Annotated in this window: 62 protein-coding genes and 1 riboswitch (1 of these 63 cut by a window edge); of the genes, 38 read left to right on the top strand and 24 right to left on the bottom strand. The window is 44.8% G+C overall.

All coding sequences use genetic code 11. The features are described 5' to 3' along the window. The 3 genes from pyrB to H5300_RS07085 all read left to right on the top strand — a co-directional run. Positions 1–903, top strand: partial view of an aspartate carbamoyltransferase gene (gene pyrB, locus H5300_RS07095; RefSeq protein WP_004735321.1) — the 3' portion only. 27 nt of this gene lie to the left of the window's left edge; the window shows 903 of its 930 coding nt (coding positions 28–930); its start codon lies beyond the left edge, outside the window; the stop codon is at positions 901–903. A 12-nt stretch (positions 904–915) separates the two neighbouring features. After that, positions 916–1,377, top strand: coding sequence for an aspartate carbamoyltransferase regulatory subunit (gene pyrI, locus H5300_RS07090; protein ID WP_004735320.1), 462 nt, complete (start codon positions 916–918; stop codon positions 1,375–1,377). Between the two features lie 135 nt (positions 1,378–1,512). After that, the gene (locus tag H5300_RS07085; RefSeq protein WP_004735319.1) at positions 1,513–1,902 is read left to right on the top strand and encodes a RidA family protein; all 390 of its coding nucleotides are present in this window, start codon (positions 1,513–1,515) and stop codon (positions 1,900–1,902) included. Positions 1,903–2,025: 123 nt separating this feature from the next. Here the strand turns inward: H5300_RS07085 and H5300_RS07080 are convergent, their stop codons facing one another. The 8 genes from H5300_RS07080 to mlaF form a co-directional block, all read right to left on the bottom strand. Next, positions 2,026–2,751: a 1-acylglycerol-3-phosphate O-acyltransferase gene (locus tag H5300_RS07080; protein WP_182795710.1), complete on the bottom strand. Its 726-nt coding sequence runs from the start codon at positions 2,749–2,751 to the stop codon at positions 2,026–2,028. 150 nt (positions 2,752–2,901) lie between these two features. Next, entirely contained in the window at positions 2,902–4,167 is a 1,266-nt protein-coding gene (murA, locus tag H5300_RS07075) for a UDP-N-acetylglucosamine 1-carboxyvinyltransferase (RefSeq protein ID WP_004735317.1), read from the bottom strand. 8 nt (positions 4,168–4,175) lie between these two features. Next, entirely contained in the window at positions 4,176–4,430 is a 255-nt protein-coding gene (gene ibaG / locus H5300_RS07070) for a BolA family iron metabolism protein IbaG (protein WP_004735316.1), read from the bottom strand. A 13-nt stretch (positions 4,431–4,443) separates the two neighbouring features. Continuing rightward, the gene (locus H5300_RS07065; RefSeq protein ID WP_004735315.1) at positions 4,444–4,752 is read right to left on the bottom strand and encodes a lipid asymmetry maintenance protein MlaB; all 309 of its coding nucleotides are present in this window, start codon (positions 4,750–4,752) and stop codon (positions 4,444–4,446) included. After that, positions 4,752–5,381 carry a phospholipid-binding protein MlaC gene (locus H5300_RS07060; RefSeq protein ID WP_125458498.1) on the bottom strand — a complete coding sequence of 210 codons (630 nt, stop codon included), beginning with the start codon at positions 5,379–5,381 and terminating at the stop codon, positions 4,752–4,754. Before H5300_RS07060 ends, H5300_RS07065 begins: the two co-directional genes overlap by 1 nt. Before the next feature lie 70 nt (positions 5,382–5,451). Continuing rightward, positions 5,452–5,943: an outer membrane lipid asymmetry maintenance protein MlaD gene (gene mlaD, locus H5300_RS07055; protein ID WP_017089961.1), complete on the bottom strand. Its 492-nt coding sequence runs from the start codon at positions 5,941–5,943 to the stop codon at positions 5,452–5,454. 2 nt (positions 5,944–5,945) lie between these two features. Then, entirely contained in the window at positions 5,946–6,725 is a 780-nt protein-coding gene (gene mlaE / locus H5300_RS07050) for a lipid asymmetry maintenance ABC transporter permease subunit MlaE (protein ID WP_182795709.1), read from the bottom strand. A 1-nt stretch (position 6,726) separates the two neighbouring features. Further along, positions 6,727–7,521, bottom strand: coding sequence for a phospholipid ABC transporter ATP-binding protein MlaF (mlaF, locus tag H5300_RS07045; protein ID WP_004735311.1), 795 nt, complete (start codon positions 7,519–7,521; stop codon positions 6,727–6,729). A 265-nt stretch (positions 7,522–7,786) separates the two neighbouring features. Between mlaF and H5300_RS07040 the strand changes: the two genes are divergently transcribed. The 12 genes from H5300_RS07040 (at position 7,787) to mgtE (ending at position 17,058) form a co-directional block, all read left to right on the top strand. Further along, a complete protein-coding gene (locus tag H5300_RS07040; protein WP_182795708.1) occupies positions 7,787–8,752 on the top strand; it encodes a calcium/sodium antiporter in 966 nt (321 codons plus the stop codon). Between the two features lie 34 nt (positions 8,753–8,786). Continuing rightward, the gene (locus tag H5300_RS07035) at positions 8,787–9,758 is read left to right on the top strand and encodes a KpsF/GutQ family sugar-phosphate isomerase (RefSeq protein WP_004735308.1); all 972 of its coding nucleotides are present in this window, start codon (positions 8,787–8,789) and stop codon (positions 9,756–9,758) included. Then, the gene (kdsC, locus tag H5300_RS07030) at positions 9,758–10,315 is read left to right on the top strand and encodes a 3-deoxy-manno-octulosonate-8-phosphatase KdsC (RefSeq protein ID WP_004735307.1); all 558 of its coding nucleotides are present in this window, start codon (positions 9,758–9,760) and stop codon (positions 10,313–10,315) included. The genes H5300_RS07035 and kdsC overlap by 1 nt, the downstream gene beginning before the upstream one ends. Then, the gene (gene lptC, locus H5300_RS07025; protein ID WP_004735306.1) at positions 10,312–10,875 is read left to right on the top strand and encodes an LPS export ABC transporter periplasmic protein LptC; all 564 of its coding nucleotides are present in this window, start codon (positions 10,312–10,314) and stop codon (positions 10,873–10,875) included. The genes kdsC and lptC overlap by 4 nt, the downstream gene beginning before the upstream one ends. Further along, complete coding sequence (lptA, locus tag H5300_RS07020) at positions 10,856–11,350, top strand: lipopolysaccharide transport periplasmic protein LptA (RefSeq protein ID WP_004735305.1); 495 nt, start codon at positions 10,856–10,858, stop codon at positions 11,348–11,350. Before lptC ends, lptA begins: the two co-directional genes overlap by 20 nt. 2 nt (positions 11,351–11,352) lie before the next feature. Further along, on the top strand, positions 11,353–12,078 hold the full coding sequence (lptB, locus tag H5300_RS07015) for an LPS export ABC transporter ATP-binding protein (protein WP_004735304.1): 726 nt from the start codon (positions 11,353–11,355) through the stop codon (positions 12,076–12,078). Between the two features lie 54 nt (positions 12,079–12,132). Further along, positions 12,133–13,593 carry an RNA polymerase factor sigma-54 gene (locus H5300_RS07010; RefSeq protein WP_004735303.1) on the top strand — a complete coding sequence of 487 codons (1,461 nt, stop codon included), beginning with the start codon at positions 12,133–12,135 and terminating at the stop codon, positions 13,591–13,593. A 60-nt stretch (positions 13,594–13,653) separates the two neighbouring features. After that, the gene (hpf, locus tag H5300_RS07005; RefSeq protein ID WP_004735302.1) at positions 13,654–13,941 is read left to right on the top strand and encodes a ribosome hibernation promoting factor; all 288 of its coding nucleotides are present in this window, start codon (positions 13,654–13,656) and stop codon (positions 13,939–13,941) included. Between the two features lies 1 nt (position 13,942). Then, on the top strand, positions 13,943–14,404 hold the full coding sequence (gene ptsN, locus H5300_RS07000; RefSeq protein ID WP_004735301.1) for a PTS IIA-like nitrogen regulatory protein PtsN: 462 nt from the start codon (positions 13,943–13,945) through the stop codon (positions 14,402–14,404). 1 nt (position 14,405) lies between these two features. Next, entirely contained in the window at positions 14,406–15,275 is an 870-nt protein-coding gene (gene rapZ, locus H5300_RS06995) for an RNase adapter RapZ (protein ID WP_004735300.1), read from the top strand. Positions 15,276–15,277: 2 nt separating this feature from the next. Then, positions 15,278–15,553, top strand: a complete 276-nt coding sequence (locus tag H5300_RS06990; protein ID WP_004735299.1) for an HPr family phosphocarrier protein — start codon at positions 15,278–15,280, stop codon at positions 15,551–15,553. A 149-nt stretch (positions 15,554–15,702) separates the two neighbouring features. Further along, a complete protein-coding gene (mgtE, locus tag H5300_RS06985) occupies positions 15,703–17,058 on the top strand; it encodes a magnesium transporter (RefSeq protein ID WP_004735298.1) in 1,356 nt (451 codons plus the stop codon). A gap of 126 nt (positions 17,059–17,184) precedes the next feature. Here the strand turns inward: mgtE and pmbA are convergent, their stop codons facing one another. Then, on the bottom strand, positions 17,185–18,528 hold the full coding sequence (gene pmbA / locus H5300_RS06980) for a metalloprotease PmbA (RefSeq protein ID WP_004735297.1): 1,344 nt from the start codon (positions 18,526–18,528) through the stop codon (positions 17,185–17,187). 118 nt (positions 18,529–18,646) lie between these two features. Between pmbA and yjgA the strand changes: the two genes are divergently transcribed. After that, a complete protein-coding gene (yjgA, locus tag H5300_RS06975) occupies positions 18,647–19,171 on the top strand; it encodes a ribosome biogenesis factor YjgA (RefSeq protein ID WP_017083748.1) in 525 nt (174 codons plus the stop codon). A 108-nt stretch (positions 19,172–19,279) separates the two neighbouring features. Here yjgA and thiQ read toward each other — a convergent pair whose 3' ends face one another. From thiQ to mpl, 5 genes are all read right to left on the bottom strand, one after another. Continuing rightward, the gene (thiQ, locus tag H5300_RS06970) at positions 19,280–19,984 is read right to left on the bottom strand and encodes a thiamine ABC transporter ATP-binding protein (protein ID WP_102453389.1); all 705 of its coding nucleotides are present in this window, start codon (positions 19,982–19,984) and stop codon (positions 19,280–19,282) included. Beyond that, positions 19,984–21,597, bottom strand: a complete 1,614-nt coding sequence (gene thiP / locus H5300_RS06965; RefSeq protein ID WP_182795707.1) for a thiamine/thiamine pyrophosphate ABC transporter permease ThiP — start codon at positions 21,595–21,597, stop codon at positions 19,984–19,986. Before thiP ends, thiQ begins: the two co-directional genes overlap by 1 nt. A 124-nt stretch (positions 21,598–21,721) precedes the next feature. Next, positions 21,722–22,714 carry a thiamine ABC transporter substrate binding subunit gene (gene thiB / locus H5300_RS06960; RefSeq protein ID WP_017083751.1) on the bottom strand — a complete coding sequence of 331 codons (993 nt, stop codon included), beginning with the start codon at positions 22,712–22,714 and terminating at the stop codon, positions 21,722–21,724. A 53-nt stretch (positions 22,715–22,767) separates the two neighbouring features. Next, positions 22,768–22,887: riboswitch (TPP riboswitch) on the bottom strand. 43 nt (positions 22,888–22,930) lie between these two features. Continuing rightward, the gene (locus H5300_RS06955) at positions 22,931–23,554 is read right to left on the bottom strand and encodes a flavin prenyltransferase UbiX (protein ID WP_016787846.1); all 624 of its coding nucleotides are present in this window, start codon (positions 23,552–23,554) and stop codon (positions 22,931–22,933) included. Positions 23,555–23,592: 38 nt separating this feature from the next. Continuing rightward, positions 23,593–24,951, bottom strand: a complete 1,359-nt coding sequence (gene mpl / locus H5300_RS06950) for a UDP-N-acetylmuramate:L-alanyl-gamma-D-glutamyl-meso-diaminopimelate ligase (protein WP_061023526.1) — start codon at positions 24,949–24,951, stop codon at positions 23,593–23,595. Positions 24,952–25,221: 270 nt separating this feature from the next. Here mpl and fbp point away from each other — a divergent pair, with 270 nt between their 5' ends. Continuing rightward, entirely contained in the window at positions 25,222–26,232 is a 1,011-nt protein-coding gene (fbp, locus tag H5300_RS06945; protein WP_004735289.1) for a class 1 fructose-bisphosphatase, read from the top strand. Positions 26,233–26,324: 92 nt separating this feature from the next. Here fbp and H5300_RS06940 read toward each other — a convergent pair whose 3' ends face one another. The 4 genes from H5300_RS06940 to H5300_RS06925 form a co-directional block, all read right to left on the bottom strand. After that, positions 26,325–26,681, bottom strand: a complete 357-nt coding sequence (locus tag H5300_RS06940) for a DUF2799 domain-containing protein (protein WP_065682691.1) — start codon at positions 26,679–26,681, stop codon at positions 26,325–26,327. An 81-nt stretch (positions 26,682–26,762) separates the two neighbouring features. Continuing rightward, the gene (locus H5300_RS06935) at positions 26,763–27,119 is read right to left on the bottom strand and encodes a gamma-glutamylcyclotransferase (RefSeq protein ID WP_004735287.1); all 357 of its coding nucleotides are present in this window, start codon (positions 27,117–27,119) and stop codon (positions 26,763–26,765) included. A gap of 49 nt (positions 27,120–27,168) precedes the next feature. Continuing rightward, positions 27,169–30,927, bottom strand: coding sequence for a translocation/assembly module TamB domain-containing protein (locus tag H5300_RS06930; RefSeq protein WP_182795706.1), 3,759 nt, complete (start codon positions 30,925–30,927; stop codon positions 27,169–27,171). Beyond that, positions 30,924–32,636, bottom strand: a complete 1,713-nt coding sequence (locus H5300_RS06925) for an autotransporter assembly complex family protein (protein WP_061023532.1) — start codon at positions 32,634–32,636, stop codon at positions 30,924–30,926. The genes H5300_RS06930 and H5300_RS06925 overlap by 4 nt, the downstream gene beginning before the upstream one ends. 212 nt (positions 32,637–32,848) lie before the next feature. On the opposite strand from H5300_RS06925, the gene msrA reads away from it, so the two are divergent. Next, positions 32,849–33,478 (top strand): peptide-methionine (S)-S-oxide reductase MsrA, encoded by a 630-nt coding sequence (gene msrA / locus H5300_RS06920; RefSeq protein ID WP_017083757.1) that lies wholly within the window; start codon positions 32,849–32,851, stop codon positions 33,476–33,478. Positions 33,479–33,588: 110 nt separating this feature from the next. Here msrA and H5300_RS06915 read toward each other — a convergent pair whose 3' ends face one another. Beyond that, entirely contained in the window at positions 33,589–33,789 is a 201-nt protein-coding gene (locus H5300_RS06915) for a DUF1107 family protein (protein ID WP_004735283.1), read from the bottom strand. 252 nt (positions 33,790–34,041) lie between these two features. Here H5300_RS06915 and H5300_RS06910 point away from each other — a divergent pair, with 252 nt between their 5' ends. The 7 genes from H5300_RS06910 (at position 34,042) to H5300_RS06880 (ending at position 39,792) form a co-directional block, all read left to right on the top strand. Then, on the top strand, positions 34,042–34,593 hold the full coding sequence (locus H5300_RS06910) for a YtfJ family protein (RefSeq protein ID WP_017086687.1): 552 nt from the start codon (positions 34,042–34,044) through the stop codon (positions 34,591–34,593). Positions 34,594–34,683: 90 nt separating this feature from the next. Continuing rightward, the gene (locus H5300_RS06905; RefSeq protein WP_017078801.1) at positions 34,684–34,974 is read left to right on the top strand and encodes a DUF2607 family protein; all 291 of its coding nucleotides are present in this window, start codon (positions 34,684–34,686) and stop codon (positions 34,972–34,974) included. Positions 34,975–35,015: 41 nt separating this feature from the next. Further along, positions 35,016–35,714 carry a DUF2796 domain-containing protein gene (locus tag H5300_RS06900; protein WP_182795705.1) on the top strand — a complete coding sequence of 233 codons (699 nt, stop codon included), beginning with the start codon at positions 35,016–35,018 and terminating at the stop codon, positions 35,712–35,714. Positions 35,715–35,853: 139 nt separating this feature from the next. Continuing rightward, on the top strand, positions 35,854–36,570 hold the full coding sequence (locus H5300_RS06895; RefSeq protein ID WP_004735279.1) for an ABC transporter ATP-binding protein: 717 nt from the start codon (positions 35,854–35,856) through the stop codon (positions 36,568–36,570). Then, positions 36,567–37,826 (top strand): FtsX-like permease family protein, encoded by a 1,260-nt coding sequence (locus H5300_RS06890; protein ID WP_102482745.1) that lies wholly within the window; start codon positions 36,567–36,569, stop codon positions 37,824–37,826. Before H5300_RS06895 ends, H5300_RS06890 begins: the two co-directional genes overlap by 4 nt. Positions 37,827–37,840: 14 nt before the next feature. Beyond that, positions 37,841–38,356, top strand: a complete 516-nt coding sequence (locus H5300_RS06885) for a DUF3299 domain-containing protein (protein ID WP_004735277.1) — start codon at positions 37,841–37,843, stop codon at positions 38,354–38,356. Between the two features lie 527 nt (positions 38,357–38,883). Continuing rightward, positions 38,884–39,792, top strand: coding sequence for a TIGR03899 family protein (locus tag H5300_RS06880; RefSeq protein ID WP_182795704.1), 909 nt, complete (start codon positions 38,884–38,886; stop codon positions 39,790–39,792). Between the two features lie 166 nt (positions 39,793–39,958). On the opposite strand, the gene cysC is transcribed toward H5300_RS06880, so the two are convergent. The 4 genes from cysC to cysD form a co-directional block, all read right to left on the bottom strand. Then, positions 39,959–40,579: an adenylyl-sulfate kinase gene (gene cysC / locus H5300_RS06875; RefSeq protein ID WP_017083764.1), complete on the bottom strand. Its 621-nt coding sequence runs from the start codon at positions 40,577–40,579 to the stop codon at positions 39,959–39,961. A 24-nt stretch (positions 40,580–40,603) separates the two neighbouring features. Beyond that, a complete protein-coding gene (locus H5300_RS06870) occupies positions 40,604–42,328 on the bottom strand; it encodes an SLC13 family permease (RefSeq protein ID WP_004735273.1) in 1,725 nt (574 codons plus the stop codon). 65 nt (positions 42,329–42,393) lie between these two features. Continuing rightward, positions 42,394–43,824 carry a sulfate adenylyltransferase subunit CysN gene (cysN, locus tag H5300_RS06865; RefSeq protein WP_182795703.1) on the bottom strand — a complete coding sequence of 477 codons (1,431 nt, stop codon included), beginning with the start codon at positions 43,822–43,824 and terminating at the stop codon, positions 42,394–42,396. Positions 43,825–43,842: 18 nt separating this feature from the next. Further along, entirely contained in the window at positions 43,843–44,787 is a 945-nt protein-coding gene (gene cysD / locus H5300_RS06860) for a sulfate adenylyltransferase subunit CysD (protein ID WP_226088532.1), read from the bottom strand. 414 nt (positions 44,788–45,201) lie between these two features. On the opposite strand from cysD, the gene H5300_RS06855 reads away from it, so the two are divergent. The 11 genes from H5300_RS06855 to H5300_RS06805 all read left to right on the top strand — a co-directional run bounded on the left by H5300_RS06855 (position 45,202) and on the right by H5300_RS06805 (position 55,221). Next, the gene (locus H5300_RS06855) at positions 45,202–47,178 is read left to right on the top strand and encodes a bifunctional 2',3'-cyclic-nucleotide 2'-phosphodiesterase/3'-nucleotidase (RefSeq protein ID WP_017069395.1); all 1,977 of its coding nucleotides are present in this window, start codon (positions 45,202–45,204) and stop codon (positions 47,176–47,178) included. A 338-nt stretch (positions 47,179–47,516) separates the two neighbouring features. Continuing rightward, positions 47,517–48,104 (top strand): DedA family protein, encoded by a 588-nt coding sequence (locus H5300_RS06850; RefSeq protein ID WP_054542380.1) that lies wholly within the window; start codon positions 47,517–47,519, stop codon positions 48,102–48,104. Further along, positions 48,101–49,234, top strand: a complete 1,134-nt coding sequence (locus H5300_RS06845; protein ID WP_182795702.1) for an ATP-grasp domain-containing protein — start codon at positions 48,101–48,103, stop codon at positions 49,232–49,234. The genes H5300_RS06850 and H5300_RS06845 overlap by 4 nt, the downstream gene beginning before the upstream one ends. A gap of 19 nt (positions 49,235–49,253) precedes the next feature. Further along, positions 49,254–49,796: a hypothetical protein gene (locus H5300_RS06840; protein ID WP_017083769.1), complete on the top strand. Its 543-nt coding sequence runs from the start codon at positions 49,254–49,256 to the stop codon at positions 49,794–49,796. Positions 49,797–49,798: 2 nt separating this feature from the next. Continuing rightward, positions 49,799–50,548 (top strand): NRDE family protein, encoded by a 750-nt coding sequence (locus H5300_RS06835; RefSeq protein WP_182795701.1) that lies wholly within the window; start codon positions 49,799–49,801, stop codon positions 50,546–50,548. Positions 50,549–50,560: 12 nt separating this feature from the next. Beyond that, positions 50,561–50,998: a YHS domain-containing (seleno)protein gene (locus tag H5300_RS06830; RefSeq protein WP_004735265.1), complete on the top strand. Its 438-nt coding sequence runs from the start codon at positions 50,561–50,563 to the stop codon at positions 50,996–50,998. 10 nt (positions 50,999–51,008) lie between these two features. Next, complete coding sequence (locus H5300_RS06825) at positions 51,009–51,452, top strand: hypothetical protein (protein WP_182795700.1); 444 nt, start codon at positions 51,009–51,011, stop codon at positions 51,450–51,452. A gap of 12 nt (positions 51,453–51,464) precedes the next feature. Next, positions 51,465–53,219: a lysophospholipid acyltransferase family protein gene (locus H5300_RS06820; protein WP_182795699.1), complete on the top strand. Its 1,755-nt coding sequence runs from the start codon at positions 51,465–51,467 to the stop codon at positions 53,217–53,219. Between the two features lie 71 nt (positions 53,220–53,290). Continuing rightward, positions 53,291–53,857, top strand: coding sequence for a Crp/Fnr family transcriptional regulator (locus H5300_RS06815; protein ID WP_004735262.1), 567 nt, complete (start codon positions 53,291–53,293; stop codon positions 53,855–53,857). 57 nt (positions 53,858–53,914) lie between these two features. After that, positions 53,915–54,367, top strand: a complete 453-nt coding sequence (locus H5300_RS06810; RefSeq protein ID WP_004735261.1) for a GNAT family N-acetyltransferase — start codon at positions 53,915–53,917, stop codon at positions 54,365–54,367. Beyond that, a complete protein-coding gene (locus H5300_RS06805) occupies positions 54,367–55,221 on the top strand; it encodes a DMT family transporter (RefSeq protein WP_182795698.1) in 855 nt (284 codons plus the stop codon). Before H5300_RS06810 ends, H5300_RS06805 begins: the two co-directional genes overlap by 1 nt. Before the next feature lie 59 nt (positions 55,222–55,280). Here H5300_RS06805 and H5300_RS06800 read toward each other — a convergent pair whose 3' ends face one another. Then, on the bottom strand, positions 55,281–55,865 hold the full coding sequence (locus H5300_RS06800) for a LysM-like peptidoglycan-binding domain-containing protein (RefSeq protein ID WP_026012320.1): 585 nt from the start codon (positions 55,863–55,865) through the stop codon (positions 55,281–55,283). Between the two features lie 213 nt (positions 55,866–56,078). On the opposite strand from H5300_RS06800, the gene H5300_RS06795 reads away from it, so the two are divergent. Continuing rightward, complete coding sequence (locus tag H5300_RS06795; RefSeq protein WP_017078817.1) at positions 56,079–56,699, top strand: FKBP-type peptidyl-prolyl cis-trans isomerase; 621 nt, start codon at positions 56,079–56,081, stop codon at positions 56,697–56,699. A gap of 134 nt (positions 56,700–56,833) precedes the next feature. Next, positions 56,834–57,328 carry a DUF2780 domain-containing protein gene (locus H5300_RS06790; RefSeq protein WP_017083776.1) on the top strand — a complete coding sequence of 165 codons (495 nt, stop codon included), beginning with the start codon at positions 56,834–56,836 and terminating at the stop codon, positions 57,326–57,328. Positions 57,329–57,472 lie beyond the last annotated feature (144 nt).

The raw sequence follows: 57,472 nt of genomic DNA, 5'->3' as shown, positions 1-57,472 counted from the left end.
ATCATCTCAATTCCAGAGCTTTCTCGTGAAGAGCTAGAATTAATTGTTCAAACGGCAGGTCAGCTAAAGGCTGAACCAAACCCAGAACTCATCAAGAACAAAGTTGTTGCCAGCTGCTTCTTCGAACCTTCAACGCGAACTCGTCTCTCTTTTGAAACGGCTATTCAACGCATCGGTGGTGATGTGATTGGTTTCGACAGTGGTGGTAACACCTCACTGGCGAAGAAAGGCGAAACGCTAGCAGACTCGGTACAGGTTATCTCTTCATACGTTGATGCTTACGTAATGCGTCATCCTCAAGAAGGTGCTGCGCGTCTGGCTTCTGAGTTTTCTAACGGTGTACCGGTTATTAACGCGGGTGACGGCGCAAACCAACACCCGACACAAACGCTATTAGACCTATTCTCTATCGCTGAGACACAAGGTCGCCTAGACAACCTCAACGTTGCATTCGTTGGTGACCTTAAGTACGGCCGTACGGTTCACTCGTTGACTCAAGCGCTAGCGAAGTTCGATAACATCTGTTTCTATTTCGTGGCACCTGAAGCACTGGCGATGCCAGACTACATTTGCGAAGAACTTGATGAAGCGGGTATCAAGTATCAACTGCTGACAGACATGGAAGATGTCATTCCAGAGCTTGATGTCTTGTACATGACTCGAGTTCAAAAAGAGCGCTTCGATGAATCGGAATACGCGCACATCAAATCAGCGTACATCCTGACTGCTCCGATGCTGGAAAATGCACGTGATAACCTAAAGGTTCTTCACCCTCTTCCTCGTGTTGATGAAATTACTGTCGATGTCGATAAAACACCTTACGCTTACTACTTCCAGCAAGCAGAGAACGGTGTTTACGCACGTGAAGCACTGCTAGCCCTTGTTCTTAACGAAACGCTGTAGAGGAGAGATATCATGTCTAAAGAGACTCAATTAAAAGTTGAAGCAATCAAGAACGGAACGGTTATCGACCATATCCCAGCCAACATCGGGATCAAGGTACTCAAACTGTTCGACATGCATAACTCAAATCAGCGAGTAACGATTGGCCTAAACCTGCCATCTTCTGCTCTAGGCGGCAAAGACTTACTCAAGATAGAGAATGTTTTTATCACTGAAGAACAGGCGAGCAAGTTAGCACTTTACGCACCTCACGCAACGGTAAACCAAATCGAAGATTACGAAGTGGTTAAGAAGCTACCACTAGAACTTCCTGAGCAAATCAATGATGTGTTTGAGTGTCCAAACACCAACTGTATTACTCACAATGAGCCTGTAGAAAGCAGCTTTAAGATCTTTGAAAAGAAAGAAGATATTCGATTGAAGTGTAAGTACTGCGAAAAAGTATTCTCTCGTGAGATCGTGACAGAAAGATAACGTCATACGGCAACGCCGATCGAACGCAAAAACTATTCAATACCTCGCCTGTGCGGGGTATTTTGCTCTTTACCTATCCTGAGTTTGAAGGCACACTAAAAATTGCTTTTTATCCAATAACTGACGGAATAACCAATGACTAAAGTACTTCACACAGAATCTGCTCCAGCTGCAATCGGCCCATACGTACAAGGTGTTGACCTTGGCAATATGGTTCTGACTTCTGGTCAAATCCCAGTAAACCCAGCAACTGGTGAAGTATCTGCTGATATCGCAGAGCAAGCTCGCCAATCTCTAGACAACGTTCAAGCGGTTGTTGAAGCTTCTGGCCTGACTGTAAAAGACATCGTAAAACTAACGGTATTCGTTAAAGACCTAAACGACTTCGGCACAGTAAACGAAGTTTACGGTAAGTTCTTTGATGAGCACGGTGTTGCAAACTACCCTGCACGTTCATGTGTTGAAGTAGCTCGTCTACCAAAAGATGTAGGTATCGAGATCGAAGCTATTGCGGTTCGCAAATAGGTTCTTCCTCTAGAATAAACGGTTTCTAGTAAACAAGTTGGCATGAAGCTGAGCGTTTATCAGATACAAAAAAGGTTGCCCAATTGGCAACCTTTTTTATTGTTCATCATTTCACTTAGATGATTACTTCTTATTAAGCTCAATCACTTCTTTGTCTAACTCTTCAAGCTTAGCAGCCATCTGCTCACGGGCTAAGTTAGCCAGTTGACGAACATTAGACTTATCGTAATCTTCAGTGCTGATTGGTGGTAGCATTTCAACAATCACATGACCATTGTTCCAACGGTTCAGCTTCACGCCACCAGTTGAGCTACACACGATAGGGATAATAGGTAAGCCAGCGCCAATCGCAGCATGGAAAGCACCCGTTTTGAATGGCAACAAACCACGACCACGAGAACGAGTCCCCTCAGGGAACATCCAAACCGAAACATCACTCTCTTTTAGACTAGTAACCACTTGGTCAATCGTACCTACCGCTTTGCTGCGATTAGCTCGGTCGATTAGGATATTACCCGTCAACCAGTATAGCTGACCAAAAAGAGGCATCCACGCTAGGCTTTTCTTGCCTACTGTCACAACTTTAGGTGTTACCGCTGATGAAATCGTAAATAGATCCCAGCTGTTTTGGTGGTTTGCAACGTAAACATGTTGGCCACGAGAGTAAGCATCTTCCGGGATGCGAAGCTCTAACTTCATGCCAAAGATTTTCGACATGCGACCGAAATAACGGCCAAAGGTAAATACGTGTTTCGGGTTACGTGGGCTTAATAGACAATAGCCACAACCAAATACAAACATAAGAATCGCAAATATCGCCACTGCGAAAATACGTAATACTGCTATCATTTTGCTCCTCACAACCGCCAAGTTGATTCATCTATTCACACAAAATAGGCAATAGATTCACTTGCGGTAAATACAACTATAAAAAAGCCGAAACCAAGGTTCCGACTTTTATGTTTTCATCTTACTGATTCATGAATCCACTAACCTAAGTTAGTTCGACTCGCTAAATCGTGTAATGTTTGCGCCTAAAGCTGAAAGTTTATCTTCAATCTTATCGTAGCCACGATCGATGTGATAAATACGGTCAACGATAGTTTCGCCTTGGGCAATACAGCCAGCAATAACTAGACTCGCAGATGCACGAAGATCCGTTGCCATTACTTGAGCGCCGCTTAACTTCTCAGTTTCACCACAGATAGCCGTGTTGCCTTCGATTTCCGCTTTTGCGCCCATTCGCTGTAATTCAGGAATGTGCATAAAGCGGTTTTCAAAGATAGTCTCAGTAATAACGCCACTGCCCTTCGCCATCATGTTGAGCAGAGTAAACTGTGCTTGCATGTCAGTTGGGAAACCTGGGTGAGGTGCTGTTACGATTTTCACCGCTTTCAGCTCACGATCTGTCATATCAAGGCTGATCCAGTCTTCGCCCGTTTCAACCTTCGCACCCGCTTCTTCAAGCTTCGCTAATGCAGCTTCAAGAAGATGAGCGTTGGTGTTGCGACAAACCACTTTACCGCCAGAAACAGCAGCAGCAACAAGGAACGTACCCGTTTCGATACGGTCAGCAACCACAGAGTGATGACCACCACCAAGACGTTCAACGCCTTCGATAGTAATCGTGTCTGTACCTGCGCCAGAAATCTTAGCACCTAGTTTGTTTAGGAAATCAGCCGTATCAACAATCTCAGGCTCACGCGCTGAGTTATCTAATACAGTTGTACCTTCCGCTAGCGTTGCTGCACACATGATAGTAATGGTGGCACCCACACTTACTTTATCCATCACGATGTGCGCGCCTTTCAAACGGCCGTCAACACTTGCTTTTACATAACCATCTTCCAACTTAATGGTCGCACCTAGTTGCTCTAGGCCATGGATATGTAAATCAACAGGTCGAGCGCCAATTGCACAACCACCAGGAAGTGACACTTGACCTTCACCAAAACGAGCGACTAGAGGACCTAAAGCCCAAATAGAAGCACGCATTGTTTTTACTAAATCATAAGGCGCACAAAATTCATTAATCTCGCTGCCATCAACATGAACACTACCGTTACGTGATACTTTTGCGCCTAAACGCTTAAGTAGTTCCATCGTAGTATCGATGTCACGTAGGTGAGGAACATTACTCACTTCAACCGGCTCTTCAGCAAGGATTGAGGCGAATAAAATAGGTAGCGCTGCATTTTTTGCGCCTGAGATCGTCACTTCACCGCTTAACGGCTTATCCGATCCAATAACTCGAAACTTTTCCATCATAAACCTTAAAGTGACATCAGTTTCTTATCACGTTCCCACTCTTCTGGCGTGAAAGCCTTAATAGAAAGAGCATGGATGTCATTGCGTTGAATGTATTCCATTAGTGGGCCGTAGATTAGTTGCTGCTTCTTAACTCGATTCATGCCATCAAAACATGCATCAACCGCAACAACTTCGTAATGACTGCCTTCACCCTTCACGAAAATCTCCTGAAGGTTCAGTGCCGCTGCTAATAATTCTTGTACTTTTGTGCTGTCCACAAATAGCTCCTGCCTAATTTTTTATGTGTTCTGCCATCATTGGCTGGATATTGCTCAATTGGAACAACGTTCGTAATTGTTCTGGCACGAAACTGAGCATTATATGACAGTTTTGATTTTTTGCATGCTCTAATAAGTGAATTAGCATCACCATTCCTGCTGAATCGACTCGATTTATATGGCTAAGGTCAATTTCAACGCTCGATTCCGTCGTTTGCCACTTTTCCAATATACGCCAGATTGCAGGGACACTGTCTCGGTCTATATCACCGAGCAGCTGATACTCTTTAGAGCTTAGTGCTTGCCATTGAGAGTGGCTCATTATTTATTACTCTCAAAACGAATCGGTTGTGCTGCAAGTTTCTCTAATTCATCGGCAACTTGTAAGATGCCTTCTTGACGAATTTTAGTATTCCACTCTGATTGCTTGCTCGATAATAGGCTAATACCTTCAGCAACCATATCAAACGCCTTCCACTCGCCCGACTTCTTGTCTTTGCGTAGCTTAAATTCAAGCTTAATGTTTGGTCGCGGCGTATCTATGATACTAACCTTAATACTGGTAATACGGCTATCTGCTTTGATTTTTGGCTCAGGACCAAATTCAATCGTCTGATCCGAGTACTGAGTCAGTACTTGAGCATAAGAAGATACAAGGTATTTACGGAACGCATCGATAAACACGCCTACGTCTTTTCTATCCGCGCCTTTCAAGTTTGGACCTAGCAGTTTAAGAGCCGCATATTGAGCATTAACATAGGGCATCAACTCTTCTTCCACAATGACCTTCAATAACTCAGGATCTTGCTGGATATTCTCTTGCTCACTCTTCAAACGATCAAATGCCACTTCAGCAACTTGCGTCATCATCTGATAAGGCTGAGTGCGATCAATCGATTCTGAAGCAAAGACTTGAGCAGAAACAAGTGAAGCCATTGCTACCATAAACATTGATTTCAAGTAACCGATAGCTTTTAAATGACTAATATCTTTTAAATGACTAATAGTTTTCAACATCATCTTACTCCTTAGCTTCGCTGTCATCAGAGCCACCAACGCTATACAGCACTTGGCCAATCAAATCTTCTAGTACTAATGCTGACTTGGTGTCTTCAATAGAATCACCATCAACCAACATCTCTTCATCATCAAAAATGAAGCCAGGAACCAGACTGATGTACTGCTCACCGATTAAGCCAGACGTTAAGATTTGAGCACTAGAGGTATCTGGAAATTGTGAGTACTTCGCATCAATAGATAAATCAACGACAGGAAGGTAACTCTCGCTATCAAGCTCAATACTTTTAACTCGACCGACAACGACGCCACCCACCTTCACTGGAGAGCGAACTTTTAGGCTACCAATGTTGTCAAAAGTCGCTTTTAGATTGTAAGTATGGTTCGAACCTAAGCCTTTTACGTCAGCGACTTGAAAGATCATGATTAAGATTGCGCAAATTCCGACAATAACAAAGGTGCCGACCCATAATTCTAATTTTCGAGTTTGTTGCATGATTAATTCCCAAACATCAATGCGGTAAGAACAAAATCTAGCCCTAATACCGCTAGAGAAGAGTGCACTACAGTGCGTGTGGTTGCCTGACTAATACCTTCTGAGGTCGGTACCGCATCATAACCATTAAAAAGTGCGATCCAAGTTACTGTGATAGCAAAGACCATACATTTGATCGTGCTGTTACCAATATCTCGACCTGGCTCAACGGAAGACTGCATCGCTGACCAGAAACTGCCGTGGTCAATGCCCTTCCAATCAACACCAACTAACTGAGCCCCCCAAATCCCGACCGCCATAAAGATCATCGCGAGCAGTGGCATTGAGATAAGCCCGGCCCAAAGGCGTGGCGCAATAATGCGTTTGAGAGGATCGACGGCCATCATTTCAAGGCTAGAGATCTGTTCAGTTGCTTTCATTAAGCCGATCTCAGCCGTTAATGCTGAACCTGCGCGGCCTGCAAACAATAACGCAGTCACCACTGGGCCCAACTCACGTAACAGTGAAAGCGCGACCATTTGACCAAGGTTACCTTCAGCACCGTAGTCAATTAACACGACATAGCCTTGAAGGCTGAGCACCATGCCAATAAACAAACCCGAAACTAAAATGATAGCTAATGACTGAACACCAACGCTATAAAGTTGTTTAACGAATAGAGGGAAATTCTTTAGTCTCGGGATGCCAAACAAAGCCCCGAATAACATCAGGCTTGCTCGACCAAATGACTCACAGATCGCAAGTGTTCGCTTACCGGCACCCGCAATAGCTTTAACAATCATATTAAAACAAATCCTCTTTTAAGCTCTTCGCAGGAAACCTAAACGGCACAGGACCATCCGCGTCACCTTGCAAGAATTGCTGCACTCTCGGATCGCTGTTGTTGTACAACTCATCAGGCGCACCAGCAGCAATGATTTTTCCATCAGCCATCAGATAAACCCAATCGGCAATACTCATCACCTCAGGCACATCGTGAGAAACGACAATAGAGGTTAAGCCCAAAGCTTGATTGAGATTGCGGATCAGCTCAACCAAGACGCCCATAGTGATCGGGTCTTGGCCAACAAATGGTTCATCGTACATGATGAGTTCTGGATCCAATGCGATCGCACGAGCCAACGCGGCACGTCTCGCCATCCCACCAGACAATTCACTCGGCATCAATTGCGCAGCACCTCGTAACCCTACGGCTTCAAGCTTAAGTAATACGATGGTACGAATGAATTTTTCGTTAAGTTCAGTATGCTCTCGCAGCGGAAACGCCACATTATCAAAGACATTAAGATCAGTAAAAAGTGCACCCGATTGGAAAAGCATGCTCATTTTCTTGCGGGCTTGATATAGCTTACGACGTGATAATGCAGGGATATTGTCGCCATCAAACCAAATTTCGCCCTCATCTGGCGGTAATTGTCCGCCAATCAAACGCAGCAAGGTCGTTTTACCGATCCCTGACGGGCCCATGATTGCGGTTATTTTCCCCTGAGGCACCTCTAAACTGATGTCATCAAAGATAACGCGCTCACCGCGTGAGAAGCTGAGGTTCTTAACTTTCACAAGCTCAGTGTTCAACATATTTTTGTTGTTTCCTTGCTTTAAAATACGCCAATTATGGCTGCAATAATAATGAGTCTACTTTAGAATTAAAAGCACTGTTCAATTAATTCATATTAAACAGGAATCTATGCAGGGATTTGAAAGCATTAGAAAATTATCTATTGAGCTCTCTTTCTTGCCTGCTAACTGGTAATTAATTTGTCGAGTGACTTCCCTTTTATCTAGCAACAGGTCAAAATTAGCGGTTAATTCTCCGTTTTTTATTAATTTTTTAGGAATCATCATGCTTGAAGCGATTGCGTTTCTTATGATCGTTCTAGGTTTTTTGGTGTGGAGTGCAGATAAGCTGGTTTACGGCGCCGCTGCTCTTGCTCGCAACTTTGGTATCTCACCATTAGTTATCGGTATGACGATTCTAGCAATGGGGTCTTCGGCTCCTGAAATGATGGTTTCAGCAACAGCTGCTCTTGATGGAAAAACAGATACGGCTGTAGGTAACGTTCTCGGTTCAAACATCGCCAACATCGCACTGATTTTGGGTATTACAGCGCTTATCAAACCGCTATCAATAAGCTCTGGTGTGATTCGCCGTGAACTACCATTGATGATTGGTGTCACTCTACTAGCGGGCGCTTTGCTGTGGGACAACCATTTAGGGTTCTACGAAGGCGTATTATTGTTTGTTCTTTTTGCCGCATTCTTATTCGCGATGCTGCAAATCAGCCGCAGTGAGAAAAAGAACGGCGATGCCTTCCTTGAAGAACAAGAATCTGAAGTTCCTGAAGGCGTGAGCAACCCTAAAGCTGCAATGTGGGTGGTAGTTGGTCTGATTATTCTGCCTCTAGCTGCCAACATGTTGGTTGATAACGCCGTTGTTATCGCGAAATTCTTTGGCATGAGCGACCTTGTGATTGGTTTAACCATTATTGCCGTTGGTACAAGCCTGCCTGAGCTAGCAGCATCACTTGCTGGCGTAATGAAGGGTGAGGATGATATGGCCGTGGGTAATATCATTGGCTCGAACGTATTCAACATTCTTGCTGTTATGGGTATCCCTGGCATCCTCAACCCTTCAGTCTTGAGCGAGTTTGCGATGGGGCGTGATTTCTGGGTAATGCTAGGTGTATCGCTACTTCTTGTTGTAATGGCACTAGGTAAATCACGTAGTGTGAATCGTATTGAAGGCGGTGTGTTAATAGTGACATTCGTGGCCTACCAAGCTTACCTACTTATGAACATGTCAGCTTAATTATTGATTTAACTTCCCGTACTTGGAGTATTTAATGTCTCAGTCATTCGATTATCGCAGTGTTGCAAAGCAAGTTTTGGAAACCGAAGTTGCAGGTCTTACTCAATTGGACCAATATTTTAATGATGACTTTTGCAATGCTTGCGACCTTATCCTGAACAACAAAGGCAAAGTGGTTGTGATGGGCATGGGAAAATCTGGCCACATTGGCAAAAAAATAGCAGCAACATTAGCAAGTACTGGGACATCCGCTTTCTTCGTACACCCAGGGGAGGCTGCGCACGGTGACTTAGGAATGATCGGGGCTGGCGATGTTGTGATAGCAATATCCAACTCTGGCGAATCAGGTGAAATCCTAAGCTTATTCCCGGTATTGAAGCGTTTGAACATCAAGATTATCAGCATGACAGGTAAGCCAGCATCAAACATGGCGACTTTGTCTGATATTCATTTACAAATATCAGTGCCAGAAGAAGCGTGCCCATTAGGGCTTGCACCAACAACCAGCACCACGGCAACCTTGGTGATGGGTGATGCATTAGCCGTCGCACTTTTACAAGCCAGAGGCTTTACTGCGCAAGATTTTGCTTTGTCCCACCCTGGCGGCGCTTTGGGTCGACAACTATTATTGAAGCTTGAAGATATCATGCATACGGGCGATGCACTCCCAGTGGTAGCACCGGAAGCATTGGTACGAGACGCTCTTTTGGAGATATCTCAAAAAGGCTTGGGGATGACGGCAGTCGTAGGTGAAGACGGTCTAATGGCCGGTATTTTTACTGATGGTGATTTGCGCCGTATCCTAGACAAGCGCATCGATATCCATGATACGCAGATCGGCGACGTGATGACGCTAAATCCGACGGTAGCAGAACCAAACATGCTCGCGGTTGAGGGTTTGAACTTGATGCAAGCTAAGAGCATCAATGGCCTAATGCTGTGCCATGAAGGCAAACTAGTCGGAGCGTTAAACATGCATGACTTACTGAAAGCAGGAGTAATGTAATGACACAGACAGTCGAAACTCTATACGGCACGGTAGATTCAGAAGTGTTTGCCGTAGCGAAAGAGATTAAATTGCTTATTTGCGATGTCGATGGCGTATTCTCAGATGGTCGCATCTACATGGGCAACAACGGTGAAGAACTGAAAACCTTCCACACTCGTGATGGCTATGGCATTAAGTCACTGATGAACGCCGGTATCGAAATCGCGATCATCACTGGCCGTAAATCTCAAATTGTTGAGAATCGAATGACCGCTCTCGGTATTAAGCTTATTTACCAAGGTCAGGATGATAAAGTTAAGGCATACCAAGATATTTGCGATAAGCTTTCTGTAAATCCTGAAAATACGGGCTACATCGGAGACGATCTGATCGACTGGCCTGTGATGGAAAAAGTTGGCTTGAAAGTATGTGTTGCAGATGGTCATCCACTACTTGCAAAGCGTGCAAATTACGTGACAACCATTAACGGTGGTCACGGTGCGGTACGTGAAGTTTGCGACCTTATTTTACAAGCAAGAAATGAACTCGACGTGCATAAAGGTTTAAGCATATGAGTTTTACTCGTATTATCTATTTAATACTCATATTTATTGCCTCTTGGTCGACCTATTACTTGTACGACAAAGAGCAAACATCAACGATACAAGTGGCTCCAAATTTGGAGCTGCCCGCGTTTAGTGGCAAAAGTCTAAACAACATTAGCTATGACGAAAGCGGTATTCGTAGCTATCAGGTTGAATCGACGTATTTAGAGCACTACTCAGTGGTTGGCGATACGCACTTTCAAAACCCGGTTCTTTCGGTATTCCGAGAAGGGCACACGATTGAATGGCAAGTCACCGCTGATCGCGCGATTATGGATGAGAATCAAGTTGTCACGTTTTATGACAACGTCGTGGCAAAGAACCTGTTGCCAGAAGCCAGCTTCGATACAATGACCACAGATAAAATGGTTGTTGAGCTGCCTAGCCGAGATTTTTATTCAGAGACTCCGGTCCATATGATCGGTACATTTTTTGAAACTGAGGGACAAGCAATGAAAGGTAACTTCGGTACCAACAATGCAACCCTCTTTAATTCTGTTCAAGGTAGATATGAAACTCTTACACCTTAGTTTATTCGCTTTGACCCTTGCGGCGCCTAATGTCTATGCCCTTTCTTCGGATAGCGAGCAACCTGTCTACATTGACTCAGACAGCCAGCAATTGGATATGAAAAGTAACCAAGTGACTTTCCTTGGTGATGTAAACCTTAAGCAAGGCAGCATCAATATCAATGCCGATAAGGTTATTGTTACCCGCAACGCCGTAAACGGTGAGATTGAAGAAATTCAAGGCTTCGGTAAGCCAGCGACCTTCTCTCAACTGACTGACGACGGGAAGACACTCTACGGTGAAGCTGATGACTTACATTACCAGCTTGTTGCCGACAAATTGATCATGACTAAGAATGCAATGCTATCTCAAGATGGCAGCATCATTCGTGGCTCTAAGATCACCTACCAGATCGGCTCTCAAAAATTAGTCGCTGACAGTGGTGAAAACAAACGAGTGTCAACGGTTTTACAACCAACGGAAGTGAATAAGTAACGATGGCTGTTCTTAAAGCAAAAAACCTAGCGAAAACCTACAGCAAGCGCAAAGTTGTTACCGATGTAAGCTTGCAGGTAGAGTCAGGCCAGATCGTTGGTCTGCTTGGCCCTAACGGTGCGGGGAAAACGACCTCTTTCTATATGATAGTTGGCCTGGTTGCGCGTGATGAAGGAACTATCAGCATTGACGACCGTGACATCAGTATCTTGCCAATGCACAGTCGTTCTCGTCTTGGTATCGGTTACCTACCGCAAGAAGCATCGATTTTCCGTAAATTGTCTGTTGAGAACAACATCATGGCCGTTTTACAAACCCGTGATGAGATGACTAACGAGCAGCGCCAAGATAAGCTGGAAGACCTTCTAGAAGAGTTTCACATCCAACATATCCGCACCAGTAATGGTATGGCTCTGTCAGGTGGTGAGCGTCGTCGTGTGGAGATTGCTCGAGCTCTAGCAGCAAACCCGCAATTCATTCTGCTGGATGAACCGTTTGCCGGTGTTGACCCGATCTCAGTTATCGATATCAAGAAAATCATTGTTCACCTACGTGATCGCGGCTTGGGCGTTTTGATTACCGATCACAACGTTCGTGAAACATTAGATGTGTGTGAAAAAGCTTACATCGTAAGCCAAGGACACCTGATCGCTGAGGGTACTCCTGAAGATGTTCTCAATAACGAACAAGTTAAACAAGTTTATCTAGGCGAACAATTCCGTCTATGATTATATAGAGAGTATCGAGAGTTCTAAGAATAATAACTAGGTAAGTCACACTGAATGAAACCCTCATTACAACTTAAGCTAGGCCAACAGTTAGCAATGACTCCTCAATTGCAGCAAGCGATTCGTTTGTTGCAATTGTCTACTTTAGATTTGCAGCAAGAGATTCAAGAAGCACTTGAATCTAATCCACTACTCGATGTCGAAGAAGGCAATGAAGATACGCCTACATCGGAAGAGAAACCTAGCAGTGACGAGAAAGAAACAGTTGAAGCCACAGAGCAAGATTTACCTGATAGTTCAGACTTAATCGAAAAATCAGAAATTGGCAACGAACTAGAAATCGACACAACTTGGGAAGACGTCTACAGCGCCAACACAGGTAACACTGGTATTGCGATTGATGACGACATGCCTGTTTATCAAGGCGAAACGACTCAAAGCCTACACGATTACCTACTTTGGCAACTCGACCTAACACCATTCTCTGAAACTGACCGAAGCATTGCTTTCGCGCTGATTGATGCCATTGATGACTATGGCTACCTCACCGTATCTTGTGAAGATATCCTTGAAAACTTCGATAGCGAAGAAGTAGAGCTTGATGAGATTGAAGCTGTCCGCAAACGAGTTCAGCAGTTTGACCCGCTGGGTGTCGGTTCAGTGAACCTACAAGATTGCTTGTTACTACAACTGGCAACCTTTCCCCAGGATACCCCTTGGCTTAACGAAGCTAAGTTAGTACTTACTAGCCACATCGACCAACTCGGTAACCGCGATTACAAATTAGTCATCAAAGAAACCAAACTGAAAGAAGCGGAACTACGTGAAGTTCTGCAGCTGATTCAGCAATTGGATCCTCGACCTGGCAGTAAAATCACACCGGACGAAACTGAATATGTGGTTCCTGACGTAACGGTGTTCAAAGATCTTGGAAAATGGTTAGTCACCATTAACCCTGATAGTGTCCCTAAGCTGAAAGTAAATCAGCAATATGCCGCTCTTGGTAGTAAGGGCAGCAGCGCAGACAACCAATTCATTCGCTCAAATTTGCAAGAAGCAAAATGGCTAATCAAAAGCTTAGAAAGCCGAAATGAGACGCTACTCAAAGTTGCGCGATGCATTGTTGAACATCAGCGTGATTTCTTCGAACATGGCGAAGAAGCGATGAAGCCAATGGTTCTGAATGATGTTGCGTTAGCCGTTGATATGCACGAATCCACGATCTCTCGTGTGACGACTCAAAAATTCATGCACACGCCACGTGGCATCTTCGAACTCAAATACTTTTTCTCAAGCCATGTCAGCACTGACAATGGCGGTGAATGTTCATCTACAGCAATTCGCGCACTGATTAAGAAGCTTGTCGCAGCGGAAAATACCGCGAAGCCTCTCAGTGATAGTAAGATTGCTGCTTTACTGGCTGACCAAGGAATTCAGGTAGCTAGACGTACCATAGCGAAATACCGTGAGTCTCTGGGCATTGCCCCATCGAGTCAGCGTAAACGCCTGCTATAAGCTAATTTAGTTAACTATTAATTTAGTTATAACCTGGCAACCAACTGAAAAGGAAAGTCTATGCAAATCAATATTCAAGGCCATCACGTTGATCTTACCGATTCAATGCAAGACTATGTTCGCACTAAATTCGACAAACTTGAGCGCTTCTTTGATCATATCAATAGCGTTCAGGTTGTTTTAAAAGTTGAGAAAATCAATCAAATCGCGGAAGCTACCCTGCATATAAATCAGGGGGAAATCCATGCGACAGCAACTGATGAAAGCATGTATGCCGCGATTGATTCATTGGTTGATAAACTCGTCCGCCAACTCAACAAGCACAAAGAAAAGCTAAGTAGTCACTAACATGCAATTAAGCGAAGTACTTTCATTGGACTGCACCAAAAGTGCAGTCCAATGCACAAGCAAAAAAAGAGCCCTTGAGCTCATCAGTCAGATCGCTGCAGAAAGCTGTGGTCAAGATTCAACAGAGCTGTTTGAGTGCATGTTGAGCCGTGAAAAAATGGGCAGTACTGGTATTGGTAATGGCATCGCTATTCCTCATGCTCGTATGAATGTCAGTGATAAAGCGATAGCTGTATTACTACAATGCCAAGACCCAATCGAATTTGATGCGATTGATAATCGCCCTGTCGACCTACTATTTGCCCTGCTTGTTCCAAGTGAACAGTGCAAGGAACATCTAAAAACCCTTTCATGTATGGCAGAACGACTTAACGACAAGCAGACTCTTAAAAAGTTGCGTAATGCTCAAAGCGATCAAGAGCTTTACGACATCATGATCCAAGTGCCAACTTGCGAGCAATAACATGCGATTAATCGTTGTGAGTGGCCAATCTGGGGCCGGTAAAAGTGTTGCGTTACGAGTCCTTGAAGACTTGGGGTATTACTGTGTTGATAATCTGCCAGTAAACCTGCTAAGCGACTTCGTCGAATCGGTACGCGAGATCAATCAAAACGTCGCTGTTAGCATTGATATTCGCAACCTACCGAAAGAACCGCAGTTAGTTACAGAGACACTAGAACAACTAGAAGCCGCCACTGATATTGATGTGAACGTTTTGTTTCTAGACGCAAGTAAGCAAACGCTACTCAAACGCTACAGCGAAACACGCAGAATCCACCCTTTATCGATCGGTCAGGAAAAGTTATCTCTTGAGCAAGCGATTGATTTAGAAAAGACACTCCTAACACCTCTCGCAGAGCAAGCCAGCATTGTGATTGACAGCAGTGACTGCAACCTCTATGAATTGAGCGAAAAGGTTCGATTTAAAGTTGAAGGCAAAGAGAAGCAAGAGCTGATCATTGTCTTTCAATCTTTCGGTTTCAAATACGGACTACCAAGTGATGCTGACTATGTGTTTGATGTTCGCTTTTTGCCGAATCCTCACTGGGAACCCGCACTGCGACCATTAACGGGTCTTGATGCACCCATTCACTCTTTTCTTGAAAAACATTCAGAAGTTCTTGAACTCAAGCAGCAAATTCAAGGCTTTGTTGAGCAGTGGTTGCCAATGTTAGAGAAGAATAATCGCAGCTATCTAACGGTCGCGATTGGTTGTACTGGCGGTAAACACCGCTCGGTTTACCTAACTCAGAAAATTGGTGAATACTTCGAACAACTTGGCCATCAAGTTCAAATCAGACACGCCTCCCTAGAGAAGCACCAACAGGGCTAACCATGGAATTAACTCGAACTGTACTGATCCAAAATCGCTTGGGTCTTCACGCTAGAGCAGCCGTAAAATTGGTTGAGCTTGCACAAAGCTTTGATGCAACCATCACCATCCATAGTGAAGAAGATAAAACGGCAACAGCAGACAGTGTGATGGGGCTACTTATGCTGGAGTCGGCGCAAGGGCAACACATCACCATCCAAGCCGCAGGCACCGATTCACAGCAAGCGCTTGATGCCGTTTGTCACCTAATTGAAGACCGGTTTGATGAGGGCGAGTAGCAAAAAACGCTTCACTCACAACATCTAAAACTCAAACCACGCATTAACCAATATTAATTCTTAGTTCTACCTAAGTTAATGATTTAAATAAGCCCCAGAATTAAGTTACTATTCCAAGCATTGTTAGAATAATGAGATAGGAGGAAAATATGGCAGAGCAATTAGAATTCGACCAAGCTCACCAAACCCTCCAAGAAGTCAGCGAAGCCCTAGAAAACGGCCGATTTGTTCACGTACGCCGACAACTTCAGGATATGGAACCTGAAGATATTGCACACCTTTTAGAAGCCTCCCCTCGCAAAAGTCGTGATGTACTCTGGCAACTCACCGATCCTGAAGACTACGGTGAAATTCTTGATGAGCTAAACGAAGATGTCAAAGATGCTCTTGTGTCAAAAATGGCACCAGAGACCTTGGCAGAAGCAACAGAAGGCATGGAAACCGATGACGTCGCGTACGTACTTCGAAGCCTGCCCGACGATGTTTCTCGCGAAGTCCTTTCTCAAATGGACTCCGTTGATCGTGCTTTAGTTGAAACCGCACTATCGTACCCAGAAGATTCAGCGGGTGCGTTAATGAACACCGACGTAATCACGATCCGTGGTGATGTCGATGTTGAGGTCGTACTGCGTTATTTACGTATGCGTGGTGAATTACCTGACGCTACCGATGCATTGTATGTTATCGATGACGACGAACGCCTCATTGGTAACCTATCGCTCAGCACACTAATTACGACTCAGCCTGATGTGTCTGTTTCAGAAGTGATGGAAGATGCCGACGAAGCGATCGCAGTTGAAACCAGCGCCTCTGATATCGCCAGCCTGTTCGAACGTCGTAACTGGGTGTCAGCTCCTGTTGTCGATGTAAATCAACACCTTGTCGGTCGTATCACGATCGATGATGTGGTTGATGTTATCCGTGAAGATGCCGAACACTCAATGATGAGTATGGCGGGTATGGACGATGACGAAGATACCTTCGCACCGGTCGTCAAATCTGCTCGTCGTCGTAGTGTATGGCTAGGCGCAAACGTTTTGGCAGCACTCGCGGCAGCGTCTGTGTCTAACATGTTTGAGGCGACACTGAATGAGATGGCCGCGATTGCCGTTTTGATGACTATCGTACCTTCAATGGGTGGTGTTGCGGGTAACCAAACCGTTGCTCTTGTGATTCGTGGTTTAGCGCTTGGTCACATTGGTGACAGTAACAAACGCGAACTGTTACTCAAAGAAGCCTCTATCGGCTTCCTTAACGGCATTTTATGGGCCGTTATCATTGGCGGTATAGTGGTTGCTTGGAAAGGCAATTGGATCTTGGGAGGCATCATCTCAGCAGCGATGATGACAAACTTGATTGTCGCGGGTATTGCCGGTGTAACCATTCCTGTGATGCTGAAGAAGATGAATATCGACCCTGCCCTTGCAGGCGGTATGGCTCTGACCACAGTAACCGATGTGATTGGCCTATCGGTATTCTTAGGCTTAGCCACCATTCTTATCTAACTCATGCTTATCTAGTGTGAATAAACAGATAGCCTATTCTAAGACGAGATACTGAATACAAAAAGGGAGCCAGAGGCTCCCTTTTTAATAGGTCAGATTTACGCTTCAGGTTTAAACTAAAGCAAATTACTCACCCGCGACTTTCATCGATTCAAGCAAGATAGAACCGGTTTGAATTTGTGAACGAGTTTCAACGTCGTTACCTACCGCTACAATCTGAGTGAACATATCTTTTAGATTGCCCGCGATCGTCACTTCCGATACTGGGTATTGGATCTCTCCGTTCTCAACCCAGAAACCTGCAGCACCACGAGAATAATCACCTGTCACGGTATTAACGCCTTGACCCATCACTTCAGTCACAAGAAAGCCTGTGCCTAACTCTTTTAGCATTTGCTCAAAGTTTTGACCGGTCGATTTAACGAACCAGTTATGAATACCACCCGCATGACCTGTTGGTGTCATATCCATTTTACGTGCGGCGTAGCTCGTTAGCAGGTAAGTTGCTAACACACCATCGGTGATGATTTCACGATCTTGAGTGTAAACACCTTCGCTATCGAATGGGCTTGAAGCCAAACCACGTAAGATATGCGGACGCTCAGAGATATTGAACCAATCTGGCAAAATTTTCTGACCTAGATGATCCAGTAAGAACGAAGACTTACGGTAAAGGTTACCACCGCTAATTGCCATCACAAGGTGGCCAATTAGACCTGTAGCAACATCGTTCGCGAACATAATTGGATATTGGCCTGTTGGTAGCTTTTTAGCATCCAAACGGCTGATGGTTTTTTCTGCCGCTTCTTGACCAACACGCTCAGGCGCCCATAGCTCATCACGATGACGTGCAACGGTGTAGCTGTAGTCACGTTCCATTTCACCATTAGCGCCTTGTCCAATCACACAGCAGCTCGTGCTATGGCGACTTGAGGCGTAGCTTGCTAGTAAGCCATGGCTGTTACCATAAACCTTAACACCATAATGACTGTCGTAGCTTGCACCATCACTTTGCTTGATCTTGTCGCTATAAGCTAGCGCTTGCTTCTCAGCAGCAATTGCAATCTCAGCGGCATAGTCAGGGTTTGGTTCATCAGGGTGGAAAAGATCCAAATCTGGAATTTCTTTTACCATGTATTCTTTTGCTGCAGGACCTGCAAATGGGTCTTCAGAAGTATACTGAGCGATATCAAGCGCAGCCGCGACTGTTTGAGCAATTGCCTTTTCACTCAGATCAGATGTAGATGCGCTGCCTTTTTTCTGGCCGCGGTAAACAGTAATACCTAGAGCACCATCACTATTAAATTCAACGTTTTCCACTTCACACATACGTGTTGAAACACTTAAACCCGTTGACTTAGTAATAGCGACCTCAGCTGCGTCTGCACTCACTGATGCCATATCCAACGCTTTAGCTACTGCGGCTTCTAGCTCAACTCTTTGCTGGGCGACTTGCTGTTTTACATCCATATCTATTCTAATTTTTTAGGTCAATATTACGTAGGATAACAAGAATTTCGCTTTCTCCCCAAGATTCTTGCTAAAATAGGCAATATATTCGTTTGAGATAGTGACATAGGCAGAAAAGATGGCTCGCAAAAACCAAAAAGCCCCATGGGAACCAGAAGAAGAAATCATCTGGGTAAGTAAGACAGAAATGAAAACGGACATGGATGCCCTGCAAAAGCTGGGAGAAGAGCTTGTTGAACTAAAGCCTTCTATTCTTGATAAGTTCCCTTTGTCTGAAGACCTGGCACAAGCGATTAAAGATGCACAACGCTTTAAAAATGAAGCAAAGCGCCGTCAGCTTCAATACATTGGTAAAGTAATGCGCAATGTAGATCCAGAGCCAATTCAAGCGGCTTTAGATAAAATTCGCAACAAACACTCTCAAGCAACAGTTGAACTACACAAACTAGAACAACTGCGTGACCGCGTTGTTGCAGAAGGCGATGCTGCCATTTCTGACGTTATGGAAATGTACCCTGAAGCAGACCGTCAACGTCTTCGTCAGCTAGCTCGCCAAGCTAACAAAGAGAAATCAGCGAACAAACCAGCGAAGTCTTCTCGCGAGATCTTCCAAATCTTAAAAGAGCTAAAGCAAGGCGACTAATCTTCGTCTCCCTTTGCTCAGAAAGATAATAAAAGACCTAGCACATGCTAGGTCTTTTTGTTTTCGACTGACTCTATATCAAAAGCCATCAAGACCAATACTCAGTCGTCACTCACCCGCTTTAACAAACGAGCTTAATTCTTGCTGTGGATGAGCAGCTGTCAGTACCTCTATCGAGTCTTCAACCAACACCTTACCTAGCGCCACAAAAATAAACTTATTCGCGATACTGCGTGCATCACCTAAATGATGCGTCACCATCAATACCGTAATATTTCGTTCTGCCGCTAATCGCTTCACTAAGCTAAGCATCTCCTCGCGCAGCAAAGGATCAAGCGCAGAGAAAGGTTCATCAAGCAACCAGATATCATGAGGCTGAACAAAACAGCGGGCTAACGCGACACGCTGGCGCTGGCCACCCGATAAATGCTCAGGCAATCTATCTAAATACTCTGCAACACCTACTTGTGCGGCTGCTTGCTCAACTTTGAGCTTTTGGGTTGCGGTAAGCTTTAATCCTGGATGCAGCCCTAAACCAATATTTTCACGTACGGTGAGATGAGCAAAAAGATTGTGTTCTTGGAACAACATAGCCAATGGGCGTTGATGTGCCTCTTTACCAATAAGCGATTGTCCTGCCACTGATATCTCACCCGATGTAGGCTCTATGAACCCCGCGACTAGCGCCAACAACGTTGATTTACCTGCGCCACTCGGCCCCATCAACGCGACAATGTCGCCCTGCTCAGCTTGAAAATCAAAGCTAAACAACTCTCGGTGATAGTGGTAGTCCACCTCTTTCATCACTAACATCATCGGTTCCTTAACTCTTTAGCATTGGGCTTTGAGCTTCGAGTAAATAAAAATTCTATTAAGCTAAAACTGCCCACACTCAGCAGCAGTAAACTCACAGAAACCACCGCGGCAGCTTCCATTTGATAGCTGCCTAACAATTGGAATAGATACAAAGGCAGCGTTCTAAAATCTTGGCTACCAAACAAGGCAATGGCACTCAAGTCCCCCATCGCCAGCATAAAGCTAATAGAAAAGGCTTGCGCCATTGGTTTACGTAGTGCGCGCCACTCCACCAGCCTAAAACGAGTGAAACCTGTCATACCCAAGCTTGCACACACGTATTGATACTGTTGAGATAAATGCAACATAGGTTGAGCTAAGGTTTTAATCACATAAGGCAGTGCCATTAAGCTATTTACTGCAATCACAATAAAGAAAGCTAAGCTAAATACATCGGTAAATGAACGCAGTAATAAGAAGAGTCCCGTACTGAGCACTAACCCTGGAGTCACTAAGATAATGGTACCAATCAGCTCGATTTTATCGGCTCTAAAGTTCTTATTCTGCAAACGCCATGCACGACTGGTCAGCAGTATCGCAATACCAATACCGACAGCAATAACACTTGCTAAGGACGCAACTTTAACTGAGGTCATTAGCGCAGCCCAAAACGGTTCGCTGCTGAGCACAATCAGTGCTTGTGAGTTAATACCACTGACGATAACCATGGCTAATGGCGGCAATACCAGCATTGAGACTACTATGATCCAAAAGCTATCCCAAGCTTTTGACCACCAGCAGTCCTTAACCAAATATTTCTCTTCCGACAACTGACTGGCCGTCACTGAAATAGGTTTCGACAGGCGCTGAATACTCACCGCTAATACACCACACAGCAGCATTTGCCATATCGCGAGTAACGCACCAGCCTGTAAGTCAAAGTCGAATTTAATCGCTTGATAAATAGCGAGTTCGATAGTGGTCGATTTCGGACCTCCACCTAGCGCCATCACGGTAGCAAAGCTAGTAAAGCACAACATGAAGACTAAGCCACATACATGAGGCAGTTGTTGTCTCAATCGCGGCCATTCGACCCATTTAAATTTATTCCAATGACTCATACCCAAATGAGCACACAGCTTATGTTGCTCGGCAGGCACGGTATCTAAAGCTTGTAAAAGTAAACGACTGGCATAGGGCAGATTAAAGAAGACATGTGCGAGCAAAATGCCATTCAATCCATAGATGGATAATGGTAATTCAATATCGAAGTTCGCCAGAAATTTAGCTAACCAACCACTGTTGCCATAAATTGCAAGCAAACCAAACACACCGACTAACACAGGTAGAACCAAGGTCGACGCGAACAGCCTTAACAACAGAGCTCGCCCAAAAAATTGCCTGCGACACAAAGCATGAGCAATAGGTATAGCAAAGCCAACACTCAGCACAGTTGAGAGTGTCGCTTGATAAAAACTGAATTTCGTTACATGCCAATAGTAAGGATCGGACCATACTTGGCTGATATCAAGAGAAGGGGCATTGCTAAGCAATGCCCCAACTGCTGAAACCACAAAGGCGGTAATGAGTATCGCAACCCAGATCCCGACCTTAGGTGTTTTCTTTATCATAAATTGATTTTTTACCGTAAGTGGTTCACTCAGTTAATATCGAACGAACCTTTAAATACAGAAAGTTAGAAAGCTGAATTTTAGGAAACTCATCTTTAGAAAGTTAAGCTAGAAAGCTAATCTTTTAAAAAGTAAGTGCACTCTGCCACTCACGAATCCATGGCTTACGCTTAGCAGCGATTTCTTCAGGCGTAAAACTCAGAGCTTTCTGCGGTACCGTTAACTGCTCAAACCCTTTTGGTAGCTCGATATCCGTCACTGGGTACATCCAGTTGCCCGTTGGCATCGCAGATTGGAATTCATCACTTAGGATAAACGCCATAAACTCATCGGCAAGCTTTTCGTTCTTGCTGCCTTTAACTTTCGCTGCCACTTCCACTTGAGTGTAATGACCTTCTTCAAAGCTTGCTGCTGCGTACTTAGAATCACTTTCTGCAATGATGTGGTAAGCCGGAGAGGTCGTGTAAGACAAGACTAAGTCCGACTCACCCTTTAAGAACATAGAGTAAGCTTCAGACCAACCTTTAGTCACAGTAACCGTTTTCTGAGCGAGCTTCTTCCAAGCTGCTGTCGCTTCATCACCGTATACTGACTTCATCCATAGCATCATGCCTTGACCTGGTGTTGATGTACGTGGGTCTTGGTAGATGACCTTGAGGTCGTCACGCTGCTCAACCAGTTCCTTCAAGCTCTTAGGTGGGTTTGCTAGTTTCTCTTTGTTATAGATAAACGCAAAGTAGCCAAAGTCATAAGGGACAAAAGTACTGTCGTTCCAACCATTAGGAAGCGTTACTGATGAAGTATCAACATTGTGCTCAGCCAATAAGCCCGTCGCTTTCGCTTCAGCCATCAGATTGTTATCTAGGCCTAACACGATATCAGCTTTGCTGTTCCCACCTTCAAGACGTAAGCGGTTCAGAATAGACACGCCATCTTCTAGCGCGACAAAGTTCACATCACAGCCACACTTTTCTTCAAATGCTTTTTCAACGGCAGGACGAGGGCCCCAATCCGCAGCAAAAGAATCATAGGTATAAACCGTTAGGGTATTGTCTGCAGCAAAGGCAGAAAAAGAGATGGCTGTAGTAACAGCAAGAGTTGTTAATGTGAATTTCACTGGACGCTCTCCATGGTCTGAGCGGCACAGGTTTGAGGGAGGAGAACGGTAGAAGTTGTTCCTAACTCAATTCCTACGCCAGCATTATCTGGTTCAGGTTTACGGGTCCCAAGCACTTGCTTGATCTCAGCTCGCATTCATTATTTGAATGGTTCGCTCCCCGATGAGTGTTCAGAATTGTAATTCGAATTTTAACAATAAGCTATCAAGTTTGGATCAATTACGTTGATCGTAACCCCAACGTGGCACTAAACCTTGCTCGATGCCAAGATGATCCAAAATGCGCGCCACCATAAAATCGACCAGATCTTCAATCGACTTGGGTTGATGATAAAAACCCGGAGCGGCAGGCATGATCGTCACGCCCATAGTCGATAGCTTATGCATGTTCTCTAAGTGCAGCGTCGAGAATGGCGTCTCACGAACCACCAACAACAGTTGGCCTCGTTCTTTCATGACCACATCTGCAGCACGCTCAATCAGATTATCTGACAGGCCATGAGCAATTGAAGCCAAGCTTCCCGCTGAGCATGGGCAAACGACCATCTGCTTCGGCGCTGCAGAACCAGAGGCAACCGGTGAGAACCAATCATCTTTGCCACACACCACCAGCTTTTCTGGGTCGCAGCCTAAATGCTTAACCAAAGCTTGTTTCGCGGCATCGGGCCCTGCAGGTAACTTAAGTTCATGCTCGGTCGCCAACACCACTCTCGCTGCCGAAGATATCAGTAAATAGACCTGATAATCCGCCGCCAAAAGGCATTCAAGTAAACGCAGGCCATAAGGCGCACCTGATGCGCCAGTGAAAGCGAGGGTTATAGCTTTATCGTGTTTTGTCATGTTCTCAAGTACTTCAAAATATAAGGTCGTGGATGCCGTTAGCCTTTGAGTGCCAACGCATCCAACAATTTCTGGTGAATACCACCAAAGCCACCATTACTCATTACTAAGATTTGGTCGCCCGCTTGTGCCTCTGAGACAATTCTAGCAACGAATGCATCCATGTCATCACTTACATGTGCGGGTTGATGGCACGCATTGGCAACATCTTGTACAGACCAATCAATATTATCCGGTTGGAATAAGTAGGTAGAATCCGCCTGTTTGAGCGAATCAGCCAAGGTTTCTTTATGCACACCACGCTTCATGGTGGCAGAACGAGGCTCTAAAACAGCAATGATTTTTTTCGTATCGACCTTATTACGTAAGCCACCCAGCGTAAGTTCAATCGCTGTAGGATGATGAGCAAAATCGTCATAGACAGAAACACCTGCCACTTCGCCTTTAAACTCTAAGCGACGCTTGGTATTAATGAAAGTCGCCAGTGATTCACATCCTAAGTCGGGTGTCACACCAACATGTCTTGCCGCCGCAATCGCCATCAAGGCATTACTTACGTTATGATCGCCAACCAAATCCCAGTCTACGGTTCCAACACATTCGTCTTGGAAATAGACCTCAAATTTAGAGCCATCTTTAACCAGTTTCTTGGCATCCCAATCGCCAAGTTCGCCGCTCGATTCAGTCTCACTCCAACACCCACGAGATAGAACATCTTCAATAGCCGTATCTTGCTTCGGTGAGAAAATACGACCATTACTTGGCACAGTGCGAACCAAATGATGGAACTGTCGCTTGATCGCTTCAAGATCGTCAAAGATATCCGCATGATCGAACTCAAGATTATTCATCACCAAGGTTCTTGGGTGGTAATGAACGAACTTAGATCGTTTATCGAAAAAAGCACTGTCATATTCGTCGGCTTCGACCACGAAGAACATGCTTTCACCAAGGCGAGCAGAGATACCAAAGTTACCCAACACGCCGCCAACTAAGAAGCCAGGCGCATAGCCACAGTCTTCTAAAATCCAAGCCAGCATGCTCGATGTTGTTGTCTTGCCATGCGTTCCCGATACCGCTAATACCCAACGGTCATGCAGTAGAAATTCTTGCAACCATTGCGGGCCTGATGTGTATCTAAGGTTATTATCCAATACATACTCAACACACGGGTTACCACGGCTCATGGCATTACCGATAACCACGAGATCAGGCCTTGGCTCTAATTGACTGGGGTCGAACCCTTCAATAATTTCAATCCCTTGTGATTCCAACAAAGTGCTCATTGGAGGGTAAACATTCGCGTCACTACCCGTAACCTTGTGACCTAATTGACGAGCCAATACCGCGGCACCACCCATGAAGGTGCCACAAATTCCTAAGATGTGAATATGCATATATTGCTTCCAAACGCTTGGCTAAATGAGCCATGTCTAAATCAAACTACTTGCACTCATTATCATTAAATGGCGATTAAAAGCGAGCAGCAATGCAAAACAAATTTAGTCGACATAGTAAGTGAGATCTGTGTCGCTTAGTTCATTACCATTAAAAAGATCTAACCTTTAGAATTTAGGTAAGCGTCTAGATGAATAAAGCCCACTCAAGAGGCCTAATCTACAGTGCTCAAATCCCCCCTAATATTGAGAGAAGTTTAAGGAAATAACATGTCTGAGATGCGCACCCTTGGTGAGTTCATTGTTGCAAAACAAAGTGACTTTCCCCATGCAAGTGGTGATCTATCATCCCTTTTGTCATCAATTCGTCTTGCTGCGAAAATTGTTAACCGTGAAATCAACAAAGCAGGTCTTGTCGACATTACTGGCGCTGTTGGTACAGACAACGTTCAAGGTGAAGAGCAACAAAAGCTAGACCTTTACGCGAACGACAAATTTAAAGCGGCTCTAGAAGCTCGTGACCAAGTTTGTGGCGTTGCAAGTGAAGAAGAAGACGAAGCTGTTGCCTTCAATAAAGAGCTCAACAAAAACGCAAAATACGTTGTTCTGATGGATCCACTTGATGGTTCTTCAAACATCGATGTGAATGTATCGGTTGGTACGATTTTCTCTATCTACCGCCGAGTGTCACCGATTGGTACCCCACCAACACAAGAAGATTTCCTACAACCTGGACACAAACAAGTCGCAGCTGGTTACGTAATTTACGGTTCTTCAACCATGCTTGTTTACACAACAGGCGCTGGCGTCAATGGTTTCACCTACGACCCATCACTGGGTACCTTCTGTCTATCTCATGAAAACATGATGATCCCTGATGAAGGTAAGATCTACTCGATCAACGAAGGTAACTACTTCCGCTTCCCTACGGGTGTTAAAAAGTACATCAAGTACTGCCAAGAAGATGAGCCAAGTGATAACCGCCCTTACACCTCTCGTTACATTGGTTCTCTAGTATCAGATTTCCACCGTAACCTGCTGAAAGGTGGCATCTACTTATACCCAAGCACACAAAGCCATCCTCAAGGTAAACTGCGTTTGCTTTACGAGTGCAACCCAATTGCTTTCCTTATGGAACAAGCTGGTGGTATCGCTTCAGACGGTGCTCAACGTATCATGGACATCAAACCAACTGAGTTACACCAACGTGTACCTTTCTTTGTTGGCTCAACAGACATGGTTCGCAAAGTAGAAGAGTTTCTTGAGCTTAACCGAGACTAATTCTCTCGTTTATTTCTCAAAATAACGTCATTAAAAAAGCCAGCATTTATATGCTGGCTTTTTGTTGTTCGCTGAATTAAACAATCACCGAACTATTGAACGCTATACTTTGATTCAGCACCACGCTCGTAATTAAAACGGAACCATTTATCGACGTCATCGCAAATGCCAAGGTAGGTCTCACCGCGGCGTCCTAGCGCTCGCGGGTTCTGCGAACAGTACTGAGTTTTACCCACTTCATAACCTTGGTCGTAAGCCGCATACAAATCGGCATCAATAGATGGTGAAGACGCAGCTTCTGCCAAACTTGCTTCAGTCTGTTTGGTTTTCCCTTTTAGCGCCATTTCTTCGCCAAAGCTCTGCCAATCGGTCGTATTCATTGATGTTGGTGGCGGGGTTTGCGCACAACCAAATAGCATTACTGATAGCACCAATAATATATATTTCATAATTTCCTCCTGATGGAAAAGACTAGCTCGTACATTGAGACTTTTAGCTATTACGTCAGAATGCTTCCAGTAGTTCATTCACTATAGCGGGTTGTCCCGCTTACACCAGTCACCCGAAAGTATTTCTTTATTAGCTGTTAGATCAAGCTGATACAAATATACCCATGCTAATCCAAATATAGTCTCTATTTGCTCGCGACGATACTCAACAGGAACATCTTCTAGCCGATCGAGCGACTCCAAAATTTCGTCGTTAATGATATAGACCTCGCCAGCGACACTTTTCTTTCCGAAAATCATCGCCGGATACGCAACTAAATCAAAAAGTGCGTATTCCTCAGGTGTGTCAAACCTTCCTAAACACTCACACTGTTTTAAATAGTGGTGGTTTGATTGGTCTTTTCTCAATGTCCCATAAACAAAAACGAGGTGCTGCATACTCACTCCGTAGCATTCGTCATCCGCTAATCAATCACCGCTCAAAGTGTTACTCAAATTCAAATTGATAGAGAAGATCCACAGCACTGTCTAGACCCGATACTGCCTCAACGTAGAGATCCTGCATCAATCGATAACGAACGGTAAACTCGCCTAACGAGTTAAAGATACCCACACCATATTTCACCTGTAAACCAGGGAGAATATAGCCGCTTACCGTAACCTGAGAGTCATCCCCAGAGCCTGCTGTATCCAGTTGTAAATCTTGTACACCAAAGGCTTCACCGATTTCGCCAACAACCTTACCACTCTTCGCCAAACTCAAACCGATCAAGGTTGTTGTCATCGAACCGCTCGACTCACCATCGATATCTTGGCCACGCAGAATATAAGACAGCGCGTTCGCTTGTGGCATCGCTGGATCAGAGTAAATCTCGATGGTCGGCTCTGTCGCAGGGCCTGTAACTCGAATACCTGCGGTCACATCATCCTGAGTATTATCAGGGTTACGAATCGCATTGATGGCTACATATGGTTGATCCGGTGGACCATTCATTAGAATTTTACCCTCTTCGATCAAGAGGTCTTGCCCGAATGATTGGTAAGTACCATCGACGATATTCACTTCACCAGTGATGAATGGGCCTTGGTCTTTTTGAGCTACATTGAGCTTACCAACCAAGTCGCCTTCAAGACCGAAGGCAGACAATTTAAAGTCATCACCAATGGAGATATTAATATTGGTCATCACATTAAATGGGATCGTATCTTCACTTTCAGGCTCAAGATCTTTGTTCAATATCACCTGATCAGAAGACACACCAACCGCTGACGGTGGTAAGTCTTCTACCACAATTCGTCCCCATGGTAGTGCAATATCACCGGTAATTTTCGCCAGTTCTGGTGTGACATCAATGGTCATATCAGGCACGACCTTAACCTTGACCATCGGCGGAATATCAACCATCAACTCATCGGCAAAAACTCTAACGTTAGAGTGCCATGCTTTAAGATCTTGCCAATCTCCGGTTCCCTCAATATCAAGGTGGCCGTCAGGCGTTTCTACATTCGCATCCAGTTTTGCACTATAACCATCAAAGTCGAGATCGATACGGCCATCTTTCACATCAACAGGCGTAACGTCGCCTTTGACTTGAATACCATCAACCGAGAACTGACCAAAAACTTGAGGGTGTATTAAAGAGCCTTTAACTTGAAGATCACTCTCAAGGTCGGCTTTCAATAGGCTGTACTCACCTAGGATTGGTTGCAAGAAATCGAGGTGGAACGTGGTCAGCTTAATTGCAGCATCGACCATTTTGTCTTCGGCAAGAATATCCGGTAACGACACCGTACCAGACAGGTCACCATTGTCGGAAACATCCAGCTTAAAATCGGCATCCAATTTGTTATCTTTCAGCTGGGCATTCAATGCAATACTTTCCCAACCCAGTGTGATTGGCTCACCAACTTGTTGAACAACCTGACCTTTCGGCATATCAACGCTTACCGTAACCTCAGGCTCACCTTGTTCAGACCACTTAGCATGAGCGGTCGCATTCACTAAGCCCTGTAGTTGCGTCTCTTTAGGCACAAAAGCTTTAATCTGTTCGAAGTCGAATTGGTTGATCGCCAATTTCGCCTCACCTGATTTCCCGACACGAACGTCTTCATCCAGACATACACTCGAACCCGATTGATTCCAACAGTGTGCTTGTACATCGGCAAACTGCTTGTCGACATCCGCCTTAATCGCGACAGGTTGATCTAACACCCAAGGCCCCTGTTGCGTGGTAATTTTGACTCTGTCTAACGACCCATCCCAAATAAGAGAAGGCTTTTGAATCAACTCACCGGAAATAGCTAAGCTTGTAGACACGATGTCGGATATCACATCAAGTGTCACGGTATGCTTCTTCTCACCACCACTCACCGTGAGATCAATACTTTCCACGTTTTGATCTTGATAGGTTAAGTTCTTAGCTTTGAGTACAAGATCGGCTTGGGCTTCAGGTAATGGCAGAGGAACCAAAGAGCCATTAAGCGACAAGGATTCTAGTGTTGCTTCGTTATTCCAATCGACCTTATCAACATTTAAAGCAAGATCGACTTCAGGCTCTTTCGTTGGGCCGCTAAGTTGGATGCTACCGATCACTCTACCTTTCAGCTCAGGACTACTTTTTGCAAGCTCAGGGAAGAAGATCTCAACGCCCATGTCCCATTGCTTATCAAGTTGCCCCTGTGCCTTAATCGAGTTCACACCATGAGCCAAGCTCAAACCGCTGGTTTTCAGCTTTGGTTCACCGCTCGCGCTGCGATCTGACGCAGACAACTGACCTTCGATATCCAGAGGGTACTCTCGCAAGATCCCTTCAATATCCAGTTTAGGCAATTCAATCGCCCAACCGCCCGCTTCCGTCAACTCACCCGAGGTGACGATGCTTCCGCTAATGTTACCCTCGGCTTCTGGCCATTGCAGGCCCGGCTGAATGTCTTTGAGTGTCACGTCAGCTTGCCAGTTAACGAGACTCTTCCAATTCGCTTTAACGACACCGTTAAGTTCACCGCCTAGCGTGTTGAGCTTTAGACGCTCGAGCTCGATCTGTTCCGTGGTGCCTTTACCCTGTAGATCGATTGATAACTCAGGGATTTCCTTACCATCGGCCCCACCTTTAAGTAGAACATTGAAACTATCTAGTGAGCCATTAGCTTTGAATTTCTCAATTGTCGCTTGGTAATCGCTTTTTCCGGTAAGAGGCCACTGCGCTTGTCCGCCCTCTAAAAGAAGGTCAAATGGTAGAGTTGGCTCTAAGGGTTGAATATCCCCAGACAGCTTTGCCTCAATCAATTCAGAAAACTCGGAATCTAAGTTTAGTTTAGCTACGCTACCTTGCGCTTTCAGGGATAGCTTCTGCCCAGCAAGGTCGGTTTCTTTCACTAACGTATCCAAAGACAGCTCTAACGGGTAATCACCTTTAAGCTCAACCTTCGTCGTTAGATTTGCGCTTACTTGTGGCATATCGAGTTCGAGAGTTGAAACATCAACCGTGTGTTTACCCGCGCGTGCCTCTAGTCCAAGGTGATTAACAACGATTGGTGTTTCTTGTTCTAAGGTGAAACGGTTAAGATCAAAACGCTCAAGTACAACCTGCAAAGGAATTAAGACTTCAGGTAACTCGATAGCCGTTTTAGTGGCAGCCTCTGGTTCTACCGTTTCTGTTTGCGGTTCTTCTGTCGATTCAGCAAGCTTAATTTTTAGGTCATTGAACAAGGTTGGCGATACCGTCAGCGTTTCTCCCTGCATGCTCAGAGCCGTTGAGAACAGACCCCATTCGATTTCATGACCCAAGATATTCAGTTTGATATCAGATAAAGCGATGCGATTGATCACTATTGGTAATGGTGTTTTCACTGATGTTAGGGGCGGAGTCGGTTCTACTTCTTCTGTAGAGGGGGGAGGCAGTTCAGTCAATGCGAAGTCCAACCCTTGAATCGCTAAACGATCAACACACAGCTTAGGATCAAGCAAACAACGAGGGTTAATAGCCAAGTTCAGCTTTTGAACCTTGGTGTCGATATGCAGGCTGTCATCTTTAAACTGAACATTATTAAGCGTAAAGCTTGGGAACAGGGCTCCTTTAGTACTTTCCACTTTAAGTTGTGGTAATGCTTTTTCAGCGCCCCACAACACGGTGTTCAACCCTGGATTGGTGAACAAAACAAAACCGAGCAGGGCTATCAACAATAGCAAAATAGACGTCAATGAGATCGACGTCCATTTCAGGCACTTGCCCATCACTTTGATCATAATTCAGGTCCTAAACTAAAGTGCAGTTGGAACTCATCGCCTTTCTTCGCATCTAGGCCCCAAGCAAAATCTAGACTCACTGGACCAACGGGGGACGCCCAACGCACCCCGACACCGGTGCCGTGCTTCCACTCTGGCTTGTCATTAAATGCATCACCAATATCGTAGAATGCAGCGCCCCACCAGTTTCCAACCAAGCGGTATTGGTATTCAAACGAACTGGTTGCGATAAATTTTGCACCCGTTAAAGCGCCACTTTCATCGCGCGGAGAGATCGACTCATAGCCATAACCACGAATACTGTTATCACCACCGGCAAAGAATCTTAGGGAAGGAGACAGCTTCTCAAACTCGTCGGCAAAGTTACCGCCAAATTGAAGCCGAGTTAGGCCTCGGTGGTTATCGCCAATGCTTCTAATCCAAGCGGTTTGGCCTTGAAAACGAACAACCTTAGTTTCGGATAACAAGGTATCATCGGCCGCTTCAAACATAATGGTTTGTTTATCGCCCCACATCGGCATCGAACCACCTCGCGTTCGAGTTCGTGAGAAAGAGAAACCCGGCAAAACAAACTGTGCCAAGTCATCTTGTAAACCTTGTTCATAGTTTTCGACCAAGTATCTAATGAACACCGTGCGTTGCCAGCCATTGTCCAGACGCCAATATCTTTCTAAGGCGAGGTTGGATTCCAAACTCTTGGTATCACGATTATCCAAATTTTTCATACCGTACTTAACTTGGTAGTAGTCATTAAGTACGTCATCCAATGGGATTTTATAAGCTGCAGTGATCGTCTGCTCAGGCTTGGAGATCGACAAGCTACTATTGAAGCTATGGCCTCTGTCATTAACCCAAGGTTTTTTCCATTTAAGAGTGCCTTTCACACCAAGGTCTGTTGAGACACCGATACCCGTTTCGATTTGGTTACGAGCTTGCGGAGCAAGGCTAACCTTCATCGGGATTTCTCGGCCTTCGCCTAACTGACTTAAATCTGGCTCAACAAATACCGAGGAGAACCAATCTGTATTCGACAAGTTTTGGTTGTACTCGCCGACTTTGGTAATAGAGTAAGGTTCGCCATCTTTAAACGGCTTGAGAGATTGAACTTTGTCATCTTCAATTTGACTGCCCGTCACTGTAGTTGTGCCAAAGTGGTAGCGTATACCACTGTTATAATGAAGGCGGACATAAGCACGGTTTAATTCAGGGGCGACTTCTAGCTTGCTAAGATCATACGACCCATCGAAGTAGCCTTTCGCTAATCCAAGGTTGCGGATCGATGATTTCAAAGAATCATAATTGCCATGATTCAGAATCGAACCTTTAGACAGCTTACTTCTAGCTATCAAAGCCAAAAAGTCAGGATCATCTTTGGCTTCACCAGTCAGAACGATATCTGAAGTATAAATAACAACAGGCTCTCCCGGCTCAACCGTAACGGTCATTTCGGTATCATCTTCGGGGTGAGAAAATGTGATATTAGGGTGGTAGTAACCTAACGCATTCAGGGCTTCTTTTATCATAGACTCCAAGCGAGATTGGAACCTTAATGAAACCGAGTACTCTTCTTCAGGAATCGCACTCAGATAAGCATCAACATTATCCTCAAGCGCTCCATTAAGCCCTTTAATTTCAAGGGAAACATCAGCGAAAGCGAGCGTCGATGACAATAGAGTGCCAATCAGAACTGGTAAAGTTTTTCTTATCATGCTTAATTGGTGAAGAAGTTATCAATACGTTAATAAATGAAAAGAAATAATACCGCTAAAAAGACATTGAGTCTGTAATAAATCTTGGAATAACACGGTCTAATTTAAAGACTTAATCAATATGAACCAGCCGTTAATATGAACCTACAGTTAATATAAACCTGGATCTAATGTTAACTTACGCGGTAAACGTATGCGAAAAGGAATATAACATGCTAAACAAACAACAACTGGTTTCCGCAGCAACCGCATTACCGGGAAATTCAGACCCAATCCGAATCACTGAGCGCCATTTTGTCAATCAAACTGACTTACTCGATGCTCCTATGGGTTCCCAACAAGAAGTCCTACTTGGTATGGGATGCTTTTGGGGAGCTGAGCGTTTGTTTTGGCAACTTGATGGTGTTATTTCCACATCCGTTGGCTACGCTGGTGGATACACAGTCAATCCCACTTATGAGCAGGTATGCAGCGGACAAACCGGTCATACCGAAGTCGTTCGTGTCATTTTTGATAGCGAACAAACATCTTTAGCTCGAATACTTGAGACCTTTTGGGAGCGCCATAACCCAACCCAAGGTATGCGCCAAGGCAACGACTTAGGGACTCAGTACCGTTCCGCGATATACACATTCAGCGAACAGCAACAAGCCGTCGCCGAGCACTCTAAACGTGAATATCAACGAGCAATGACTGAATCATTAGGCAACGAGATCACGACGGAAGTTCTGCCTGCTGGGAAATATTTTTTCGCAGAAACCTACCACCAACAATACCTAGCCAAAAATCCTAACGGTTACTGTGGGTTAGGCGGTACGGGTGTGTGCTTCCCTCCGCAATAATGTGTGTTAGGCATACAAACTAGAACAACACCCATTAAAAAAGGGCTTCCGCTAGGAAGCCCTTTTTCATTGGAAATCTATTTGACGCAATGCAAATCTATAACAGTCAGTTACACCGGCAGCGCAGCAATGGTGCCGTTAACTTCTTTAAAAATAGTGAGCTTTTGTTTGTCTGAAACTTCAGGAAGAAGCACTTTGCCTTGGTCGAAGCGAAACTCTCCGATACCCTCAATAGCAAACTGGCCTTTGAATAGGACTTTAACGAAACGTGCCACCTGATGTGGACGATAAGTAGAAAATTTTCTTAACATAATACAACCTCAATTCCATTTGAGTACTACAGTCACGTACCTGAACACCAACGTATTCAAAGCACATTCAATCGCTAATTCCTTTAGCAAACAGCAAGATAATCTATTGTTCATCTCGATATTGATGCATTATACCTTTTGGTAACAAGCCTGCAACTTATTTCTACGTCGTACGATAAAAAAGTTAAAGAGGCATTTTTCAAATTTCATATTATACTTCCAGAGCAAACCAATAAGCGGAACAAAAATATAATGAAAAACAAAACTCTACTGGCTTTTTTAGCCGCAGCCTCTCCACTCTTCGCCAATGCTCACAACCTATCTGTAGGTACAACTCTGCCTGCTGTCGATGTTAGCAACTATGGTGAAATCGTACTAAACGACGGAAATACCGGATATCAAGCTTGGGCAACCAATGATCTTCTAGGTAAAGTTCGCGTCGTTCAAGCTATTGCAGGCCGTAGCAGCTCGAAAGAGCTCAACGCACCACTGATGGCAGCCATCACAGCATCGAAATTCGCAGAAGACAGCTACCAAACCACTACCATCATCAACCAAGATGATGCGATTTGGGGTACTGGGTCTTTTGTTAAATCGTCAGCAGAAAGTAGCAAAGAAGAATTTCCATGGTCTTCTATGGTGCTAGATGAAGACGGCACGGTAGCGTCATCATGGGCTTTAAAAGAAGAAAGCTCTGCGATTATAGTTCAAGACAAGCAAGGTAAAATCTTGTTTGTTAAAGAAGGGGCATTAAACGAATCAGAAGTCACTCAAGTCATTGAGTTGATTAAAGCGAGCCTTTAATAAGATATTCGCGTCTTTTTCGAGACCTGACCAAAGGATATTGTTATATTATAACAGTATCCTTTTTTAATTCTGTGGTTAATCATACTCATGTGGCAAAACACACCTAACAATGTGAAACGCAAAACAGGCTTCTTGCTTGGGCTGATGCTCATGTTAAGCGTGTTAGCGGCAACACATATGGTGGATATTGACCCCGATCACCACACTTCGCATCACTGTGAGCTGTTTTCGATAAATCAGTTCATTACTGCGCACTCACTGCCACAAGTTCCAGAGTTCCATTCAGAATTTACAGCCACTATTACAGAGTCAGTAATTTCGTTACAGCGCCTGTATTTCGCTTATTTAGCACGTTCACCTCCTGTAAATATCGCTTAATTACCACTACTTTTTAATTAACCTTTATTCAGGAAAAAAACATGAAACCTACTATTTTAGCCGTTGTTATCGGCATGACTGTCTCAACGAATGTTCTAGCTAACGAAGAATTCCGCTCTCACGAAGCACACGTGCACGGTAAAGTTGAAGTGAACATCGCTCAAGATGGGCAAGAGCTGCTTGTTGAAGTAACAGCTCCCGGCGCTGATGTGGTTGGCTTTGAACATGCTCCAGAAACTGCCGAGCAAAAGAAAGTGTTTGAACAAGCGATTGCGCAACTGAACAAGCCAGAAGAACTATTTGGTTTCAACAATGCAAGCTGTACTTTGAAGTTCAAGTCAGTGACGAACACCCTAGAAGACGATCATGATGACCATGAAGGCCATGACCACGCTGAAGGCGAACATGACGACCACGAAGGTCATGACCACGCTGAGCACGATCATGACGACCACAAAGACCATGACCACGCGGAACACGATCATGACGACCACAAAGGCCATGACCATGCTGAGCACGATCATGATGACCACGAAAGCCATGACCACTCAGAAGGCGGCCACGGTGAGTTCACTGTCGAGTACCACTACCAATGTTCTGACATTGAAAAACTGGATACCGTGAATACTCAGTGGTTCTCTAAGTTCAGCAACACAAAATCAATGACTGTGAACCTGCTAACTGACAGTGCTCAAATTCAAGAAGTACTTAACGCAGATCGTATTAGTTTTCGATTCTAATTAGCATTAGATTGAATTAAACGTAGATAAGCAGCCAAGTAAGTATTCACTTACTTGGCTGTACAAATCGGTGTGCTCTGGGAATTTATTATTCTAATAACTGTCCAGTAGAGACACCGCTTTAATTATTGGAGCTAATATGTCTTTTGACAGTTCATCACTTGTGGTCAAACTCGAAAATATCAGCTTTCGTTGGAAGCCTGAATTGCCCCCAACGCTAGAGATCCCCTCACTGCATATCCAAGCCCAAGAGCACCTTTTCATCAAAGGGCCTAGTGGTTGCGGGAAATCAACATTGTTAGGGTTACTGACCGGAATCAACCAAGCTGAACAAGGCGAAGTATCTATCCTTGGCCAAGATCTCACACAGCTAACACCTCGCCAGAGAGACAAATTCAGAGCCGATCATATTGGTTATATATTCCAACAATTTAACCTGCTTCCTTACTTGTCAGTCATCGACAACGTGACGCTTCCTTGTCAGTTTTCTAAGATTCGTAAGCAGCAAGTCACTGAAAGTCAGAACAGCCTGCAAGCAACCGCTCAAGAGTTGTTGCTCAGATTAAAGCTACCTCAAGCTCTAATGGACAAGCCCGTTACCGAGTTGAGTATTGGTCAACAGCAACGTGTTGCTGCCGCTCGTGCTTTGATCGGCCAACCCAAAATCATTATTGCCGACGAACCGACATCGGCTCTGGATCATGACAACCGAGAAGCCTTTATCGAACTGTTGCTAGAACAAGCGAATCAGGCGGGTTCTACCCTGATCTTTGTCAGTCACGATCCAACACTAGAAAAACTGTTCACTCGAACCATAGATTTAAAAACCGTTAACCAAGCTAAGGTTGTCGTATGAAAGTAATTACTCACTTAGCCTTAAAAAGCGTACTCAACCGTAAAGCCACAGCCATTCTGACTATTCTCACCGTGGCGGTGTCAGTCATTCTATTACTCGGTGTGGAACGTGTAAGAACCGAAGCTAAGAGCAGCTTTGCGAATACGATATCAGGTACTGACCTTATCGTCGGTGGCCGCTCTGGTCAGGTAAACCTGCTGCTTTATTCCGTATTTCGAATCGGTAATGCGACCAACAACATCGACTGGAAAAGCTATGAAGAATTTAGCCAGCACAACGCTGTAAAGTGGGCGATCCCAATCTCATTAGGTGATTCACATAAAGGCTTCCGCGTAATGGGCACGAACCATAGCTACTTCGAAAATTATCGCTATGGAAGTAAGCAACCACTTACTTTTCAGCAAGGTAAAGAGTTTAATCAGCTATTTGATGTAGTGATTGGTGCCGATGTCGCGAAGAAGTTAGATTACAAAATCGGTGATCACATCATTCTGGCGCACGGTATCAGTGATGTTGCCTTTAGTCGCCATGATAACCTGCCCTTCACCATTGTCGGAATACTCGCGCCAACCGGCACACCAGTAGATAAAACGGTGCATGTTTCGTTAGAGGCCATTGAAGCGATTCACGTTGGTTGGGAATCGGGGGCTAACCTCGGGCACACACCGAATGCTGAAGCGCTAAAGCAACGTGACTTCCAACCGAAGCAGATTACCGCGATGATGGTTGGCCTTAAATCGAAGATCCAAACCTTTGCACTGCAACGAGAAATCAATAACTACCGCCAAGAACCTTTGAGCGCCATTATGCCAGGCATTGCGCTTCACGAATTATGGGGAATGATGGCAGTAGCAGAACAAGCACTACTGATTGTTTCAGGGTTTGTTGTAATCGCGGGACTGTTAGGGATGCTGAGTAGTCTACTCACTAGCTTGCAAGAAAGACGTCGAGAGATGGCCATTCTGCGCGCGATGGGAGCAAGGCCTCGTCATGTGTTTGGTTTACTGATCAGTGAAGCAAGTGCCCTAACCTTCCTCGGTATCACATTGGGTGTTGCCGTGTTGTTTGCCTTGATCGCACTAGTTGCTCCTATTGTGCAACAAAGTTATGGTATCAACATATCGATATCCGCAATCACACCTCATGAGTGGAAACTGCTTATGTTGGTGCAAGTTGCTGGAATCATTATCGGCTTTATTCCCGCTTTCAGGGCTTACCGTCAGTCATTGTCTGATGGCATGACTATTAGAATCTAAAATAGGAACCTACGATGCAACGCAAATTCCTACTGATACTTGGGTTACTTATGTTCCCATTTATCAGCACAGCTCACGCTGAAACCACTCAGACTGACGAATCGGTATTAACACTCGATTGGATTGACTTGATTCCAGAGTCAGAGCGAGCACAACTCGACTCATTTGGCATGCCGATGGTTAACCACGACAGCATGGACAAACCTCAACAATCGACACTTGGCGCTGTTCGCCCAGAGCTGAATGGCAGCACAGTCAAAATTCCTGGCTTTGTGATTCCATTGGAAGGCGATGAGAACATGATCACTGAGTTTCTGCTGGTACCGTACTTTGGCGCATGTATCCACGTGCCACCGCCACCACCAAACCAAATCATCTACGTGAAGTTCCCTAAAGGTGCACCAATCCAGCAGTTATGGGATGTGATCTATTTAGTGGGTACGCTGAAAACTGAGTCAATAAGCCATGACTTGGCGCAAACCGGTTATCTTATTGAAGGTACTGCGATTGAAGAATATGACGACATGTAGTCATTAGAAGGGTGGCTCAAGGATGAGCTGCCGTCACTGAACGAGTGAGATCATTCAATAACAGTTTAATAACGATTATTTTATTCTAAATTACGCGATGTAATTAGATAAGTACGCTAGAACAGCGACATAAGTAGCGAGTAATAACCCTATACTAAGCTGTTTTTTCAGCTTGTTATCATTGACTTGATTCATAACTCCTCCTTGAGAATCACAACAAATTTAACATTTTATTATCATTAGCAAAAGTAAAATTTTGTTGAAACCTTCAACTCTGCACGCAAAATCTAGCCACCAATAAGATAAAGAGTTACATTTTAGACAGTTATACCAATCACAATAAGTAAGTGTTCAGAAATAGCGTAAGAAAAAGGCTTGAGAACAAGGAAGCTCTTTTCAATAAATAGTTTTGATAAGTAGTTATTCTACAATCAAAAATTCTAACGCTGTTATCGAGCGTTTTAACAAGCTAGGGCGAGCAATTAATTACTACGATTGGTGTTGGGTCGTCTCCTTACGGTACTCTTATGTCAGAAACTAAACAGCCAGTGATCATTGAGCATGCTAGCGATACACAGCAAAAGCATGAGAAAAAGCCTCATATTGCCGACAGTGCAAGCAGAATGCTGCACATCGCACAAAGCTTCGGCCTCGATTCCTTAATTAGTCATAGTACAAAGCCAAACGATAAAGCTGAGAGTACGCTTATCGAACGGGCACTATTACGAGAGAAAAAACGTAGAGAGCTTCGCCAAAAGAACCTAGAACAGATTCTAAAGTTGGCACACTCTTCATGTAAGGATGAAGCAGCTGGAGACCCTGATCAGGACTGGCTATACCGTTTCTTCGATATGGCACAAGAGATCCACAATACATCGATGCAGAGGCTATGGGCTCAAGTACTGAAACGAGAAGTCACCAACCCAGGCTCGACGTCGATGAAGGCGCTTCAGATCTTAAAAGACATGACACCAAAAGAAGCACTCACCCTGCAAAGAGCCGCGTCACTGGGTTGTAGCTTTGGTAGTGATAACAGCAGAAAACTATTACTCGGCTTTAAATCCCATGCTGGAATCTTCAGCTTTGGCAAAAGAGACACCACCAACACCATCAACCTTGGTGAACACAACCTACCCTACTCTAGTTTGCTCCACTTGATTGAGCTCGGGATTATTCTAGGAACAGAATTAGAATCTGGAGAGATTGATTTCGACCCAGCCCTACACCTGACTTATCAAGGTAAGAGCATGTCACTGGCGCCTATTTCAAAAGGGGTTAAACTGGTTTATTACCGATTCAGTCCAACAGGTAATGAGCTGTGCACCTTACTTGGCAACAAACCCAACATGCAGTATTACGATCAACTGATTGCTCTATTAAGTCAGAAGTTCACGGTACAGACAGAAGTGAAAAGCAGTGTGAATTACACCGTCTAGGCACTCGACGGTGCAAAAAATAGACGGTGTAAAAAGTGAAGAATATTGAGAAGAATAAAGAGAATCTAGAGGATAGGTTTCTTGTCTCGGTAAACCAAGGCTGCACTATTTATCGGTCGTGAATAAACAGATAAACAGCTGAGTAGCCTTAGTCATACCAACGATCTCAGTTGGCTAAAATATTACGCTTCTCTAAAGCATCAATACACAATTCCACCAGTTCATCGAGTGTCTTCTCACCCGCAGGTAAATCTATCTCAGGGTTCTGAGGCGCTTCGTACACTGAGCTAATGCCTGTAAAATTCGGGATCTCTCCAGCTCGTGCTTTCTTATACAGGCCTTTAGGGTCACGCTGCTCACAAACCTCGAGTGGCGTGTTCACAAACACCTCTAAAAACTCGCCTTCAGGTAGCAAGTCTCGCACTAACTGTCTTTCAGCTTGATGTGGGGAAATAAACGCTGACAACACGATCAAACCCGCATCTGCCATCAACTTAGCGAGCTCACCAATACGACGGATATTCTCTCGGCGATCCTGCTCAGAGAAGCCAAGGTCGCTACATAACCCATGACGCACATTATCGCCATCCAATAAGTAAGTATGGTAACCAAGCTGTGCCAAGCGATTTTCTAATGCTCCAGCGACTGTCGACTTCCCAGAACCAGATAATCCCGTGAACCAGAGCACGGCTGGCTTTTGTGATTTCAGATCAGAGCGAAATGTTTTATCAATCGAGTGTTGATGCCACACAACATTCTCATCTTTTGGTTTGAGTACTGCGGTCATAATTAGTCCTTTAAATAAACAGCATTAAAATGGGAAAAAATAAGGAATTAGGGTCAGCACCAAACCCGAATAAACAATCGAGATTGGGATGCCGATGCGCAGATAATCCGTAAGGTGGTAATTACCTACGCTATAAACAAGTAAGTTGGTTTGGTAGCCGTATGGCGAAATAAAACTGGCACTGGCACCAAACAGAACCGCCATAATAAACGGCATTGGGTCAACGCCATAGCCGACGGCCATACTGTAGCCAATGGGGAATGAGAGTGCCGCCGCCGCATTGTTGGTCACCAACTCAGTCAGGACCAGCGTCATGAAATAGGTCGCGACTAGCGCTCCAAACACGCCCCAGCCATTAAAGGCTTCCATAAACATCAGCCCCATTCGCTCAGACAACCCAGATGAAATCATCAGTTGAGCAATAGAGAGTGCCGAACCAACGATCACGACAATATCGACGGGGAAACGGCGGCGAAGCTCACCAAGTTGTACTACACCAAATGCCACCAGCAATAATAAAAATCCCGCTAGCCCTTTAATAATCGGCACGACTTCAGCGAGCGATAACCCAATCACACTGGCAAAGCCGAGCAACACAAACGTCGATTTATCGGCATCAAGCTTGGCGCTTGAGTCTAGATCGTTCATCAACACAAACTCTTTATTGTGTTGTTGACGCTGTTCTTCAAAACGTTTTCCTGGAACCAAAATCAAGGTATCGCCAGCGGTTAATGTGATGTTTCCAAGGCCACCTTCAAGGCGTTCATGACCACGACGAATGGCAACCACAACCGCATCGAAGCGATCTCTAAACTGGCTGGTCTTGAGGGTTTTATTACAGAAGCTTGCCGATGAACTGACTACGACCTCAACAAAGCTCTGGCCGTTCAGGTGGTGCTGACCAAACAGAGTTAGCCCTTGGATCTCTTGCAGTGTCGCAACACTCTCGACATCACCACAAAACAGCAGTCGATCACGAGCTTGGAGTATGAAGTCAGGGTCTATAGACGCGGTTGTTTTACCGTCTCGAATCACTTCCGCTAAGAACAGTTTTCTCAATGCTCTGAGGTTATTCTCGCTGACGCTGCGGCCGACTAACGGTGAACCGGGCTCAACTCTCGCTTCTAGAAAGTAAGGCAAATCATCTTGGGAACCATCATCGTAGCTTGGTAAGAAGTAACTCAGAGGAATAAGGATCAACACGCCACCGACCAAGACCGCCAGACCGATCAAGGTTGGTGTGAAAAAGTTTAAGCTCGGCAGCCCTGCATCTTCAACAAAGCTATTGATGATCAAATTAGTTGAAGTGCCGATCAATGTCAGCGTTCCACCTAAGATGGCAGCGTATGACAATGGGATAAGTAGTTTAGATGGCGCATGTTGCTGATTACGTTTGATCGCTCCGATCAAAGAGACAACCACCGCTGTGTTATTAGTAAAAGAAGAAAGTAGCGCTGTGGAAATACCCAACTTCGCAACCACGGTACCTAGCCTACCTTCAGAGATATTACGGCTAACCCAACTGATTAAGCGAGTTTTCTCCAACGCACTTGATGCGAGGATAAGAAGAATTAAAGTCAGTAACGAGGAGTTAGTGAAGTTATTGGCTAAGCTCGACAAATCGATCATGCCAGCCATAAAAGCAATAAACGCCGCGCCAGCAAAGATAAAGCTTGGCTTAATACGGGTAACGAGCAGGCAAGTAATGATGCCGAGCAAAATCGCTAATACAAATCCTTGTTGCCACATATACCCGTCCTTTATGGCGGAAACGATGGGTTTCCGCCTGATTCAATAAGCTGTTACTTAGTCGTTTATGACTTCAGTAATTGGCTTAGATCTTTGGCATCCCAATGAGGGAAGTGCTTGCGTACCAATGCGTTGAACTCAAGTTCAAATGCAGAGAAGTTACCGACTTGCTGTTCAACAGAGTCCAAACGGTCTCGAATCAAACCAGCACCCACCGTCACGTTAGTCAGGCGGTCGATAACAATGAAACCACCGGTATCGGCACTCTCACGGTATTTATCCAGCGCGACAGTCTCGTTCAATGACCATTCACACAAACCAATACCATTCAATGGCAACTCATCAATAGCGTAAGTCGACAGGTTGTTGATGTCATATTGGTGACGAACCGTTTCAACCTGACCGACGGTTTTCTTGCCTGCGATTTTGATGTCGTAAGCTTTACCCGGTTGCAGTGGTTGCTCTGTCATCCATACGATGTCAGCCAATACATGGTTAGTGGATTCAATTTGCGCATTTTCCAGCACAATCAAATCACCACGACTGATATCGATTTCATCTTCAAGAGTCAGCGTTACTGCCAAACCCGCTTGCGCCGATTCAAGTTCGCCATCAAAGGTCACAATACTTGCCACCTTAGACGTTTTACCTGATGGCAGCGCCTTGATTTCATCACCCACACTGACACGGCCAGAGGCAACGGTGCCTGCAAAACCACGGAAGTCTAAGTTAGGACGGTTTACGTACTGCACTGGGAAACGGAATTCACCCGCAGAGCGTTTTTGGTCAATGTCGACGTTCTCTAGTACTTCTAATAGAGATGGGCCTTCGAACCATGCAAGCTCTTTACTTGGCGCTGCAACGTTAATGCCTTCAAGCGCGGAAACAGGCAGAATTTGAATATTGGTCTCACCCTCTAGGTTTTCTGCAAACTCTAGATACTGATCGCGAATCTCTTCAAAACGATCTTGCGAGTACTCCACCAGATCCATTTTGTTGACTGCGACGATGAAATGCTTCAAACCAAGTAGGTTAGAAATAAACGAGTGACGACGGGTTTGATCCAGAACGCCCTTACGAGCATCAATCAAGATCACAGCCAGATCACACGTTGAAGCGCCTGTTGCCATGTTGCGCGTGTACTGCTCATGCCCTGGGGTATCAGCAATAATGAATTTACGCTTTTGAGTCGAGAAGTAACGATAAGCCACATCGATCGTAATCCCTTGCTCACGCTCAGCCTGCAAGCCATCAACAAGCAGTGCTAAATCAGGCTTCTCACCTGTGGTACCCACTCGTTGGCTATCCGAGTGAACCGCTGCTAGCTGATCTTCATAAATCTGTTTTGTATCATGGAGCAAGCGACCGATTAACGTACTTTTACCGTCATCTACCGAGCCACAAGTTAAAAATCTAAGCATAGATTTATGCTGATGCTGACTTAGATAACCTTCAATCCCTAGTTCAGCCAATTCGGCTTCTACTGCACTATTCATTTTTCTTTCCTTAGATTCTTAGAAATAACCTTGGCGCTTTTTCAGCTCCATAGAGCCCGACTGATCATGGTCAATCGCTCGACCTTGACGCTCACTAGACGTCGCCACCAGCATTTCTTCAATAATGCCTGTTAGCGTATTCGCCTCAGATTCAACCGCTCCGGTTAATGGGTAACAGCCTAAAGTACGAAAACGAACGCTTTTCTCTTCAATCACTTCACCTTCTTGCAGCTCCATACGGTCATCATCAACCATGATCAGCATGCCATCACGCTCAACTACAGGGCGTTTGTCTGAAAGGTAAAGTGGAACAATATCGATGCTCTCTAGGTAGATGTATTGCCAGATATCAAGCTCAGTCCAGTTAGATAGCGGGAAGACACGAATGCTTTCGCCCTTATTAACCTGACCGTTGTAGGTGTGCCAAAGCTCTGGACGCTGGTTTTTTGGATCCCACGTATGGTTCTTATCACGGAAAGAATAAACACGTTCTTTCGCACGAGATTTTTCTTCATCACGACGCGCACCACCAAAAGCCGCATCGAACCCATACTTGTTTAACGCCTGCTTAAGGCCCTGTGTTTTCATGATGTCAGTGTGCTTCGAAGAACCATGTACAAATGGGCTACAACCCATCTCAATACCTTCTGGGTTCTTATGTACTAAAAGGTCGAAGCCGTACTTTTTAGCCGTACGATCACGAAACTCAATCATCTCGCGGAATTTCCAATCCGTATCTACATGCAATAGTGGGAATGGAATCTTGCCGGGATAAAACGCTTTGCGAGCTAAATGAAGCATCACAGAAGAATCTTTTCCGATGGAGTACATCATCACTGGGTTATCAAACTCAGCCGCTACTTCACGGATAATATGAATACTTTCCGCTTCGAGCTGTTTTAGGTGGGTTAAACGTTCTTGGTCCATTTCAGTGCTTCCTTTAAGGCTCGCGTTACGAGCAATTCATTACTTGGTCTTGCCAAGCAAGGGATTTAACTCATCCACTTGAGTGAATGGGAGTATTGGCACTAGAAGAAAACAGAAGCTTCGTTTTGAGCTATCCTTGCTATTCATCTGCCTGATACGTCCTTGATATAGGCATTATGACGAGCCTCTTATATTACTGGAAATTCTAAAATTTCATTTTTTATTCGAAAAGCTGATAAGGGATTGGATTTACCGATAAGCAGGTGAAATGAATGGACTAATATTATCGATATCAGTTGCGCATCGATTGAGCAGCTTTGGGAGGCGTCTTGCAGAACACCATAAAGTAATCGATCTAAGTCACGAATTAACATTCGTTGTAATCATTGTTTCATTCGGTTTTGTTACATTACGCAACGAATTTTCTACTATCCACTTTGGAGCTACAAAATGAAAGTTGCAATGAAACCTTTGTCATTGGCTGTACTTGCGGGTCTTGGTTTGACTTTAGCAGGCTGCACAACAACACCAGATACCGATGAAGTGATTAAATTACGTGTCGTAGAAACGACGGATATCCATACCAACCTAATGGATTACGACTACTACAAAGACAAGCCATCGAAAAAAATCGGCTTAGCACGTACTGCAACTCTAGTAAAAGAAGCTCAAAGCGAAGTAACCAACAGCGTATTAGTTGATAACGGTGACTTGCTGCAAGGTAGCCCAATGGGTGACTACATGGCAGACAAAGGCATCGAAGCGGGCGAAGTTCACCCTGCATACAAAGCTATGAACCAACTAAGCTACGACGCTGCAAACCTAGGTAACCACGAATTCAACTACGGTCTTGAGTTCCTAGAAGAATCTATCAACGACGCTGATTTCCCGTACATCAGTGCTAACGTTTACGACGCAGAAACCAAAGAACACTACTTCACGCCTTATATCATCAAGACGCACACGTTCGAAGATACTGCTGGCGTAGAGCACGAAGTAAAAGTGGGTTACATCGGTTTCGTTCCACCACAAATCATGACGTGGGATAAGAAGAACCTTGAAGGTAAAGTGATCGCTCGCGATATCATTGAGACGGCTAACGAGTTAGTGCCTCAAATGAAAGCAGAAGGCGCTGAAGTTATCGTTGCTATCCCTCACTCAGGCGTATCAACTGACCCATACAAAAATGGCGAAGAGAACTCAACGTTCTACCTATCTGAAGTAGACGGCATCGATGCGATCGCATTCGGCCACTCTCACGCAGTTTTCCCAGGTAAAGGTTTTGATGACATTCAAGGCATCGACAACGAAACTGGCACCATGAACGGCGTTGCGGCAGTAATGCCAGGTCGTTGGGGTAGCCACGTTGGTGTTATGGATCTAACACTTGCACAAAAAGACGGTAAGTGGGAAGTGGTTAAAGGCCAATCAGAAGCACGCCCTATCTACGACAAAATCGAGAAGAAATCGCTTGCTGCAGCTGATGAAGGCATCGTAACAGCACTAGAAAAAGACCACGCTGGTACTCGTGAGTTTGTTAACCAACCGATTGGTAAAGCAGACGATGTGATGTACAGCTTCTTGTCTCTAGTACAAGACGATCCAACAGTTCAAATCGTTAACCTTGCACAGAAAGATTACGTTGAACAGTTCATCCAAGGTGACCCTGACCTAGATGGTACGCCAGTACTTTCAGCGGCTGCACCATTCAAGGCCGGCGGCCGTAAGAATGACCCAGCAAACTTCACTGAGGTTGAGTCTGGTCAACTAACCTTCCGTAACGCAGCTGACTTATACCTTTACCCGAACACGCTAGTTGCGATGAAGGTAACGGGTCACGAAGTAAAAGAGTGGCTTGAGTGTTCTGCAGGTCAGTTCAACCAAGTGGATGTTAACTCAACTGCACCACAACAGTTGATCGAGTGGGATAACTTCCGTACTTACAACTTCGATGTTATCGACGGTGTTGATTACCAAATCGACGTAACTCAACCTGCGAAATACGATGCAAACTGTAAAGTGGTTAACCCTGACTCACAGCGTATTGTTGGCCTAACTTACCAAGGTAAGCCAATCGACATGAAGCAAGACTTCCTGATCGCCACCAACAACTACCGTGCATATAGCGCTAAGTTCCCAGGCACAGGTGAAGACTTCATCGCATTTGATGCACCAGATGAGAACCGTACTGTTCTTGCAAACTACATCTCTCGCGTAAGCAAAGAGCAAGGTCAAGTGAGCCCAAGCGCGGATAACAATTGGTCATTTGCACCAATCAAAACGGATAACAAGCTAGATATCCGCTTTGAAACATCTCCAAGCGACAAAGCAGCAGAGTTCATCAAAGAAAAAGGTCAATACCCGATGAAACGTGTTGCGACTGACGATGTTGGTTTTGCTGTTTACCAGATTGACCTAACTAAATAGATTGCTTAAGTAATCCATAGTTAACGTTCTGAAAGGCTGAGTTTAACGACTCAGCCTTTTTCTTTTCTTCTAAATGTTCAGCCCAAAGCCCTAATTTTCGAACGACAAACTCTCGTTCAACCCGCTTCCAAATGCCACGCCTTCAGCTTCAAAACAGCTTCAAAACAGCAGTCAAACAGCAGTCAAACAGCACGACTCAAACCACCAATTTAATGAATCCAACACAAAAAAACACTAATCAGCTGTAAGTTTTTATCTGCTCCTCCTGTCTATTTAATTTACTACACTCAATGAATGGTGATTAAGCCATTCATCTATAGGATAGATAAGGACATTTGATGAGCACCGTCGAGAGCATTCAAGCATGGTTACATTCAGGAGAGGAGTCGCTGCTATGGCTGATGCTTGGCATCATCGCACTTTCTTACCTGCTTGAAGATCTGGCGATTGTTACGGCGGCAGGTATCGCGACTCAAGGTCTAATACTCCCTCAATATGCGCTGCTTGCTATTTTCATCGGTATTGCCACGGGAGATCTCGGTCTTTATTACTTAGGGAAGTCAGGACGTTATTTCCGAGGTGTTCGATATAAAGCCCTCACCAATAAGTACTTTCGTTCGCTTCGCACCAAATTACGTCAGAACGCATTCAGCAGCCTTTTTGTTATCCGCTTTATTCCAGGGCTTCGCACCGTCGGGTTTACCTTAAGTGGCTTTTTCGCCATCCCACTGCCTACTTTCTTGTTTGCTGTCATCAGCGCCACCGCGATCTGGACTGGCATTGTCTTCTCTGCCATCTACTATTTAGGGACATCAGCGTGGCTGCAAGCCTCTGAATATCAATGGATCATCATCCCGTGTGCCATCGCTTTGCTGTTTATCGGCAATCGATTAATGAATAGAACCTACTCTAGAGGATTATCATGAGTTCACCGCAAGATATTCGCATCATTCCAGCACATCAAATCAATGCAGGCATGCCTTTGCTTGAAAAAGATACCGTGCGCAGTGTCTCTCCTTATGAGTTTCTTCCGACTTGGTTCTTCTACACGCCAGTCGTGATTCAAAGCCTGATGCAAGGGTTACGGCACTTTGACTGGGCGCTGCCGCTCATTGCCAACCCAAGCATCAAGTTAAGCGGCATGGTAGGCGAATCAAAACACGAGATATTAAGCCTTGCCGGATCTTCAAGTCAGCGTTGGATCTCTCCGTTTATCACCCTCACCAAAACGGATCTCAGCGGTAAGAAACAAGCTGAAGATGCACGCAGCGCACTCATACAATCCGATCTTGATTTCCCGATTGTAGCGAAACCAGATCTTGGCTGTCGAGGCGTTGGCGTCAAGCTGATCAACACACAAGATCAACTTGAGCAATATGTTGAATCTTTCCCAAATAATGCTCGCTTTCTACTGCAAGAAAAGGCGCCTTATCAGGCAGAAGCTGGCGTTTTCTATGTTCGTTACCCAAACAAAAAGCAAGGCGAGATCATCTCGATCACACTCAAATATGCGCCAATGGTGATGGGTGATGGCAAGTCGACACTCAAGCAGTTAATTGAAAATAGCCCGCGTGCTGGGCAACTCAGCCACCTGTATCTACCAAGGCATGAAGATAAATTGGATCACGTGCTCGCAGAGGGCGAAGAGTTCCAACTCGCGTTCGCAGGTAGCCATAGCCGTGGCTGCATCTTCCGCGATGGCAATCAATACATTACTCAGGCTTTAACTGAACGTTTAGACGAGATATTCGATGACTTCGATGGTTTCCATTTTGGCCGACTCGACGTCAAGTTTAAAGACATGCACAGCCTAATGAACGGCGAGGATTTCACGATCCTTGAGGTCAATGGCGCAAGCAGTGAGGCTGGGCATATCTGGGATCGCAACACACCGCTGCGAGAGATATTTTCTACGCTACTCCTGCAATACCGCATTCTTTTTGATATTGGCGCTCAGCAAAAACAACGAGGCCATAAGACTCCCTCTTTCAAGAGCTTATTCGCTGCGTGGCAAGAAGAGCAACGTCTTGTTCAACAATATCCGACCACTGACTAACTTTGTACGAGGACCATGAATGAACCCCATAGCCCAACCAAGCGCCCTCACTTCTTTCTCTCCTAGCATCAAAGGAGCGGTAGAGATATTGAATCAGGGTCTAGAGTTTTTGTTAGCGATATCTGACAGCGACTATCTGACACGAGCAAAGCCGCACGTCACAAGCTCTATTGGTGAGCATACTCGTCACACGCTCGATCTTTTTCACGCTTTAATTTTAAAAGAGAATGCGACCGTTGATTACAACACTCGCCGTCGTGGTCATCCCGTCGAATACGACCGCTCAATTGCAGTAAAAGAGATCCATTATGTGATCAACTGGCTTGAACGACTAGACCGCAGAGATCTCGAAGCGCCTATCATGATCCAAACCGAAGTTTCAATGGATACACAAGTATTCGCCAGCCTGCCTTCTACGTTAGAAAGAGAGGTCACCTTTGCTGCTCTGCATGCCAATCATCACTATGCGATGATCAAGGTGATCACGACCTTTCTTGATGTCGAAACATGCAATACCTTTGGTTATGCCCCAACCACCAGCAGCTATCTGAGGGAGCAATAATCATGTGTTCAGTATCTTGGCTGCTTGAAGAAAATGGTTATCAGGTCTTTTTTAATCGTGATGAACAAAAGACACGGGCACTAGCAATGCCACCTAAACAGTATCGAGTCAACGGTGTCGATATCATCATGCCACTCGACCCAACTGGCGGTGGTAGCTGGATCAGTATCAATGAATTCGGGCTTTCGCTATGCCTACTCAATAACTATCAAGGCATAGTCCCTGTTGGACCTTTAGTCAGCCGTGGTTTGCTACTCAAGAACCTATCATCGAGTCGTAACATCAGTCAGCTCTCTGAAGCATTTCATCAGCTCGACCTGCACTCTTTTGTCCCGTTTACCTTGTTGGCTTTTGCGCCGAACTTAACTCAGAACAATGGGTTGGTTATCGCCTATATGTGGGATGGTATTCAACAGCACATCGTCGACACTGATTCTCCACTCTTCTCATCCGGTGTTGATTTAGAGCGAGTACAAGCCTATCGACAAGCAAAATACGATCAGCTTATGGCAACGGGTAAGAATCAACAGAACTTACTTCAGTTTCACTCTCACCATCACAGCGAACAGCCTCATTTAGCGACCTGTATGCATCGTGAAGACGCGCACACCGTGAGCTTTACACACTTACGCAATCTACACGGCCAAGCCTCGATGTTTTACGCACCCGGCTCGCCTTGTGAACCCATTAAACCATGCCAGATAAATCAACAGCGTTTTACCTTCGATTTATCACCAGCAATCAATCTATAGATGGAGTCCATCATGAGAAAACTATTAACCATGGTCATGCTACTTGTTAGCCCATACGTATTTGCCGCCGATGAAATCTACACAGGATTCTTTAGCAGTAAGGCGCTCGATGGCTACGATACTGTGGCTTATTTCACTTCAGGTAAGCCCATTGAAGGCAGTAAAAAATTCAGCACCGAGTACAAAGGCGCGGACTGGTATTTCTCTTCTGAAAAGAATCTGACTTTATTTGTTAATAATCCTGAAAAATATGCCCCTCAATATGGGGGTTATTGCGCTTGGGCTGTTTCAGCAAAAAGTGACTTTGCACCCGGTGACCCGAACCAATGGACAATTGTTGATAACAAGCTTTACCTCAACTACGACCAAGAGATTAAACAGCGTTGGGAACAAGACCGAGCACAGCATATTCAAAAAGCCGACACCGTTTGGCCGCAACTGATCAAATAAGGGAATAACCATGACATTCACTCCAACTAAACATATTCCTGCGGCATTTATCGCTTTCGTATTTGTTCAGTCGCTGTTTTTTAAGTTCACAGGCTCATACGAGACTGAGCATATCTTTGGCACCTTGGCGACATGGTCTGGCTTAAGTTGGTTCGGTTCATTTGGCGGCTACTTGATTGGGTTCGCTGAATTGATTGCGGCCATTTTGTTGTTTACTCGTTGGCATGGTCTGGGTGCCATCATGAGTGTGGGGATTATGAATGGCGCGATATTTTTCCATCTGTTTACGCCGCTCGGTATTCAAATGCCTGAGTTTAACGCTGCGGGTGAAATTGTCGGTTATGACGGCGGATTACTGTTTGGCATGGCATGCCTAGTATGGCTTTGCGGTGCATTTTTAAGTGTAAAAGATTTCAAGAATCAAGACGGTTTCCTAAACAACTTTAGTCAATAAGGTAGCTTCATTATGATTGATAGTCCTTTTCGTTTACCACGTTACACGCCTTTTGGTTTAGGTGAGTCTGTTGTCGAGTGGGCAACTGGGCTATCTAAGCTAGATAAGCTCTATCAAGATAGACCTGATGAGTTATCTAGCTTTGAATTCATGCATCACACCTTGTCAGCATTGAATATCGACTATTCCGTTTCAGCAGGCGCCACTGATAATATTCCCGAACAAGGGCCAGTAGTCATTGTGGCTAACCACCCACTTGGTGCGATTGAAGGAGTGATCCTTGCTGATCTCGTAGGATCGGTAAGAAAGGATGTGAAGGTGTTGGCCAATGAGTTGCTCAAGCGACTGCCTGAACTGGATGATCTGTTTATTGGGGTCGATGTCTTTAACAGTAAAGAATCGAAACGCACCAATGCTAAAGCTATTCGAGATGCCAATCGTCATTTAGCAGACGGTGGACTCTTGATTGTGTTCCCTGCTGGCGAAGTATCGAGTTACCGTAAAGGGGCCAAGACACTAACAGACATCGAGTGGAGCAAATCAGTCGCAAAGTTTGTTAAGCGTCACCAAGCCACCACGGTGCCTATCTTTATCAATGGCAAGAACAGTGAGCTTTTCTACCAAGCGGGCCGTGTTCACCCACTACTGAGAACGGCTTTACTTGGCCGTGAACTTCTTAATAAACAGGCGACGACTATCTCTATCTCGATTGGCTCTTCGATTCCGTATTCAGAGATCAAATCGTTTGAAAAAGAGATGGATATCGTCAACTACCTACGACTCAATACCTACCTAATGAGTCAACAAGATAGCCCGAATACGCCAATCCACGCGCCCTCTTTTGACACCCAAGTGATTGCGCCTATTCCACCAGAAGTGTTGGCAATAGAGGTCGGTTCTCTTCCTGAAGAGATGAAGTTACTTGAGCAAGGGGACTTCGAAGTCTACTGTACGCCAAGCCAATCTATTCCTAACTTAATGCGCGAAATTGGTCGAGTTAGAGAAGAGAGTTTCCGAGAAGTCGGAGAAGGCAGCGGGCTTGCCTGTGATTTAGATGAGTATGACCTTTACTACCACCAACTGTTTGTTTGGAATAAAACCAAGGCTGAATTAGTGGGTGCATACCGGCTTGGTATGGTCGACAAGCTCATCGCAGATCACGGGCTTGATAAGCTCTACTCTCGTAGCCTGTTTAACTACAATCAAGAATTCATCGATACCTTAGACAACAGTATCGAGCTTGGGCGTTCTGTAGTGAGCAAGCCTTATCAGAAGAGCCTTAACTCGCTATTACTATTGTGGAAAGGTATCGCGGCCTTCGTGTATCGTCATCCTCAATACACTCACCTATTCGGCCCAGTCAGTATCAGTAATGATTACAGCCACAATGCGCGTCTGTTGATTGCGACTACCCTATCCATACACCATTACGATGAACAAAAGGCGAACTTGGTTTCTCCTTCTTCACCGCTCAATACCAATAATAATGTGTTCTGGCAGAATCACCTGCTATCGTCATTGGCGAGTGTCCCTCTGCTTTCTAAAGTGTTGGCTCGTATGGAGCAAGGGAAAGGCCTACCGGTACTGCTACGCCAATACTTAGGGATGAACGGTAAACTTGTGTGCTTTAACGTCGACCCATCGTTTAATGATGCCTTGGATGGCTTGATTGTGGTTAATCTTAAGAAAGTACCATTGAAAACCCTAGGCAAATACATGGGCAGAGACCTCGCTCAAGATTATCTAGAACAACACAGTCGACGTTGATTTAGCCTGCTCTGTACCTCTCCCCAAATAAGTGCGATGATCTCGGTACTTATTTGGGTTAGGTTATTTTCATGCACACCTCTTTTATCGAACAACTACAAAGCTTTGACTTCTCTGAGAGTCAGATTGAATCTCTATTAGCTGTCGCGAAGCCGCTTGAACTGCCAACCCGACACATACTGATCAATCAAGGTGAGATGGCGAGTTCGATCTACTTTGTACTTGAAGGCTTATGCCACGCTTGTTACCTCACTAATGACGGTAAGCAATACAGCAAAGAATTCTACTGGGAACAAGACTGGATCATCGGCTTTGAGAGTTTGATAAAGAACCAAGCGTCCCCTTACCTACTAGAAACGCTCACACCCATCACAATGTTAGAACTGCCAATGAATGCGGTTATTGAGTGGCGTGCATCAAATAACCCTCTGTATTTAAAGCTGTTAGAAACTCAGCTCATGCACAAGGAAAACAAAGAACGCTTTATGTTGCTTTATACCCCAGAGCAACGCTACCAACTGTTCTGCGAACATTACCCCGACCTTGAACAGCGCTTGAACGACAATCAAATTGCGGCTTACCTAGGTATAACCGCGATCAGTCTGAGCAGAATTAAAGGTCGAATTAACAATAGTTAATGCCAACAATCATCGCACATAGTACATTCAGAGCATCGATAATCTCTGGATGTAAACATGATCACTTGGCACTCAATTCCCTTCTCTGAACTTTCAACACAACAGCTTTATCAATTACTTAAATTACGAGTCGATGTGTTCGTTGTTGAGCAAAATTGCCCTTATCCAGAGCTCGATGGTAAAGATACACTCGCAGGTGTTGAACACTTGCTTGGCTATGCTGATGCAGAGCTAGTGGCGTGTGCCCGTTTGTTACCACCAGGTACTTCTTACGACAATACCAGCATCGGCCGAGTGGCGACCAAGCAATCAGCAAGAGGTGATGGCTTGGGTCATCAATTGATCAAAGAAGCATTAACACGCTGTGAGACTCTTTGGCCGAGCAAGACCATCGATATTGGCGCGCAACAACACCTAGAAAACTTCTATGCGAATCACGGGTTCGAAACTATCTCTGAGATGTATCTGGAAGACGATATTCCGCATGTAGACATGAGATTTGAAAAGTAATGACGAATATCACTGTCGGTATTCTATTGTTGGTTGCAGGTAACTTGTTTGCCTCGCTTTCCGACGTAGCGGTAAAACTGTTGAATGGCGAAGTACCGCCTCTTCAGTATATTTTTTTCCGACAGTTGATATCTCTGCTCATCATCACCCCTTTGTGGCTACAGCAGAAAAAGGAACAACGACGCTTACAGCAAGCCAAAGTGACCATCATACGCGGACAGCTGATACTAATTGGCAGTGGATGTATGGTTGTCGCGATTACCCATTTATCTTTGGCTACCGCCAACGCAGTATTTTACGTCGCGCCCCTGTTGATGTTACCTCTCTCTATGTTTCTACTGAAAGAGCAACCGGCACTTGGCAAGGTTATCGCCACCACTATCGGTTTTATTGGTGCATTGATTGTCTTGAGGCCATCACAATTTCATTGGGCAGCACTGTTTGCTTTGGGTACAGCACTCACCCTCGCACTATTCAATGTATTGGTAAGAAAGCTTCCTAGTGAGCAAACGGTGGTCACTACGCTGTGGTGGACAACCTTATTCTCTATTCCAGCCTCATTAGTACTGTGCTTCTTATACTGGCAGCCGGTGTCTGTGGAACATTTGGGATACATAGCATTAAGTGCGACGCTAATCTTAAGCTACAACGGACTTGCGGTCGCTGCCTACCAAAAAGCACACTCTAGTCAAATTGCCTTGGCTGAATACTCAGGCTTAGTGTTTGTCGCCATAATAGGCGCTATATGGTTTGATGAGATTCCAGATACGTTAACCTTTATCGGAATTATGCTCATCATCTTACCGCTTGCACCTTTCAAGCGACCAAAAAAAAGAGCTAATCATTATCATTAGCTCTTTTCTATCGACTATCTGTATCTGACGAAACGCTTTAACGCAGGCTCAGTATTGAGCTACTTACTACGGCCAAAGCCACCGTCTGACAATCGGAAAAACATCACCGAAGTGTTGCCTTTTTCTAGCTGAAGAATGTCTAGTTTCCCGGTCTCGGCGAGTTTGAATCGAACTAGCTGGCCTTTACGAATCTGACTAAGTGGTTTGTCTGCCCCTTCAATACGCACTAGCGCGTTCAAGTCAGACAACGGTAAGTCGTTATTTCGAAAAACCTGCGCTAACGTATCCCCTTGCTTTACAAGATACTCCTGCCAGTTGTTGTTACTCGGTTCTGATGAACTGCTCTTGGCATTTTGCTGTTCGCTTAAACCAACGGTGTTTATCTCAAGCTCAACGCGCGATGTTGCTGGGGCTGCGTCTACTTTAGGTTCTGGTAGCGGCACAAAAAGTAAGATCAATACGATCGGCGAAATCACCATCAATAGTCTCTGGTGTAATTTCGGCAATGATCCCCAGGCCTGCACGGTTGAGGTTTTCATTTTCTTGATATCGATCGAGCTTAATTTCTCTTTGACCTGATTCAGTCGATCCTTGAACTCTGCTAAGTGGTCTACTTTCTGTTTTTTCTTTTGACGACGATTCATGCCACTGCGTCCTATACATTGAATAACTACAGTATAAAAACCAAAGTACCAACAGTATAGATCTTTCCGCTACAACAGAGACCAAAGCAAGAAAATTGACATAGCTGTGATTTGGACACGTTAAAGCGTAAGTGATCAGGGGCTAGCCGTTTATTCAGGCTGCTAATACTGGTATTCTTACCCTTTTCGTACTGACAAAAAGAGTGACTTTTCATGTCTGAAGTAAAATTTGAAACTGTAGAGCAAAAAGCTAGCTACGGTATCGGTCTACAAATGGGCCAACAACTTGCTGGTTCTGGTCTTGAAGGCCTAAACGTTGACGCAATCGCTGCTGGTATCGCAACAGCTCTAGTTGGTGACATGCCAGCTATCGAAGTTGACGAAATCAACAACGCACTACAAGAGCTACACACTCGTGGTGAAGCTGCACGTCAAGAACTAGCTAAAGCAGCAGCTGCTGACGGCGAAGCTTTCCTAACTGACAACGCTCTTCGTTCAGAAGTAACAGTTCTTGAGTCTGGTCTTCAGTACGAAGTACTAACTGAAGGTACTGGCGAAATCCCTACTGCAGACAAGCAAGTACGTGTTCACTACCACGGTGAACTAACTGACGGTACTGTTTTCGACAGTTCTGTATCTCGCGGTCAACCTGCTGAATTCCCAGTAACTGGCGTAATTCAAGGTTGGGTACAAGCTCTACAAATGATGCCTGTTGGCTCTAAGTGGAAGCTATACATCCCTCAAGATCTAGCATACGGTGAGCGCGGCGCAGGTGCTGCAATTCCACCATTTGCAGCTCTAGTGTTTGAAGTAGAACTTCTAGCTATCCTTTAATTTTTATAAAAACCTTTAGTAAAACAAAATACTATAGGCAAATAAAATTAAAATAATCCAACGGCGATGTGACTACATCGCCGTTTTTCGTTTATAGTGAATAGGTCGATTACTTTATTACTTAAGGAAGAATAATGAAGAAAATACTCATCACTATGCTCAGCAGCCTTGCTGTAGTCTCTTGCGCTAGCACTAGCGACTCTGAACAAACCGGTTCAACATCAGATACCAACTATTCCCAACTATCGCAAACTGCCCTGATGGCAGCAGTGAATATGTGGTCTCAACAAAACGAAACAACACCACTTGCTGATACCGTTGCTGATCAAGCATCTGTTACCAGCGATCAAGCAATTGGTGGTATCGGTTCAATGTTGGCGCTTGCACAAAATTCACTTGGCTCAGCAGACAATAAAGAACTCGCATCACTCATTCCTGGAATGTCTTCACTTGAATCAACTGGCTTATCATCAGTTCTAAGCTCACAAGGTGCTGTTGAAAGTGCGTTTGCTGGGTTAGGTATGGATTCGTCAATGGTTACGACATTTGCACCAATCATTCTTCAGGCACTTCAATCACAAGGTGCAACGAGCGGCCTTATGGATTCACTTGCCGCTATTTGGCAGTAAGGCCATCGCGATTAGCGATTAGTTAAAGAATATTGTAAGGGCACTTCGGTGCTCTTTTTTGTGCGTGGAAGAAAAGATATTTGAGATACGAGATACGAGATATTTTTAAAAAATAGAGCAGAGCAGAGCAGAGCAGAGCAGAGC

This window comes from Vibrio sp. SG41-7, assembly GCF_014164465.1.
GTDB lineage: Bacteria > Pseudomonadota > Gammaproteobacteria > Enterobacterales > Vibrionaceae > Vibrio > Vibrio splendidus.
Note: the sequence above shows the minus strand (reverse complement) of the source record. Positions and strands in the feature narration are given on the sequence as shown.

Coding starts and splice junctions, on each gene's coding strand:
- H5300_RS07060 (WP_125458498.1), bottom strand. CDS start 5,381: ATGTTTATGGTAGCAATGGCTTCACTTGTTTCTGCTCAAGTCTTTGCT.
- H5300_RS06990 (WP_004735299.1), top strand. CDS start 15,278: ATGGAATTAACTCGAACTGTACTGATCCAAAATCGCTTGGGTCTTCAC.
- H5300_RS06800 (WP_026012320.1), bottom strand. CDS start 55,865: ATGAATCGTCGTCAAAAGAAAAAACAGAAAGTAGACCACTTAGCAGAG.
- H5300_RS07010 (WP_004735303.1), top strand. CDS start 12,133: ATGAAACCCTCATTACAACTTAAGCTAGGCCAACAGTTAGCAATGACT.
- H5300_RS06850 (WP_054542380.1), top strand. CDS start 47,517: ATGAGCACCGTCGAGAGCATTCAAGCATGGTTACATTCAGGAGAGGAG.
- H5300_RS07065 (WP_004735315.1), bottom strand. CDS start 4,752: ATGAGCCACTCTCAATGGCAAGCACTAAGCTCTAAAGAGTATCAGCTG.
- H5300_RS06805 (WP_182795698.1), top strand. CDS start 54,367: ATGACGAATATCACTGTCGGTATTCTATTGTTGGTTGCAGGTAACTTG.
- H5300_RS06820 (WP_182795699.1), top strand. CDS start 51,465: ATGATTGATAGTCCTTTTCGTTTACCACGTTACACGCCTTTTGGTTTA.
- H5300_RS06810 (WP_004735261.1), top strand. CDS start 53,915: ATGATCACTTGGCACTCAATTCCCTTCTCTGAACTTTCAACACAACAG.
- H5300_RS07035 (WP_004735308.1), top strand. CDS start 8,787: ATGTCTCAGTCATTCGATTATCGCAGTGTTGCAAAGCAAGTTTTGGAA.
- H5300_RS06955 (WP_016787846.1), bottom strand. CDS start 23,554: ATGACAAAACACGATAAAGCTATAACCCTCGCTTTCACTGGCGCATCA.
- H5300_RS07040 (WP_182795708.1), top strand. CDS start 7,787: ATGCTTGAAGCGATTGCGTTTCTTATGATCGTTCTAGGTTTTTTGGTG.
- H5300_RS06925 (WP_061023532.1), bottom strand. CDS start 32,636: ATGATAAGAAAAACTTTACCAGTTCTGATTGGCACTCTATTGTCATCG.
- H5300_RS06935 (WP_004735287.1), bottom strand. CDS start 27,119: ATGCAGCACCTCGTTTTTGTTTATGGGACATTGAGAAAAGACCAATCA.
- H5300_RS06905 (WP_017078801.1), top strand. CDS start 34,684: ATGTGGCAAAACACACCTAACAATGTGAAACGCAAAACAGGCTTCTTG.
- H5300_RS06880 (WP_182795704.1), top strand. CDS start 38,884: ATGTCAGAAACTAAACAGCCAGTGATCATTGAGCATGCTAGCGATACA.
- H5300_RS06790 (WP_017083776.1), top strand. CDS start 56,834: ATGAAGAAAATACTCATCACTATGCTCAGCAGCCTTGCTGTAGTCTCT.
- H5300_RS07085 (WP_004735319.1), top strand. CDS start 1,513: ATGACTAAAGTACTTCACACAGAATCTGCTCCAGCTGCAATCGGCCCA.
- msrA (WP_017083757.1), top strand. CDS start 32,849: ATGCTAAACAAACAACAACTGGTTTCCGCAGCAACCGCATTACCGGGA.
- H5300_RS06845 (WP_182795702.1), top strand. CDS start 48,101: ATGAGTTCACCGCAAGATATTCGCATCATTCCAGCACATCAAATCAAT.
- H5300_RS06870 (WP_004735273.1), bottom strand. CDS start 42,328: ATGTGGCAACAAGGATTTGTATTAGCGATTTTGCTCGGCATCATTACT.
- lptA (WP_004735305.1), top strand. CDS start 10,856: ATGAAACTCTTACACCTTAGTTTATTCGCTTTGACCCTTGCGGCGCCT.
- H5300_RS06835 (WP_182795701.1), top strand. CDS start 49,799: ATGTGTTCAGTATCTTGGCTGCTTGAAGAAAATGGTTATCAGGTCTTT.
- fbp (WP_004735289.1), top strand. CDS start 25,222: ATGTCTGAGATGCGCACCCTTGGTGAGTTCATTGTTGCAAAACAAAGT.
- H5300_RS06910 (WP_017086687.1), top strand. CDS start 34,042: ATGAAAAACAAAACTCTACTGGCTTTTTTAGCCGCAGCCTCTCCACTC.
- mlaD (WP_017089961.1), bottom strand. CDS start 5,943: ATGCAACAAACTCGAAAATTAGAATTATGGGTCGGCACCTTTGTTATT.
- H5300_RS06890 (WP_102482745.1), top strand. CDS start 36,567: ATGAAAGTAATTACTCACTTAGCCTTAAAAAGCGTACTCAACCGTAAA.
- lptC (WP_004735306.1), top strand. CDS start 10,312: ATGAGTTTTACTCGTATTATCTATTTAATACTCATATTTATTGCCTCT.
- H5300_RS06930 (WP_182795706.1), bottom strand. CDS start 30,927: ATGATCAAAGTGATGGGCAAGTGCCTGAAATGGACGTCGATCTCATTG.
- thiP (WP_182795707.1), bottom strand. CDS start 21,597: ATGATAAAGAAAACACCTAAGGTCGGGATCTGGGTTGCGATACTCATT.
- thiQ (WP_102453389.1), bottom strand. CDS start 19,984: ATGTTAGTGATGAAAGAGGTGGACTACCACTATCACCGAGAGTTGTTT.
- hpf (WP_004735302.1), top strand. CDS start 13,654: ATGCAAATCAATATTCAAGGCCATCACGTTGATCTTACCGATTCAATG.
- ptsN (WP_004735301.1), top strand. CDS start 13,943: ATGCAATTAAGCGAAGTACTTTCATTGGACTGCACCAAAAGTGCAGTC.
- lptB (WP_004735304.1), top strand. CDS start 11,353: ATGGCTGTTCTTAAAGCAAAAAACCTAGCGAAAACCTACAGCAAGCGC.
- H5300_RS06815 (WP_004735262.1), top strand. CDS start 53,291: ATGCACACCTCTTTTATCGAACAACTACAAAGCTTTGACTTCTCTGAG.
- H5300_RS06900 (WP_182795705.1), top strand. CDS start 35,016: ATGAAACCTACTATTTTAGCCGTTGTTATCGGCATGACTGTCTCAACG.
- murA (WP_004735317.1), bottom strand. CDS start 4,167: ATGGAAAAGTTTCGAGTTATTGGATCGGATAAGCCGTTAAGCGGTGAA.
- cysC (WP_017083764.1), bottom strand. CDS start 40,579: ATGACCGCAGTACTCAAACCAAAAGATGAGAATGTTGTGTGGCATCAA.
- H5300_RS06840 (WP_017083769.1), top strand. CDS start 49,254: ATGAACCCCATAGCCCAACCAAGCGCCCTCACTTCTTTCTCTCCTAGC.
- cysN (WP_182795703.1), bottom strand. CDS start 43,824: ATGAATAGTGCAGTAGAAGCCGAATTGGCTGAACTAGGGATTGAAGGT.
- H5300_RS06940 (WP_065682691.1), bottom strand. CDS start 26,681: ATGAAATATATATTATTGGTGCTATCAGTAATGCTATTTGGTTGTGCG.
- H5300_RS06915 (WP_004735283.1), bottom strand. CDS start 33,789: ATGTTAAGAAAATTTTCTACTTATCGTCCACATCAGGTGGCACGTTTC.
- mgtE (WP_004735298.1), top strand. CDS start 15,703: ATGGCAGAGCAATTAGAATTCGACCAAGCTCACCAAACCCTCCAAGAA.
- pmbA (WP_004735297.1), bottom strand. CDS start 18,528: ATGGATGTAAAACAGCAAGTCGCCCAGCAAAGAGTTGAGCTAGAAGCC.
- H5300_RS06825 (WP_182795700.1), top strand. CDS start 51,009: ATGACATTCACTCCAACTAAACATATTCCTGCGGCATTTATCGCTTTC.
- H5300_RS07080 (WP_182795710.1), bottom strand. CDS start 2,751: ATGATAGCAGTATTACGTATTTTCGCAGTGGCGATATTTGCGATTCTT.
- H5300_RS06830 (WP_004735265.1), top strand. CDS start 50,561: ATGAGAAAACTATTAACCATGGTCATGCTACTTGTTAGCCCATACGTA.
- rapZ (WP_004735300.1), top strand. CDS start 14,406: ATGCGATTAATCGTTGTGAGTGGCCAATCTGGGGCCGGTAAAAGTGTT.
- H5300_RS06895 (WP_004735279.1), top strand. CDS start 35,854: ATGTCTTTTGACAGTTCATCACTTGTGGTCAAACTCGAAAATATCAGC.
- mlaE (WP_182795709.1), bottom strand. CDS start 6,725: ATGATTGTTAAAGCTATTGCGGGTGCCGGTAAGCGAACACTTGCGATC.
- H5300_RS06885 (WP_004735277.1), top strand. CDS start 37,841: ATGCAACGCAAATTCCTACTGATACTTGGGTTACTTATGTTCCCATTT.
- pyrI (WP_004735320.1), top strand. CDS start 916: ATGTCTAAAGAGACTCAATTAAAAGTTGAAGCAATCAAGAACGGAACG.
- mpl (WP_061023526.1), bottom strand. CDS start 24,951: ATGCATATTCACATCTTAGGAATTTGTGGCACCTTCATGGGTGGTGCC.
- yjgA (WP_017083748.1), top strand. CDS start 18,647: ATGGCTCGCAAAAACCAAAAAGCCCCATGGGAACCAGAAGAAGAAATC.
- mlaF (WP_004735311.1), bottom strand. CDS start 7,521: ATGTTGAACACTGAGCTTGTGAAAGTTAAGAACCTCAGCTTCTCACGC.
- H5300_RS06795 (WP_017078817.1), top strand. CDS start 56,079: ATGTCTGAAGTAAAATTTGAAACTGTAGAGCAAAAAGCTAGCTACGGT.
- kdsC (WP_004735307.1), top strand. CDS start 9,758: ATGACACAGACAGTCGAAACTCTATACGGCACGGTAGATTCAGAAGTG.
- H5300_RS06855 (WP_017069395.1), top strand. CDS start 45,202: ATGAAAGTTGCAATGAAACCTTTGTCATTGGCTGTACTTGCGGGTCTT.